The following is a 57,671-nucleotide window of genomic DNA, read 5'->3' as shown; positions in this document are numbered from 1 at the left end:
CTCGTGTTGTCCAGGCTGCCCGAGTAGGCGTTGTCGTACCAGCCGGCGCCGCTCACGCGCGCGCCGAATTTCTTCTGGTAGACCACGTCGAATTCGCTGAGCAGGTCGACGCGGTTGTTGACGATACTGTTGTTGCCGAAGTTGCGGTCGCCGTCGTCGGCGTTGATGTTCTTCAGGATCACTGGATCCTGGCTCTGCACGCGACGCCCCAAGTTGTAGCGCACGGTGTTGTCCCAGCGCACCTGCAGGTCGTCATTGCCGGTGTCGATTTCGAACGCATTGGCGCTCAACCAAGTGCCTGCGCACAAGACCAGAGCCGCTGCGCTCAGCGCGTGTCGGCGAATGTCCGGGTGTTTCATCGTCTTCAAATCATTCATGTTGAAAAAAGTCTCTTCGGCGAGGCATGCGGGCATGGCGTGTCTTCTCCTGTAGTGGTTGTTATGCACCGCGAGAAGTTAAGGCGGAGAGGACAAGGCTCGTCCCCCCCTTTCTTGAGAGGCGGGATAACCGCCTCCGGCATTTCCCTGACCCTTCTAAAGAGGGGGGGGCGCGACCGGCAACCTCGCACCTAAGCTGGCTTTGGGCGGTGGCGCGAACGCAGTTGCGCCCCGGCAAGACCGAACGGACAGACAGGAGACACAGTGCAAGGACTACTCAGGAATATTCGCGCCCAGGGCGGGATCGGACCATTGGCGCGCCGGCTTCTCGCGTTGGCCGCGCTCGGCGGGGCTGCCATCGGCGCGTGCGCCGCGGCGTCGACGGCACCTGCTCAGAACCTCACTCCTGCCGAGGCCCGCGCGATCGCGAAGGAGGCCTACATCTACGGCTATCCGCTGGTCGACCACTACCGCATCCAGCATGCGTTCTTCGTCGAGCGCGACAACGCCGAGTACAAGGGGCCTTGGAACACAATCCACAGCAACGCGAGGGTCTACACGCCCGAGGACAAGGCGATCCAGACACCCAACTCGGACACGCCTTACTCGTACCTGGGGGCTGACCTGCGCGCCGAGCCGCTGGTGCTGACCATGCCTGCCGTTGAAAACAAGCGCTACTACGGCGCGCAGTTCATCGACGCCTACACCCACAACTTCGCCTACGTCGGCACGCGCGCCACGGGCAATGAAGCCGGCAGCTACCTGCTGGCCGGTCCGGGCTGGAAGGGCATGAAGCCTGCGGGCATCCGCGAGGTAATCCGCTCTGAAACGGAGTTCGCCTTCGTGTTCTACCGGACGCAGCTGTCGGGTCCGGCCGACATCGAGAACGTGAAGAAGGTGCAGGCCGGCTACAAGGTACAGCCGCTGTCGGCTTACCTGGGCCGGCCCGCTCCCACGCCAGCACCCGTGGTCGATTTCATCAAGCCGCTGACCATCGAACAGGAACGCAGCTCGCTCCAGTTCTTCGAGGTGCTGAACTTCGTGCTGGGCTATGCCCCAACCCACCCTTCCGAGCGCGAGCTGATGCAGCGCTTTGCGAAGCTTGGCATCGGCGCGGGTCTCAAGTTCGACGCACAAGGCCTTTCGCCCGAACTTCGCCAGGCGATCCAGGACGGCTTGGCCGATGCATGGGCCGCACAGGCACAACTGGAGAAGCAGGCGTCCGCAGGCCAGCTTGGCAGCGGCGACCTGCTGGGCAGCCGCGAGCAACTCAAGAACAACTACCTCTACCGCATGCGCGGCACGGTGGCCGGCATCTACGGCAACTCGAAGGAAGAGGCCATCTACCAGGGCTACTACACCGACGCCACCGGCCAGCGGCTCGATGGCGCGAACCGCTACGTACTGCGCTTCAAGGCCGACCAACTGCCACCGGTGAATGCGTTCTGGTCGCTCACGATGTATCGCCTGCCCTCGCGCCTGTTGGTGGCCAACCCGGTCGACCGCTACCTCATCAACTCGCCGATGCTGCCGGATCTGAAGCGCGATGCCGACGGCGGCGTGACGCTCTACATCCAGCGCGAATCACCCGGCAAGGACAAGGAAGCGAACTGGCTGCCGGCACCGGAGGGCCCCTTCCTGATGGCATTGCGCTTATTCTGGCCTAAGGCCGAGATCGCAAACGGGCAATGGAAGAAGCCGGAACTGGAGCGTGTTGAGCCCGTGGCCGCGGCGGGCGTGCCGGTCACGATGGAGAACTTCACGCGCGCCGAGTCGCATTGGTTCTTCGGAAATGTCGCGCGAAACGGCGGCTTCGGGCAGTTCCGACATAACCGCACGCTGGCATCGGTCGACCGCCAGTTGGTCGTGCGCACGAACCGCGACACGCTCTATTCGAGCGCGGTGTTCGACCTCGACGCTGGCCCCGTGACCGTGACGCTGCCCGACGCAGGCCAGCGCTTCATCTCCATGCAGTCCTACAACGAAGACCACTACACGCCCGGCGTGGTCTACCGCCCCGGCGAATACCGCTTCACACGCGAATCGGTGGGCACGCGCTATGTGCTGATCGGCATCCGCACACTGGTCGACCCTGCGGACCCAAATGACGTGGCGCAGGCGAATGCCGTGCAAGACGCCATCCGGTCGAGCCAGGCTTCCACGGGCCGCTATCAAACGCCGAACTGGGATGCGGCCAGCCAGAAGAAAGTGCGAGACGCACTGCTCGCACTCGGCGAAACGGTGCCTGAACTCAAGCGCAGCTTCGGGATGCGGGAGCAGGTCGACCCGGTGCGCCACCTCGTCGCCAGCGCCACGGCCTGGGGCGGCAGTCCGGAACAGGACGTGATCTACCTGGCCGTCACGCCGGATCGCAACGACGGCAATACGATCTACCAGCTCTCGGTGAAGGACGTGCCGGTGGACGCGTTCTGGTCGGTCACGGTGTACAACGCAAAGGGCTACATCGAGCCGAACGCGCAAGGCGCCTACACGGTCAGCAGCGTGACTGCCCGCAAGGCGCCGGACGGCACCGTCGAGTTGCAGTTCGGCGGCTGCGAGCCCGCGGTAGCGAACTGCCTGCCGCTCGCTCCGGGCTGGAACTACCTCGTGCGGCTTTACCGTCCGCGGGCGCAGTTGCTGGACGGCCTGTGGGTCTTTCCGCAGGCGCAGGCGGCGGACTGATGAGACGGGGCCGTAAATGCCCCCAGATGAAGGAAATCAGTGCATGGGGCGAGGGGCCGATTCCCTTCACTCCGCCTTTTGATCCGAGGCAGTCGGGAAACCACGCGTCGATCGCTTTGGCCCGCGATCGGGCACGACCGGCGATCGCGCCACCCCTCATTTATGGGTGGGGTCAGCACAGGAGCTTCCGTGGTCTCCTTGTGGCCATCTGAAGCCGCGACTGCACGTCGCCTCCTCCGTCCGCATGAACCCAGAACTCATCCTCTCCCGCAGCGACCTCGACTTCCTGCTTTTCGACTGGCTCCAGGTCGATGCCCTCGCCGATCGCCCCCGTTTTGCCGGCCAAGACCGCTTCGACTACGCATCGGTCTTGGACACCTACGCCCGGATCGCTAGCGAACTCTTCGCCACGCACAACAAGAAGAACGACAGCCTGGAACCTTCTTTCGACGGCGAGGAGGTGACCGTCATCCCCGAAGTCGGCGTGGCCCTGCGCGCGTTCTCCGAAGCCGGCCTGATGTCCGCGGCATTTCCCGAGCAATGGGGCGGCATGGGCCTGCCCTCTGTGGTGGAACGCGCCGGCTTTGCATACCTGATGGCGGCCAACGTCGCGACCGCGGGCTATGCCTTCCTGACCATCGGCAACGCCAACCTGCTGATGGCGCACGGCAAGCCGGACCAGGTCGCGAAGTATGTGCCTGCGATGGCGCAGGGACGTTTCTTCGGCACGATGTGCCTCTCGGAGCCGCAGGCTGGCTCCAGCCTGGCCGACATCCGCACGAAGGCCGTGCCGGCCGCGGACGGCCGCTATCGCTTGTTCGGCAACAAGATGTGGATCTCCGGCGGCGACCATGAGGTGTCGGAGAACATCGTGCACCTCGTGCTTGCCAAGATCCCCGATGCGAGCGGGCAGCTCCCGCCCGGCGTGCAGGGCATTTCGCTGTTCACCGTGCCGCGCAGACTCGTGAAGGAGGATGGCAGCCTGGGCGAGCGCAACGACGTGGTGCCGGCGGGCGTGAACCACAAGATGGGCCAGCGCGGACTGGTCAACTGCCTGCTCAACTTCGGCGAAGGCAAATTCCGGCCTGAGGGCGAGGCCGGTGCGATCGGCGAGATCGTCGGCGAGCCCGGCCAGGGCCTGGCGTACATGTTCCACATGATGAACGAGGCGCGCATCTCGGTGGGCCTGACAGCCGCCGCGCTGGCCTGCACCGGCTACCTGCACGCGCTCGACTACGCGAAAACACGCACCCAGGGCCGCACGCGCGGCCAGCGCGATCCGGCCTCGCCGCCGGTGCCCATCATCCAGCACGCCGACGTGCGTCGCATGCTGCTCGCGCAGAAGGCCTATGCCTCCGTCGCGTTGGCACTTTGCCTGTACGCTGCGCGCCTGAACGACGACGTGCACTCGCTTGAGGACGCGGAGGCGCGCACGGAATCCCATCTCCTGCTCGAACTGCTGACGCCCACCGTCAAGAGCTGGACGGCCCAGTGGGGTCTTGCAGCCAACGATTTGGCGATCCAGGTCCATGGCGGCTACGGCTACACCCGCGAGTACAACGTCGAGCAGTTCTATCGTGACAACCGCATCAACCCGATCCACGAAGGCACCTTCGGCATTCAGGCCATCGACCTGCTGGGCCGCAAGACGCGCATGGCGCACGGCGCGGCCATGAAGCTGCTGGCCGCGCGCATTGCGGCGACCAGTGAAGCGGCCGCCCTTGTCGAACCTCTGCAGCAATACGCCGTTTCGCTCCGCGCCGAATGGCACTGCTTGCGCGGCGTCACCGAAAAGCTGCATGCGCTGCCGGATAGCGACCTGCAACTGGCCAACGCCGGACCCTACCTTGAAGCCTTCGGCCATGTCGTGGCCGCCTGGCTGTGGCTAGACCAAGCCGTGGCTGCCACCGCGTTGCTGCAGGGCCCGCAGGGCAACGACTTCCATCGCGGCAAGGTCGCCGCCTGCGACTATTTCTTTGGCTGGGAACTGCCCAAGGTCGCCGCCTGGCTCGCCGTGCTGGACCCGGTGGAACGCACGCCGCTGGACACGCCCGCGGGCTGGCTCTGAGTTCGCCCGCACGACTATTCAATTCACCTGGAAACGAAATGAGAAAGATCGATCTGACCGGCAAAGTTGCCATCGTCACCGGCGCGGGTGCCGGCCTGGGGCGAGAGCACGCCCTGCTGCTGGCGCGCCTGGGCGCAAAGGTGGTCGTCAATGACCTCGGCAGCGACCTCAACGGCCGCGGCGGCAGCGCCTCTGCAGCGCAGAAGGTGGTCGACGAGATCGCCGCCATGGGCGGCGAAGCCTTGGCCAACGGCGCCTCGGTCACCGACTTCGAAGCCGTGAAGCGGATGGTGGCCGACACCGTGGCGCGCTGGGGCCGTGTGGACATCCTCGTCAACAATGCCGGCATCCTGCGCGACAAGAGCTTCGCCAAGATGGAGATCGAGGATTTCCGTACCGTGGTCGAGGTGCACCTGATGGGCGCCGTGCACTGCACCAAGGCCGTGTGGGAGACGATGCGCCAGCAAGGCTGGGGCCGCATCGTGATGACCACCTCGTCCTCCGGCCTGTACGGCAACTTCGGGCAGGCCAACTATGGCGCGGCCAAGATGGCGCTGGTGGGCCTCATGCAGACGCTCTCACTCGAAGGCGAGAAGCACGGCATCCGCGTGAACTGCCTCGCGCCGACCGCGGGCACGCGCATGCTCGACGGGCTGATGCCGCAAGACAAGCTCTCCGCGCTGTCGCCGGCTGCCGTGAGCCCCGCCATCGGGGCGCTGGTTGCCGAGGACGCACCCACGCGCATGGTGCTTTGCGCCGGCGCGGGCAGCTTCGAGGCAGCGCACATCACCCTGACGCGTGGCATCCACCTGGGCACGGGTGAACAGGTCGTGCACGAACTGGCCGCCCGACTGCCGGACGTGGCCGAACGCTACGCCGAGACGGTGCCCCGCAGCGGCGCGGCGCAAGGCGACCTGGAACTGAACCACGCCGGCTTCGCGCCTGCTGCCATTGCCGCCATCGCGGCCTGATTTCAGAACATCGAGAGAAGAAGCATGATCGACGCCGTCATCGTTTCCACCGCGCGCACGCCCATCGGCAGAGCCTTTCGCGGCACCTTCAACGAAACCAAGTCCCCCACCCTGCTCGGCCATGCCATCGCGCATGCGGTGCAGCGTGCCGGCATCGACCCCGAGCGCATCGAAGACGCCGTGATGGGCTCGGTGTTGACGGCCGGCACCGCTGGCTCCAACGTCGCACGCCAGGCGGTGCTGGCCGCCGGCCTGCCCGCCACGGTCGCCGCGCAGACCATCGACCGCCAGTGCGCCTCCGGCCTGATGGCGATCGCCGCCGCTGCCAAGCAGGTGATCGTCGACGGCATGGAAGTCGTGCTGGCAGGAGGACAGGAAAACATCTCTGCCGTCCAGCAGCGCTACTTCGATTGGGTGGCCGCCGAGCAGGACCCCAACGTGCTGGCCCGCGTCCCACATGCACATATGCCGATGCTCCAGACGGCAGAGTTCGTCTCGCGAAAGTACGCCATCTCGCGCGAGGTCCAGGACCAATACGCACTCGAGTCGCAGCATCGCACGGCACGCGCCCAGGCCGAGGGTTGCTTCGACGCGGAGATCGTGCCGATCACGACGCACATGGTGGTGACGGACAAGGCAACGGGCGACACGAGCCGCAAGCAGGTGACGATTGCCAGCGACGAGGGCAACCGGCCGGGGACGACGCTGGAGAGCCTGGTGGCACTCAAGCCCGTGCTCGAGGGCGGCGTGGTCACGGCGGGCAACGCCAGCCAGCTCTCCGACGGCGCGAGCGCCTGCGTGGTGATGAATGGCACGCTGGCACAGCGGCTCGGACTCCAGCCACTGGGCATTTACCGCGGAATGGCCGTCGCCGGCAATGCGCCAGAGGAGATGGGTATCGGGCCGATCTACGCCATCCCCAGACTGCTCAAGCAGCATGGTCTGAAGGTGGAAGACATCGACCTGTGGGAACTCAACGAGGCATTCGCATGCCAGGTGCTGTACTGCCGTGACCATCTGGGCATCGACCCTGCGAAGTACAACGTCAACGGCGGCAGCATCGCCGTCGGGCATCCCTACGGCATGACTGGGGCGCGTCTGGCCGGGCATGCGCTGATCGAGGGCAAGCGGCGCGGGGCCAAACGTGTGGTGGTGTCAATGTGCGTCGGCGGAGGCATGGGCGCAGCCGCGCTGTTCGAGATTGCGTGATCCCGGTATGGGACGACCGCCGGATCTCTATCCGGCACGGCGGCCACCCCTCCTTGATCACGGCTGCGGCCGCTTCTGGCTCTGAAGAAAGTCCTGCACGAGATTCGACCGGTCGAAGGACTTCGCAGCCTGCACCGGCGGGTAATCCGCCAGCGTCTTGAGGTGCGCGCCGATCAGCTCGCCCATCGGACCGGAGATCCACGAGTTCTTCTGGATCATATGGCCATAGGAGTCCTTGCTGTCATAGCTCTCGAACGGATCGCTGCGCAGGTTGAACATCAGCGGTGCGAAGCGCGGCACGACCTGCGCGTAGTAGTCCTCCTTGGTCGAGAAGTGGAGCTTCCACGGACCCATGCGCACCGCAGTCAGCTTGCTCTCGATGTAGTAAAGGAGGCTGTTGCGCGCGCTGTCGGGCGACTTACCGGTCCAGTAGTCGAGGTTGTTGACGCCGTCGATGTACTGCTTCTTCTGCGTCTTCATCTGCTCGGCCACATCCGGCACCCCGGCCGCGGCCGCGAAGGTCGTGAACATGTCCTGGTGCGCCTGGATGCCGTTCTTGATCTGGCCCGGCTTGATCACGCCCGGCCAGCGCAGCATCGAGATGACACGCACGCCGCCTTCGTAGGTGGTCATCTTCTCGCCGCGAAACGGCGTCGTTGCGCCGTCCGGCCATGACGAGTGCTCCGGCCCGTTGTCGGTGGAATACCAGACGATGGTGTTCTCGTCCATGCCGTTCTTCTTGAGGAAGTCGAGCACCTGCCCGATGTCGTGGTCATGCTGCAGCATGCCGCTGCCGTGCGAGTCGTCTTCGTGCGTGTACTTCGCGGCGGCGTGGTCCCACTTCTCGCCAAGGCGCGTGTACAGGTGCATGCGGCTGGTGTTGAGCCAGACGAAGAAGGGCTTGCCCTCCTTCTTCGAGCTGCGCATGAAGTCCATCGCCTTCGGAATGATCTCGCCGCCGTCGAAATCTTCCATCCGCTTCATCGTCAGCGGTCCGGTGTCTTCGATTTTCTGCTTGCCGACGCGACCGAAGCGCGGATCGACCGTGGGGTCGTCCTGCTCGGTCGCCCAGGTGTGCAGCACGCCGCGGGTCTGGAACTTCTTCGCGAATGCCGCCGGGCCACCGGGGTAGTTCTTGGCGAAGTTCTGGTAGTCGCCGTATTCGTTCTGTTCCTCTGTATTGAGGTGGTACAGGTTGCCGAAGAACTCATCGAAGCCGTGCATGGTCGGCAGGTGCGAGTTGTTGTCGCCCAGGTGGTTCTTGCCGAACTGGCCGGTGCGGTAGCCCGCCGTCTTCAGCACTTCAGCCAGGCTGGGCGACGCGGCCTGCATGCCCAGCTTGTCGCCCGGCTGGCCCACCGTGGTCATGCCCGAGCGGATCGGGTACTGCCCGGTGATGAAGGCCGCGCGGCCGGCGGTGCACGAGGGCTGGCCGTAGTGGTCGGTGAAGCGGATGCCCTCCGTGCCGATGCGGTCGAGGTTCGGCGTGGTGTAGCCCATGGTGCCCATGCCGTAGGCGCTCACGTTCTGCCAGCCGATGTCGTCGCCCCAGATGACGAGGATGTTGGGTTGCTTCGCCGTCTGGGCTTGCGCCGGTGCCAGCGCAAGCAGTGCGCAAGCGGCGCTGGCCGCGGCCAGCACTCGCCTGATGCTCTTGATCATGAATGTCTCCCTATTGAATGAATTGCGCGGATCTTGCGGCCTAAGGCGGCGCCCGTGATCACCGCCACGCGTCCTTCAAAGTTCTTCATGGCTCACCTCGATCGCCTCGAGCGCGAGCCGCAGCTCCACCGGCAATGGCATTGGCCGGCGCGTCGCGCGGTCCACGTAGACATGCACGAAGTGGCCCTGCGCCGCGGCCTGTTGCCCGTCGTTGGCGAACAGGCCCACCTCGTAGCGCACGCTCGAAGTCCCCAGATGCGACACGCGCAGTCCGGCACGCACGATGTCTGGGAACGCGATGGAAGAGAAATAGCTGCAGCCGGTTTCGACCACCAGGCCCACCGAGGGGCTGCACCCGAAGTCCAGCACCTTCTGCTCCATCAGCCATGCGTTGACCACCGTGTCGAACCAGCTGTAGTAGACGACGTTGTTGACGTGCGCATAGACATCGTTGTCCATCCAGCGCGTCGTGATGTCGCGGAAGTAGCGGTAGGCGCTGCGTGCCTTCGGTGCCGGTCTGCTCATGACCTCAGGCCTCGGCTTTCAGGCGACGCACGCGGATGTCGGCCTGCTCCTTGTGGCCCGACATGTGCTCGTAGCCGCACAGGCGCGAGCAGTACTCGCCGACCATCACGCTCGCCTCGTCGGTCAGCACGCGCTGGTAGGTATGCGTCTTGATGAACTTGCCGACCCACAGGCCGCCGGTGTAGCGGCCCGCACCCATCGTCGGCAGCGTGTGGTTGGTGCCGATGACCTTGTCGCCATAGCTCACGTTGGTGCGATGACCCAGGAATAGCGCGCCGTAGCGGGTCATGCGCTGCAGGTACCAGTCCGGGTTCTTCGTCATCACCTGCACGTGCTCGGAGCACAGGCGCTCGGCCACTTGAAGCGCTTCTTCATCGGTGTCGCACAGGTGGATCTCGCCATGGTCGCGCCAGGAGACGCTGGCGACCGGTGCCGTGTCCAGACGCTGGAGCACCTTCTCGATCGCGGCGGGCAGTTCCTCGGCGATCTTCTTGCTCGTCGTCACGCAATAGGCCGGCGAAGTCGGGCCGTGCTCGGCCTGGCCCAGCAGGTCGACCGCGACCAGTTCGGCATCCACCGTGTCGTCGCAGATCACCATCGTTTCAGTAGGACCGGCGAACAGGTCGATGCCGACGCGGCCATAGAGCCGGCGCTTGGCCTCGGCCACGTAGGCATTGCCGGGGCCGACGATCATGTCGACCGCGGCGATGCTCTCCGTGCCGAGGGCCATCGCCGCCACCGCCTGAACGCCGCCCATGCAGTAGATCTCGTCGGCGCCGGCCAAATGCATGGCCGCCACGATCTCGGGGCAGGGCTTGCCTTCGAAAGGCGGCGCCGCGGCGATCACGCGCTTGACGCCGGCCACCTTGGCGGTCAGAACGCTCATGTGCGCGCTGGCGATCAGCGGGTACTTGCCGCCGGGGATGTAGCAGCCCACCGAATTGACCGGGATGTTGCGATGGCCCAGCACCACGCCTGGCAACGTCTCGACCTCCACATCGTGCATCGAGCTCTTCTGGATTTCAGCGAAGCGGCGGATCTGCGCCTGCGCGAAGCGGATGTCCTCCAACGTCTGCGCGGGCAAGCCGGCGATGCACTCGTCAATCTGCGCCTGGGTGAGTCTGAAGCTCGCCGGCGCCCATCGGTCGAACTTCTGCGAGTAGTGGCGAACCGAGGCGTCGCCGCTCTGCTCGATGTCCGAGAGGATGGCTTCGACGGTGCCGCGCACCTGCGCCTGGTTGCCGGCTTTGGCTTGGGCCGTTTGGCCGCTCTTGATAACCTTGATCATGGATTCTCTGTGTGGTTGAAGATGTTTCGGCCTCAGGCCGTTCGAGTGCGAAGCGCGGGCGCGACCCGCTTGAATACCGTCAGCAGAATGAGCGCGGCCACGACGTACACGCTCATCACGAAATACAGGCTGTGAACCGTGCCGCCGGTGGCGGCGTTGATTGCGGTGGTCACCGGCGGGGCGATGGCGCCGCCGAGGTTGCCGATGCTGCTGACCAGCGCGATGCCGGCCGCCACGGAGGTCCTGGGCAGGTAGTCGGAAACGATGGCGAAGAACACGGGCGGCACCGAGGCGATGCCCATCACGGCCAGGCTCAGGCCCGCGATCGACGCGACGAGATTCCCGTTGGCCATCGCGATGACCAAGAGGCCCGCCACCACCACCAGCGCCGCGCCGGTGAAATGCCAGCGCCGTTCCTGGTGGCGGTCCGAACTGCGGCCCAGCAGGACCACGCCAAACGCCGCACACACCTGTGGGAGCGCCGCGTAGACGCCGATCTTCAGCATGTCGCTGACGCCCCAGCTCCTGATCAGCGTTGGCGTCCAGAAGGCGATCGAATACGTGCCCGCCACCACCAGCACGTAGGCCAGCGACAACGCCCAGACCTTGGGGTCGCGCAGCAGGTCGAACAAGGATGCATGCGCGGCCTTGTCCACCGATTGGCCCTGCGCATCGAGTTGGCGGCGCAGGGCCGCCTTTTGCTCAGTGCTGAGCCATGGAGCCTGCTCCGGCTTGTCCACCAGGAAGAAGTAGGCCACGATGCCCAGCAGCGGCGCAGGCAGGCCCTGCACGAGAAACAGCCACTGCCAGCCGTGCCAGCCGTTGGCGCCATGGAGGTACTTCATGATGGCACCTGACAGGGGCCCGGCGATGAGGCTCGCCACGATGGCGCCGAGCAGGAAGACCGCGATCATGCGCGCGCGCCGCGCCGGGGGATACCAGTAGGTGAGGTACAGCAGCACGCCGGGCGTGAAGCCCGCCTCGAATGCGCCGAGCAGGAAGCGCAGCACGTAGAACTGAACGGGCGTTTGCACGAACATCATCGCCACCGCCACGAGGCCCCAGCAGACCATGATGCGCAGCAGCGTCTTGCGCACGCCGATCTTCTCGAGCATCAGGTTGCTCGGCACCTCGAACAGCAAATAGCCGATGAAGAAGATGCCCGCGCCCAGGGCATAGACCGCATCGCTGAAAGCCAGCGTGTCCTTCATCTGCAGCTGCGCGTAACCGACGTTGATGCGGTCCAGAAAGGCGATCACGTAGGCCGCCAGCAGCAGCGGCATGATGCGCCAGCTGATCTTCGAATACATCGCCCGGTCGGCGGGCGTTTCGTTCAATGGGCTTGTTGCCTGGTTCATGACTTGTCTCCTTTTTTGATGATGTGATGTGCCCCGAAATCGCCCCGCTCCTAGGCGGATGAGCGCAGCACGAGCTGCCCCGGCACTTCGCGCAGCGCCTCGGAAGCGGTGCCTCGTGGGCGGCCTTCGTCGAGCAGCCCGATGACGCAATCGATCATTTCGCTCACCGGCTGGCGCACGGTGGTCAGGTCATGCTCCGGCCATGCCGCGGCGCGTATGTCATCGAAGCCGACGACGGCCACGTCCTGCGGCACGCGAAGGCTGGTGTGCGTGCGCAGGTGGCCGAGCACGGCGAGGGCCATCACGTCGTTGGCGCAGAACACCGCGTCCATGGCCGGCTTGCCGGCACCGAACAGTTCGGCAGCCGCGGCACGCGCGCCCTCATGCGAATAGCTGCCTTGCACGAGAGCGGCCAGCCGCAGGCCATGCGCCGACAGACCGCGCTCGAAGCCACGCAGGCGGTCGGCCGTGGTGGAGACGCCCGGGTCGCCCGAGACGAAGGCGCAGGCTCGGCGCCCCTGCCCCGCGAGGTAGCTGGCCACCTCTTCGCCCATGCGCTCGTTGTCGCAGCAGACAGACCAGACCGTCGGATCCTCGACGCGCCGGTTCATGAAGACGACAGGAACACCCTGGCGCATGCACAGTTCCGACATGCGCGAAGACAGCCGCGCCGCGGTCACCACGATCGCGTCGACCTGGTATTGCAGCAACTGAGGCATCAGTTCATCTGCGTCGCCGCCCTTGTGCACGACGAAAAGAAGCAGTTGCCGGCCGGCCTTTCTGAGCTGAAGGGACAGTTCCTCGAGCACTTCGGGGTAGAAGGGATTGGCAAAGTCGCCCATCACGAGCGCGACGATGCCGGAGCGCCGCTGGTTCAGCGAGCGCGCGATGGCGTTGGGCCTGTAGCCGGCTTCATCGGCGACCGCGATGATTCGCTGGCGCAATTCATCGGAGATGCGCGAGTGCTTGTCGAAGGCGCGCGAAATGGTCGACGTGGCGACCCCGATCTGCCTGGCGAGATCCTTCGCCGCGACGCGCCCGCGAATCGGGGCGGCACGGTGGGCTGCTGATGTGGCAGAGGCGATCTTGTGGGCCATGTCGAAGTGTTCGGAGGGTTGTGCACACGTGTGCACGCTTGAGTCCAATGGTGCGGGCGGTAGCTGGCAACCCGCCCCCCCCTTTTGGAATGGGGCCGGCCGCTGCGGCCCCTCTCTTCCGCGTCCCTTACAGGGACGAGCAGAGATGCCCGCCGTCGACCGGCACGCAGGCGCCCGTCATCCACGAGCCCGCCTCCGTTGCCATCAGCAGCAGCAGGCCGTTGAGCTCTTCTGGCTTGCCGAAACGGCCCATCGGAATGCGCTGGAGCAGCGCCCTGCCCTGCTCCGTCTCCAATCCGGCATTGGTCATCTCTGTTCCGATGTAGCCCGGCTCGATCGCGTTGACGCGAATGCCGTGCTCTGCCCATTCGAGCGCGAGGCTCTTGGTCATATGCACGACGGCGGCCTTGGAGGTCGCGTAAGGCGCGATGCGATGCTTGACGCGCTCCGCCTGGATCGAGGCGATGTTGATGATCGAGCCGCCACGCCCGGCTTCCTTCCAGCGCCGCGCGGCTTGCACCGCGACCAGCCACACGCCGCGAACGTTGGTCGTCATCACCGCATCGAAGTCCTGTGTCGACACTGCGAGCGCCTCGCCTGCGTTGCCGATGCCGGCGTTGTTGACCACGACGTCGAGCATGTCGCCCGAGGCGTCGATCGCGCCGAACGCGTCTGCGATCGACGCTTCGGAAGCAACGTCCATCTCGATGACGGTCACTTGCGCAGCGCCGAGTCGGCCGAGCTTTTCGGCGAGCCCCTCGAGCCTGGTCTTGCGCCGCGCCGCGATCACCACCTTGGCCCCGCAACCGGCAGCGAGCCGCGCGAAGTTTTCACCGAGCCCCGACGAGGCTCCCGTGACGAGCACCCGCTTGCCTGCGAGCATTGCACCCAGATTCATTCCTTTTTCCTTCTTCACTGAACTGCAGGCACGGCTGCGCGCGTCTTTCCGGCCGACGCCTTCTTCGTCTTTGCTGCCGGCTTCGTGCCGATTGCCTTGACCGGCGCGGCTGCAGGCTTCTTGGCCAAGGCTTTGCCGGCGGCGGTCTTCCTGGCTGGCTGCTTGCCGGCCGGGGCCTTCTTCGCGGCCGCCTTCCCGGCCAGTGCTTTGGTCGCCGTTGCGTCATTCAAGACGGCAACCTCCAGGGCAGGCGCCGCCGCCGCTGCAGATGCCGCTGCAGCGGCGGCAGCCGCCTTCGTTTCCTCGAACGATTCACGCAGGCAGTCCGCCAGGAACTCCGGATCCGGCACCACGTTGGGCGAGCTCGTCAGCGAGATGAACACCTTGCCGCAATAGCTGGTCGGGTTCCAGATCAGTGACATGCCGTCCGTCACCGGCCCCACGCCGCCCCAGTGAATGAGCTTCGCGCCCAACATGTACAGCGGCGCGTTCGGTCCGGGGACGTTCGTTACCAGGCAGTTGTGCAGTACTAGCGGGCCCTTGCCACCAGAACCGGTCATCGCCGCGAGGCGGCCCGCAAGCCCCAGGGTCGCCGGCGGCGCAAACTTCTGGATGTCGGTGAGCTGCTTCGCGCCGATGGCTTTCTGCATCTCCTTCGATTCCGCCGTCGCTCCGCGCACGGCTTCGAGGCGGGCGATCGGGTCCGCGATGTCAGTGCCCATCGGGAAGCGCAGCATCGACACGTTGTTGCCGCTGGCGGTTTCCTCAGTGCCCTCTTGCCGTGTATTCACCGGCGCCAGCGTCAGCAGCGAACGATCCGGCAGCTCGCCCTTCGAATCGAGGTAGCGGCGCATGGCGCCGCCGATGACCGCGATCAGCGCATCGTTGACGGTGGCACCCGGCACCACGCTCTTGATCTGCTTGACCTCGGCCAGGTCGAAGGTGACCGAGTTCCAGACCCGGCTCGCCACCACGTCCGTGTTGAACCGCGTCTGGGGGGCCGTCAGGTCAGCCCTGCCTTCCGGTTCCATCAGCGAGCGCAGCCGGCTCATCGCGATGCGCGGCAGCACCTGAGCGAGTGGCGCAGCCATGCGGCTCATCGCCATGATGTTGTCGCCGAAGGCCCGGTTCATCAAGTCGAGCCATTTCAGGCTTGCGCCTTGCGGCGGCACGGGCTGGGCCGGATCGACCACCGGCTCCCGGCCGCCCGCCGCACGCTGGATTTCATGCAAGGCCCAGGTCAGCTCCACGGCGGCCATGCCGTCCATGGCCGCGTGGTGGATCTTGCTCAGGACTGCGAAGCTGCCCTTCGGAATGCCCTCGATGTTGTCCAGCCCCTCGATGACGTACATCTCCCATGGCGCCCTCGAGAGATCGATCGCGCGGGCATGGATGCGTGACACCTGGATGCAGAACTGGCGCCAGTCGCCAGGCTTGGGCAGCGCGAAGTGGCGCACATGAAAATCGATGTCGAACAACTCGTCATCGACCCAGAAGGGATAGCCCAGGTTGAAGGGAACCTGCACGATCCTGCGGCGCAGCACGGGCGATGCATCGAGGCGGCTCTCGATGTGGTGGACGATCTCGCGGAAGCCGAGCGTCTTGCCGCCGAGAGTGGATTGGTCGTAGATATAGACCATCGTGCCGTGTGATGCGGCATGTGGCTGTTCCACGTGCAGGAACATGGCGTCCTGGCCGGTGAGCTTGTCGTTCATGGTGTCAGTGGTGTTGGAGCGTCTGGGGCAGTCAGCTTAGGTGTGGGTCCCCCGGCTCGGTCCACCCCCTTTAGGGTGGGTGGGCCTGCCACCTGCGTCCCGCCCCCACCGGCAACTCAGGCACCCCCCACAAAAAGGGAGGCGGCGGCACCACTTCCTGCACCTATGGTCGGCGCACCTTCACCAACATTCACGACACTTGCCCAAACCGTTCAGACAAATACAAGCAGAGGGCCCCGCACCGGGTTCTTCCTGGTGGGAGCTCCTGCCCGACGGATTCCACCGACACGTCGGTCGCAGCGGCTTTGACGCACGCCAATGGCTGCAGATGCAAGGAGCCGCTGCGCTTGAGCGAGTCGTGCGCGTTCCCCTCGCCACCGCGGTCGCCACGGCAATGACCACATCGCTGCTGGAACCTGGCCGCGTGGCGCGGGAGTTCGAGGCGCTGCGCTTCTACGAGCCGCTGGCTCGGGCAGGCGATGCTTCCCGGGTATTCATGCTCCCGCCGAAGGACGTCCCGATCGCGGAGGGCGAACTCGTTTCGCTGTGGGTCGACGACATTGAGATCAAGCGGCGCGAGCTGCGCTTCACGAGCCCCTTCACGCCGCTGAACCCCGCTGCTGCACCCCTCTTCGCGCGCCTGAAACGCAATGGCATCGCGCATGCCGAGCACTGGTGCCATGGCGACAGGCCGCGGCCGACACTGATGGCGCTGCACGGCTTCGCGGCCGACATGCCATGGCTCAACGACCGCGCACTGGACCTGCGGTCGCTGTACCGCGCCGGACATGACGTCATGTTCTTCACCTTCCCGCACCACGGGCCGCGGGCCGAATCTTTGCTGCCATTCCGGGGCCACGGCCTGTTCGGCAACGGGCTGCTGCATTTCAACGAGGTGACGCTACAGGCCGTGCAGGACCTGCGCGTGCTCATCGACCACCTGCGCTCCCGCGGCGTGGAGCGCATCGGGGCGACAGGCATCTCGCTGGGCGGCTACACGGCAGCCTTGCTGGCCAGCGTGGACGACCGGCTGGACTACTGCATCCCCATCGTGCCCGGGGTGAGCCCGATCGACGCGTTTCTCGACTGGCAACCGACGGGCATGCTGCTGTCGCGACTGATGCGAAGCCAGAACATCGACCTGGCCGGAATGCGGGGGCTGGTCGCGGTTCACAACCCGCTCAGCTACGAATCGCCGATGGCGGGGGAACGGGTTTTGATCATTGGCGGTGTTGGCGACCTTGTCACCCGGGCTCACCATGTCGAACTGCTGCATCGTCACTGGCCGGGCAGCGCCATGCACTGGTTCGCGGGCACGCACCTGATGCACCTGGGCCGCGAGGACTACCTGAAACGCATGCGGGCGCATATCGAACGCTGGAGCGCCCTGTAAGGAGGTGGAGGCGGCCCGCGCGGATGTGGCGTCAGCCGCGGCACGCTCACCCCCTCTTTAATGGTGGGCCGAGGACAAGGGAGCCGCGACTATCGTCACGTCGAAACAAATTCCGAGCGCCAAGCAACCACATGGAAAGGCTATGCAACATATGAAGGTCCTCGTAGCGGTCAAGCGCGTCCTGGACGCGAACGTGAAGGCGCAAGTAAAGGCCGACGGCACGGGCGTCGACATCGCCAACGTCAAGATGAGCATGAACCCCTTCGACGAAATCGCCGTTGAAGAAGCCGTCCGCTTAAAGGAGAAGGGCGTCGTGACGGAAGTCATCGCCGTTTCCTGCGGCGATGCGAAGTGCCAGGAGACCCTGCGCACGGCGATGGCCATCGGTGCCGATCGCGGCATCCTGGTGGAGACCACCGAAGAACTTCAGCCGCTGGCCGTTGCCAAGCTGCTCAAGGCGCTGGTCGACAAGGAACAGCCCCAACTCGTGATCCTCGGCAAGCAGGCCATCGATGACGACGCCAACCAGACCGGCCAGATGCTGGCGGCGCTGGCGGATCTGCCCCAAGCCACCTTCGCCAGCAAGGTCGAAGTCTCCGGCAACAAGGTCAGTGTCACGCGTGAGGTCGACGGCGGCCTGGAAACCATCTCGCTGGGCCTGCCCGCGGTCATCACCACCGACCTGCGCCTGAACGAGCCGCGCTACGTGACCTTGCCCAACATCATGAAGGCCAAGAAGAAGCAGTTCGACACCGTGAAGCCCGAGGACCTCGGCGTGGACGTCAAGCCGCGCCTGAAGACCTTGAAGGTCAGCGAGCCCCCGAAGCGGGGTGCCGGCATCAAGGTGCCCGACGTGGCAACGCTGTTAGAGAAGCTGAAGAACGAAGCGAAGGTGATCTGATCATGACCGTACTTGTTATTGCCGAACACGACCACGCCACGCTGAAGCCGGCGACCCTGAACACCGTGACGGCGGGCATTGCCTGCGCCAGCGGCGATGTCCACGTGCTGGTGACTGGCGCCAACGCCGCCGAAGCCGGCAAGGCTGCCGCCCAGGTGGCAGGCGTTGCCAAGGTGATCGTGGCCGACAGCCCGAGCCTGGCCGAGAACCTCGCGGAGAACGTCGCAGCTCAGGTTCTCGCGATCGCCAAGAACTACAGCCACATCCTGTTCCCGGCCACGGCCAACGGCAAGAACGTGGCGCCCCGCGTGGCTGCCTTGCTGGACGTCGCCCAGATCAGCGACATCACCAAGGTCGACAGCCCCGACACCTTCGAGCGCCCGATCTATGCCGGCAACGCCATTTCCATCGTGCAGAGCAGCGATGCGATCAAGGTCGCGACGGTGCGCACCACGGGCTTCGATGCGGCAGCGGCCACGGGCGGCAGTGCAGCCATCGAGACCGTGGACGGCGTGGCCGACAGCGGCAAGTCGAGCTTCGTGGCCCGAGAAGTGACGAAGAGCGAACGCCCCGAGCTGACGGCCGCCAAGATCATCGTCTCGGGCGGCCGGGCGCTCGGCAGCGCCGAGAAGTTCACCGAAGTGATGGCGCCTCTCGCGGACAAGCTCAACGCGGGTCTCGGTGCGAGCCGCGCCGCCGTCGACGCGGGCTACGCCCCGAACGACTGGCAAGTGGGGCAGACCGGCAAGATCGTCGCGCCCCAGCTCTACATCGCCGCCGGCATCTCCGGCGCGATCCAGCATCTGGCGGGCATGAAGGACTCCAAGGTGATCGTGGCGATCAACAAGGACGAAGAAGCCCCGATCTTCAGCGTGGCCGACTACTGCCTCGTGGCGGACCTGTTCACGGCCGTGCCGGAACTGGCCGCCGCCGTTTGAGCGCTCCCTCCGTGGCCCTGCTTCGACAACGACTATACGAGTTGCGCGTCAAGCGCCACGAGTGGGAACCTGGGTATGGATTCGGAGCTGACGGCACCTTGCGCCGCGCGGACAGCGTCGCCCGGCCGCCGCAGCCCATGTCCCAGATCGCCGAGCGCCGGATAGCGGGAATACAGGTCCTGCAAACCGACAAAGACGTTTGCTAGTCACTGCACCTTCCAAGTCGGCAACAAAATCAGGCTTCCCTGTTTCATTCGAGTGAGCGGCGGCCGCCACCAATAGGCGTGCCAAGCCGCTCAGCCGGCCGAAAGCCATTCGATCCGTCCTTCATGGTTGGGCGACGAGGGCGACCCGCCAGCGCAAGAAATGTCTGCACCTGCCTCGTAGCGGCCGTCGAACCTGTGCCCCGCGCACAGCCGAACGGCCGCAATCGGCGGCACGCCGCGATTTCGCCAAGCAGTTGCGAAAGACCGCAATCACTTGCGACCTGCCGTCCAGGCGCCAGTGGTGACAGACCGAGTTGGGCCCGAAGCTCCGATTCGCGACTTGCGGAAGCTGTCGTTCCCGCACGGTGTCGTCTTGATCGTCCGTTGCCACGCGTGCTGAATTCATCGACGATGCCGGCGAGGTCAAGTTCCAAAGTAGACCGGCCGTTCGTGAAGAAAAGGGCCAAGGTCGGGTTTCGGCGAACGCCGTCATTCGGCAGCCAGATTCGAAGGGCAGCAGACAGTCTGAACCGGTAGTAGCCTCTGCGCAGGCGACAAGCAGGCCCCGGCCATGGGACGACAGTCGCCGACGACCGCTTTCCGGCTTTCCGGCTTTCCGGCTTTCCGGCTTTCCGGTATGGCATCGACGGGGCGAAGCGGCGTGCACCCGTTGGCCCAAGGGCGCCGTTGGTTGAACGCCGAATGATGAACGTCCCCCAGCGGGGGCCGGCTTGGCACCGAAGTGGTGGTCAAGGTGCGCAACGGAGAGTTTCGGATGTTTTTAGCCTTGCTGAAGCACTCGGTCGATGCCAACATGAGCGAAGACGAATCAGCGTCAGCTTCAACCTGTTGTTCTCTTCGTTCACGCAGCAGTTGAGCAAACCGCTCTGGCGACAGCAACGGGAGACCCTGATGGACGCTGCCGACAAGTTCGAAGCGGTGCTGCGCTATCACGAGAGCACCAAGCACCAGTTTCACCGCTATGCGCGCTCCGCCGGCACCCTGGATTGGGTGAACCAGCCCAACGCGTTCCGCCGGTACGAGGGGGCGTCGCTCACGCGGCTTCCCATTCTTGCGGCGGATGAAGATCCGCTGTCGCCTCGCTACGAGGACATCTATCGGCGGGGCTCGGTGCCGAGCGCTCCGCTCACGATCCGCTCGCTGTCGCGCCTGCTCGAGTACGCGCTGGCGCTGTCGGCCTGGAAGCAGGCTGGCGGCACGCGGTGGGCACTGCGCAGCAACCCATCGAGCGGTAACCTGCATCCCACCGAGGGCTACTTGGTGATCGGCGCTCTTCCCGAGTTGTCGCACGCACCCGGCGTGTACCACTACGCGCCGGGAGAGCACGGTCTGGAACGGCGGGCGGACGGCTCCGCCGAGTGGTTCACGCAGTTGATGCGAGAGTTTCCCCCTCGGGCCTTTCTGGTCGGCCTCTCGTCCATCCACTGGCGCGAAGCCTGGAAGTACGGCGAGCGCGCGTTCCGCTATTGCCAGCACGACGCTGGCCATGTCATCGGCACGCTTCGCATCGCCGCGGCGACCCTGGGGTGGAGTGCTGTCGTGTTGCACGGCTTGGCCGACGAAACCGTGGAGGACTTGCTGGGCCTGAACCAGGCCCAGGACTTCGCAGGCGCCGAGCGCGAACAGCCGGGACTCGTCATGCTCGTCTGGCCGAACGACTCGGCCAAGCCGTCGTGTGCAGGCGCGCAGGGCGTGCTGCCGCTCGGCCTGGATCCGCTGCTGGCGCGCGAGCTCACGACGCAAGACTGGCGCGGAACAGCGAACCGACTAAGCCGCGACGACCCGATCGCCTGGACCATGATCGACGAGGTGGCGCTCGCCTCACGTCAAGCGATCGGCGAGCGGTACGGCTTGGACGTGTTCGACACGCCTGCCCCGGCGCGTCGAAGCGCGGCAGTCCTAGACGGGCCGTTGGCCGGCCGCATCATCCGCCAGCGGCGCAGCCTCCTGGCCTGCGATGGCCGGACCTCAATCACGGCCGAGCGCTTCCACGGCATGCTCGCGCGCGTCATGCCGCGCGTCGAACTGGAGGCGAACCGGCGGCCGATGCCCTGGGATGCCATTGCCTGGGAGCCGCGCATCCACCTGGCCTTGTTCGTTCATCGGGTAGACGGACTCGAGCCAGGGCTGTACGTACTTGTCCGCGACCCAGCCAAGCTGGACAAGCTGAAGCGCGCCATGCATCAGCACTTCGACTGGTCTGAGCCCCCTGGATGCCCGGTGGACCTTCCCCTTCGCAGGCTGGAAAGCGGTGATGCGAGGCAGCTTGCGACGCAAGTGAGCTGTTTTCAGGACATCGCGGGCGATGGGGTCTTTTCGCTCGGCATGATCGCCGAGTATCGAGACGCCTTGTTCACGCACGGGCCCTGGTTCTATCGGCAGCTCTTTTGGGAAACGGGGGTAATCGGGCAGGTGTTGTATTTGGAGGCCGAAGCGGCGGGCATAGGCGCCACCGGCATCGGCTGCTTCTTCGACGACCCGGTGCACCGGGTGTTCGGTTTCAGCGATCTGGAGTTCCAGTCGCTCTATCACTTCACGATCGGCGGCCCGGTGGAGGACAGGCGACTTACCACGCTGGCGCCCTATGGTGTGCGTGAGGAAGACGAGTTGAAGCGTCATGCAGACCACTGGTGACGCAACGAGCGCGGTCGCGGGGCAAGCATTGACCGATGGGCTGGACGAAGGATTGGGCTGCGGCCGCCGCGCAACGACGATCGAATAGTGACTTGGGCGAACCCCTTGGAGCAAAGCTCCCGTGGCAGGTTGAGCCCCTGGGCTTCCGCTGGTTTCCCGGACACATCGAATGACATGATGTGTTCAGGAGGCAGCTATGCAAAGGACGAGACGGACATTCACGGACGAGTTCAAGCGTGAGGCGGTGAAACTGGTCAAGCAGCCAGCAGCCCCTGCCCGGCAGGCATGCCGTGTTGCTGGTTTAAGGCCGAATGACCAAAGTACCATCGTAGGGCCGAACTGCCGCCGTGCGGCTGTTGTAACCAATCTTTGATGGGCCACGCAGGACGGTCCGTCGTCCTGCTGAACAGAGGAGCGACGCCATGAAATACGACATGGTCAAAGTCGAAGAGGCGCTTCTGGCGCTGCTCGGCGTCTTCGAGTTCGAGAACGGACGCGTGTGGAAGCGCTATGACTTCGCAACCATGGATGGGCTGCATGAAAAAGGGCTCATCACGGAGCCCCACGGCAAGCAAGAGTCCGTCTACCTGACTGACGAGGGTCTGCGCCGCGCCAAAGAACTTGCGGCGAAGCACTTCGGGACCAATGGGCTGGCGCCCGAGCGTCGATAGCTGCGGCAGAATCCGGCACAACCGGCTGTTCGTTGGCTGGCACAACCAGAGCTTCAAGGTCTTTCCTTGAGGTCCCTCGCCCTTCAGGGGCAACGGCCGCAGGCGTCCCAGAACGGTTTTCTACCGATTCATTGACAATCCGCGCGACCAAGCTTCATCTGCGCGCGCTGCGGCGCGCCGATGATCGTCCTGCAAACCTTGGCTCGCGGTCAGCCGATCCGCGCTCCGCCTCAACAGGCTTGGGCACCATGAGCACACATCTGCATCAGCCTCCCGTCCGAGCTTGGATGCGGGGCGGCCTTGCGCTCGCACCCGACGAAGGCCTGGTCGCCGCTCGCGTCGCAGGGCGACTCAACGTGCCCGCATCGACCCACAGCGCCTCAATGACGCCATCTGTCGAATTCTTCGGTCGCGTTCTCGGTTCCACCTCGCGATTCACACCGCCTGAATCCCCATAGCTTCGCAGCCTTCTCAGGCCTCGGTGGCGCATCCCGCGGTTTCCTCCATGGAGGCTTGTCCAACATCTGCCCTCACGGCGGCCGCAGCGCGTGCCGTCAAAGAGCCGGCCGCCTGGAAGCTGTTTGAGTCCGAGGCGGCGATTTCGGTCGGCAGCACCGCCACCGAATTCGCACGCTTCATCGGATCAGAGAAGGAGCGCTGCAAGCCCGTCATCGCCCGGGCCAAGATCGAGCCCGACTTGAAGTCTGCGGCCTGGGCCAGTAGCCCATTCCGCCAAAAGCAAGGCAACGCTTAGTCTCCTCCTCGGCCGCCATTGCGGGAATGATGGCGACCGACCGTTCATCCCGCGGCCCGAGCGTCGCACGGCGGGAATGCAGCAGCGATTGTCGTCCTTCCCTGCCGCCGGACGAATGGGACGGCTTTGACGATTTCGCCGGCATTCCGATCCGACTGGCGCTTGGCGAGCAACGCCACTCCAGCGCTGCACGCCTCGAGCTGATCGCCGAGGGGCATCGAATGAGCGAGGAAGAGGTCTGCGCACTCGCGCTCGAAACACGCTCTTGAGATCGCGCGGCATCTCGATGACTGGAATCGGCCTCCTGGTGTGAATTGGCCTAGCGGCCGCGAGGGACAGCACCCGCTGCAAAGTCGGCGTTGTCCACAACGCAACCACCGCGTGAGCTCAGACCTGAATTGAAGAAATCCGCATTGGTTCCCGGCCAACCAATGACCGTAGAGCGAACATCGAGATGTGGTCTGGTGTGCCGAATCGCACATACAGCCCTGCGCACCCACGCAAAAATGAGTACTGGAGCCACCTGCCGTAAGGCAGAGGATGCACCGCCTTTCAGCAACCATCTTGAATGACTAACTCAAGCAATGCCCGCAATCTCGTGGCTCCAAGGCGACTTGGTGCAGGCGGGCCGCATCGAGCTCGGCCACCGTGGCGAGCTCATCCTGCGCCATCCGGCGCGAATACCCCGACGCATCGGCGCAGAGAATAGCCGTCAGCCGATGCCGCAAGCCCGAATCGTTCAAGAGCACCCCCGCCCGTATGCGGAGCAGCATCGTAGTCCTCGCATGGGGCCGTGTCACCCCTGCAGCGCGCGCCGCCCGCCCGGCCGCGCCTGGCCCTTCCCTGCCCTCCACCAGCGACCGTCGTGCGGCAACTGTGCCGCGTTTGCCGTCTTCCCCTGCCGCCAGACGAATTCACGCAGTGACGCCGCGTGCGGTCATCCACGCGCCGCGAACATTTCAGAATCTACGACCGGTCCCAAGGCATTGCGGACATGTCCCTAGCTGCACCCCTCACCGACTGGCCAACCCGGTTTCGAAGCCAGATCCAGCGGCCGCTTTTCACGTCGCCGGAGTGGTAGTCAGGGCCCATTGCGGACTCGCCAAGCCCAGCGGGAACGGCAGGTCTCCGCCGACAACCGGTCCTGGCCTCTACGTCGGCATTCGCTGCGGAAGCGATGTAGGAGCCGCCCCGCCCGTGCTCAGAACCCGACGCTGATCGCCCCGGCCACCTTGGTGTCCTGCTTGATGCCGAAGCGGTTGTCGCCCCCGACGATCACGGCCACGTTCCAGGTCACCGGCGTGCTGGGGATCGGGCCCGACAACGCCAGCGTCAGGTGGCGAAAGGCGCTGCCCACGGGACGATTGCCCACGAAGCAGCCATTGACCACGAAGGACTCGTCGCCCGCGCACGCCACGCCCAGCTTGGTGTCGGTGGTGCCCAAGTAGGTGCCCTCCTTGCGGTAGGTGTAGGCGCCCAGCGTGCCGGTGAAAGTGAGGTCGTACGGTAGCGGCTGCGTGAAGACCAGGCTCCAGTAGGTGTCGCCACGGTTGCCCCACACCACGTCGTTGAGCAGCGTCTGCGCATTCAGCGCGAAGGGGCCATAGGTCAGGCCAGCCTTGGTCTCCAAGGCGTTCGAGTGCACGCCGTTGATGTAGTAGTAGCCCGTCATGCCCAGCGTGTAGCCGAGGTCGCCGGCAATGCTGCCGCTGTAGGCGCCGTAGAAGTCGTTCTCGACGGACTTGGCGCGCTGGAAGTCGGTGATGCTGCGGTCATCGTACGAGCGGCCGAGCTGCTTGTACGAGTAGTTGATGCTCGAGCCGAAATAGCCAAAGCTCCAGCCGTTCTTGTTCACGAAGTCGATGCCCCATTGCAGCGCCAGCCCGTCAGACTCCGGCGCGTCGGCGCCCGCATTGCCCAGCGGCGCGCCATTGCCGTAGGTGGTGGTGGCGCCGCGCAGGACGTAGGGATACACCAGGTCAATGTGCTTGATGACGGTCCATGGGCCGGCATCGGCATCGGCCGGCTTGTCGCTGGACTTCGCCATGACGCCGGGCGCGCACAGAAGCAGGACGGCGGCGGTGATGCTGCTCGCGGCAGCACAGGAAACATGATTCATCGAAAGGCCCACGGGGTAGCTCCAGGGGTTTGATTTGAGGAAAAGGGAAACGGGGTCGCGCCGAGCGATGCCGCACGGCCGGTGAGCGATTGCTGCCAGCGATGCGCGAGCTGCAGCAGCGGCAGGTCTTGATGCGGCTGCGCGGCGAAGGTGACGCCGAAGGGCAAGCCATCGGGCAGGAAGCTGAAGGGCACCGCCACGCCGCTGCAGTCCAGCAGGTTCATGAAGTTGGTGTACAGGCCCAGTTCGCTGTTGCGCGCGATCGGCTCTTCCAGCATGGCGGCGATGCCGGGGTGCGAGGGCACGGTCGGCAGCAGGAGCACCTCTGCCATCTGCCACGCCGCTTCGGTGCTGCGCTGGATCTCGCGCAGGCGGTAGAAGGCGGAGAAGGCATCGGCCGCGAGCGGCTTCGCACCGCCCAGAGTGATCTGGCGCGTGACCGGGAAAAGAGCCTCTGGCTGCGCGTCGATGAAGGGGCGGATGGCCTGGTAGCGCTCCGCGACCCACGGGCCTTCGTACAGCAGCCTTCCGGCTTCCAGGAACGGCGCGAAGTCGATGGTGACCAGTTCGGCGCCCAGGCTGCGGGCGTGATCGCAGGCCGCCTCGAAGGCTTCGCGGTAGCCGGGCTGGAAGAACTGCAGCTGGCTGGCCGCCGGCACGCCAAGGCGGAATGCCGACGCCTGGCCGAACGTAGCCGCCGAAGGCTGCGCGCGGCGCGAGTAGGCATTGGCCACGTCGAATCCCCGTGCCACCTCGAACACTGCCTGTGCATCCTGCGCCGTCAAGGCGAAGACCGACGGCGTGTCGATCGAGCGGCACGCCGGCACCACACCCGTCGTCGACAGCAGGCCGCAGGTCGGCTTCAGCCCGACGAGGTGGTTGAATGCCGCCGGCACGCGGCCCGATCCTGCGGTGTCCGTCCCGAGGGAAAAGCTCACCTGGCCGAGCGCCACGGCAACCGCCGAACCGGAACTCGATCCGCCCGACACGCGCTCTCGGTCGAAGGCGTTCTGGCAGGCGCCGTAGGGCGAGCGGGTGCCGTTCAGGCCCGTGGCGAATTGGTCGAGATTAGTCTTGCCGACGGCGATGGCGCCCGCGTCCAGCAAGCGCTGCACGATCAAGGCGCTGGCCTGTGGCCGATAGGCGTAGTCCGGGCAGCCCGCGGTCGTCGCGACCCCTTCGAGGTCGATGTTGTCCTTGATCGCGAAGGGGATGCCGTAGAGCGGCAAGCCCTCCGGGCCTCGCCTTTGCAGCTCCCTTGCGCGCTCGCGCAGCTGATGCGCATCGATGCGATGGATCCACGCGTGGTGCGGGTCGGCATCCGTGGCGGCGATCACCTCGTCGATGACCTGCAGCGGCGTGCGCGTGCCGCGGCGGTAGTCATCGCGAAGGCCCGTGATGTCGAGCGGTAAGTGGCGGCCAGTCCCCTGGATGCGCGCGTTCATGCCAGCGCCTCCTCGGCGTCGGGCATCAGCACGACCACTTCCTGGCCCGCCGCGACCGCACCGCCTTCGCTGCAGCGCACCTGCTCAACCCTGCCGGCGAAGGGCGCAGTCACTGCGAACTCCATCTTCATGGACTCGACGATCAGGAGCGTGTCGCCCTCGTTCACTTCGTCGCCTTCCTTGACGGCGACTTTCCAGACGCTGCCCGGCACCTGGCTGCAGATGCCGCTCGCGCCTTCGGGCAAGTCGAGTGCATCGACGGGCGCGACCCCGAGTTCCCGTTCATCGACGTACTCGGCCTGGCCCTGGACACGCCACCGTTCGCGCTCCGCTTCGAAGGCCGCCTGCTGCGTTACCTTGAAATCACCGATGTCCTGCGCATTGGCGTCGAGGAACTCCCGGTATTGGCGCATGCTGAATTCGCCCGGCTCGATGCGGATCGGATAGCGGCCCGCGGGGAAGTCGCTGCGGATCTTGCGCAGCTCTTCTTCACCCACCGGATAGAAGCGAATCTGGTCGAAGAAGCGCAGCAGCCACGGCTTGCCGGCTTCGAAGGCTGCGGCGCCGCTCGCGACATCGCGCCACCGGTTCCACATCTGCAGCGTGCGGCCAACGAACTGGTAGCCGCCGGGCCCTTCCATGCCATAGACGCACATGTAGGCGCCGCCGATGCCCACGGCGTTCTCCGGCGTCCAGGTGCGCGCGGGGTTGTACTTGGTGGTGACGAGGCGATGGCGCGGGTCAACCGGCGTGGCCACCGGCGCGCCCAGGTACACATCGCCCAGGCCCAGCACGAGGTAGCTCGCGTCGAACACGATACGTTGCACATCCTCGATGCTGTCCAGGCCGTTCATCCGGCGGATGAACTCGATGTTGCTCGGGCACCAGGGTGCATCGGGGCGCACCGACTGCATGTACTTGTCGATGGCGAGCTTCGTCGCGCTGTCGTTCCAGGAGAGCGGCAGGTACACGGTGCGCGACGGAACGGTCAGGCCATCGGTGTCACCGAGCGCGTCGTCGACCGAGGCAATCGTCGCGACCAGAGAGCCGCGACTGATGCGGCGCGGGTCATAGTGCAACTGCAGCGAGCGGATGCCGGGCGTGAGGTCGACGATGCCGTCGAGTGCCTGCTTCTGCAGGACCGCGTGCATGGCGTGGATGCGCATGCGCAGGGCGATGTCGAGCTGCAGTTCGCCCAGTTCGACCAGCAGGTAGCGGTCGCCTGCCTGCCGGATCACGAGGCCGGGGCGACCGGCCGTGGCCTGGCGCTCGAACACGATGGGCGATGCAAGGGGAGCAGGGCGCCGATCCGCCTCCGCGAAGGCCGGCGTAGCCGGCGCCTGGAGTTCGCTGACCCAATGGTCCTGCGCATCCTGCAGCGCGAGCGCCTCGGCCTGCGACACGGGGCGGAAGCGCACACGGTCGCCCGGGCGCAGCTGCCCCAGCTTCCAGCGCTCGGCCGCCACGACCACGGCCGGGCAGACGAAGCCGCCCAGGCTCGGGCCATCCGGCCCGAGGATCACCGGCATGTCACCCGTGAAGTCGATCGCGCCGATGGCGTAGGCGTTGTCGTGGATGTTCGACGGATGCAAGCCCGCCTCGCCGCCGTCGCGCCGCGCCCAGGTGGGCTTGGGGCCGATCAGGCGCACGCCCGTGCGGCTGGAGTTGTAGTGGACTTCCCAGGCGGTGTCGAAGAAGGTCGAGATGTCGCCATCGGTGAAGAAGTCCGGGGCGCCATGCGGACCGTAGAGCACGCCGACTTCCCAGGCGGTCGTCGCGTTCCCATAGATGGGCAGCGCGGCGGCGGGCAGGCTCTGCGCTTCGTCTTCGGCCACCTCGTCGCCTACGTGCAGCATGTCGCCGACGCGCAGTGTGCGGCCGGCATGGCCGCCGAACTGGCCCAGCGTGAAGGTCGAGCGGCTGCCCAGGTATGCTGGCACGTCGATGCCGCCACGCACGGCGAGGTACGCGCGGCTGCCGCCGCCTTCGCCCACCGCGGCGATCTTCAGGACGCTGCCGGCACGCACCGGCGTCGCGCGCCACAGCGCGACCGGGGCGGCATCCAGCGTCACCTTCATGGCGGCACCGCAGACGGCGACGAGCGCGTCATGGTGAAAGCGCAGCGCCGGGCCACTCATGGTGCACTCGAGGCCGGCTGCCTGTTCCGCGTTGCCGACCAGGCGGTTGGCCAGCCGGAAGGCCAGGTCGTCCATCGGCCCCGAGGGCGGTACGCCAACATCCCAATAGCCTTGCCGGCCGGGCCAGTCTTGGACGGTGGTTTGCACGCCCGGCTCCAGCACCTCGAAGGCATTGGGTTGGTAGGCGAAATCGGTGAGCGAGCGCGTCACGATGCGGCCCTGCACGAGCATTTCCGAGGCGGCGATGGCGCGCATGTAGCGAAGGTTGGTCTCGATACCGGCCAGACGCGTGGCCGCCAGCGCGGCCTGCAGGCGCTGCACCGCATCGGCGCGGTCGCGGCCGGTGACGATCAGCTTGGCGATCATCGGGTCGTAGTGCGGCGGCACTTCGCTGCCGCGGGCGACCCAGGTCTCGACGCGTGCGTCCTCGGGGAACACCACCTCGGTCAGGCCACCGGCGCACGGCTGGAAGTTGCGTGCCGGGTCTTCGGCATAGAGGCGCACCTGGATCGAGGCGCCTTGGGGCGGCGGCGCCACCAGCGCGAAGCGATCGCAGCGCGCGAGCCGGACCATCCACGCCACCAGGTCGACGCCGGTCACCTGTTCGGTCACCCCATGCTCGACTTGCAGGCGCGTGTTGACCTCCAGGAAGTAGAAGGCCTGCGTGTCGGCGTCGAGCACGAATTCCACGGTGCCTGCCGAGCGGTACGACACCGCCTTCCCAAGGCGCACCGCGGCTTCCAGAAGGGCGGCGCGCGTAGCGGCGTCCAGGTGCGGTGCGGGCGTTTCCTCGACCACCTTCTGGTTACGGCGCTGGGCGGAGCAGTCACGCTCGCCCAGGGCAATCACTTGGCCTTCACCATCGCCGAAGATCTGAACTTCGATGTGGCGCGCACGCTCGACGAACTTCTCCAGGAACAGCCCCGCGTCCTTGAAGTTGGCTTGCGCCAACCGTTGCACCGCCTCGAAGGCCGGCGCCATCTCATCTTCGCTGCGGATCAGCCGCATGCCGATGCCCCCGCCGCCGGCGGTGCTCTTGAGCATCACCGGATAGCCGATGCGCAGGGCCTCCGACCGGGCGGCCGCCAGGCTGGCGAGCAGGCCGCTGCCGGGCAGGAGGGGAACCCCATGTTTCTCGGCGAGTGCACGCGCCGTGTGCTTCAGGCCGAAGGCGAGCATCTGCTGCGCCGTTGGTCCGATAAAAGCGACACCAGCGGCTTCGCAAGCCTGTGCGAAGCCGGGGTTCTCCGATAGGAATCCGTAGCCCGGATGGATCGCACCAGCGCCCGTCTGCAGCGCCACGGCCAGGATGCGGTCCGCGTTCAGGTAGCTCTGCGCGGCAGGCGCCGGGCCGATGCACACGGCCTCGTCGGCCTGGCTCACATGGGCCGAATCGGCATCAGCCTCGGAGTACACCGCGACGGATTTCAGGCCGAGGCTGCGAAGCGTACGGATGATGCGGCACGCGATCGCACCGCGGTTGGCGATCAATACTTTGTCAAACATGGAAAAGAGCTCCACAGCGGCGGGCCGTCCCGCCGGGTTGTTCATGCATGCCAGAGTCGTCTCCGGCAAGGCGCTGCGTCAGTGCGGCAGAGCTAGTCCCAGACGATCAGCTCGGCGGGCGTAGGGTTGTAGGCGTTGCAGGGGTTGTTCAACTGCGGGCAGTTGGAGATAAACACAAGCACATCCATTTCCGCACGCAGTTCCACGTACTTCTGCGGCGCGGAGATGCCGTCCTCGAAGGTGAGTCCGCCTTCGGGCGTTACAGGCACGTTCATGAAGAAGTTGATGTTGGCGCCGATGTCGCGCTTGCCGATGCGCCCGTCGTGCGCGCAGGCCCGCAGGAAGTTGTCGCGGCAGCTGTGCATGTAGCGTTTACCAAGGGCATAGCGCACCGTATTGCTCTCCTGCGCGCAGGCGCCGCCGAGCGTGTCGTGGCGTCCGCAGGTGTCGGCTACCACGGTCAGCATCGCGTTGCCGCGGTTGGACCACAGCACCGTGCCGGTCGTGATGTACAGGCCCTTCTGTATGCGCAGCGTGCGTTGCGGATCGAATCGCTCCGCGGGGTCGTTCAGGTTGAAGAACAGCGTGTCGATCGCCTGGTTGCCCTCGAGGTCGAGGATGCGCAGCGTCTGGCCGGCCTTCAGTTCCTTCACGGCGGGCTCGCCCGCGGGCACCGTCTCGCGGTACACCGCCTCGGCCAGGTGCTTGCTGCTTTCAGTCAGATTGTTCTGCATGCCAGGCCTCACAGGTAGATGCGATCGGTGTTGATGAAGCCGCGCTGGTTCTCCTCGCACGACAGGCGGCAGATTTCGGCGACGGCCGCATCGGCGCGCTCCAGTTCCATGCGCACGGGCTGGGGGTCGTAGTGCGGGCTCGGGTCCAGCGGGTGCTGGATCGCGGTGAGCAGCACCAGCGTGTCCATCGGCGCGTACAGCTCAACCAGGTCGCCGGCCTTCGAGTTACCGGGCACGAAGTGCAGGCCGCCCGATTCGCTGACGTCGACGCGGCTGAAGAGGTTGAGGGTCATGAGCAGGTCCTGGATATTCAGGCCCCACTTGCCCATCTCGACCAGCAGGTTGTCCTGCCCGTTGCGATGGAAGCCGTTGCGCAGCTCTTGGTAGCGCCCGACGCCGTATTGCGCGGCGACTTCGCGGGCGTCGGACACGCCGCCCAGCGGGTCGTGACAGCCGCAGCTGTCGCGCACGATGGCGGCGAGGACGCGGCCCATGTCCGAATACAGGCAATGGCCGGCCGTCAGGCGCGCCGTGTGCTGGCACTTGAGCGAATCCGGCAGGTTGAGCCGCTCGCTCTTCTCGTGGGCATTGAGCATCAGCACGCTGAGGTTCGCGCCCCCTTGCAGGTCGGTGAGGCGAAGCACCTGGCCGCGCTTGAGGACGAGCGAGGTGTGTCCGCCGCCCGGGATGGTTTCTTCAAGAAGCAAAGGCATGGAGAGTCTCTTCGATGTTTGGGTTTGAGGTCGCCGGCCGCAGGCCGCGTTCGACGACGGCTTTCGCCAGCGACAGCGGCTTGGACGCTTCGACGCCGCGCTGCAGCGGGATGTCGTAGGTGATGCGCGCACCGTAGGCGCCGGGCGCCTGCGCATCGAGACGCACCTTGTCGAAGACCAGCACGCGGTTGCCCAGCGCAAAGCCTTCCTTGAGGTCGTGCGTGACCATGAAGATGGTCAGCCCGGTCTCGCGCCACAGGCCAAGCAGCAGCTCGTGCATGTCGCGCCGCACGCCCGGATCGAGCGCGCCGAAGGGCTCGTCGAGCAGCAGGATTCGCGGCCTGGCGATCAGCGCCTGGGCGATGGCCAGGCGCTGCTGCATGCCGCCCGACAGCTGGCTCGGATACTTGCTGAGCGAGCCTTGCAGCCCCACGCGCTCGAGCATCGCCACCGCCTGCTCCTGGACTGCACGGCGTCGAGCACCGAACAGCCTGCCGAAGAAAGGCGATGCGGCCAGCTCCAGCCCGATCATCACGTTGCGCAGCACATCCAGGTGCTCGAACACCGAGTAGCGCTGGAACACGACGCCGCGATGGCGGTCGGGCTCCGAGGGCAGGTGCTTGCCGTCCAGCAGCACGGTACCCTTGCTCGGCTGCTCCTGCCCCAGCAGCAGGCGCAGGAAGGTCGACTTGCCGCAGCCGGACGCGCCGACCATCGAGCAAAACTCGCCTTCCTTCACCGTGAGGTTCAGGCGTTCGAGCACGACCTGATCGCCATACGACTTCCAGACGTTGCGTACTTCAAGCATGGCGGGCACCTCCAAACCACGGGAAGGCGCGCTTGGTGAGCTGGTCCAGCGCCAAGTCCATGGCCCACGCCAGGGCGGTGATCCACGCGACGTAGGGCACGATCACGTCCATCGCCAGATAGCGGCGCACGAGGAAGATGCGGTAGCCCAGGCCATCGGTCGAAGCGATCGCTTCCGCCGCGATCAGGAAGAGCCACGCGGCGCCCAATGACAGGCGCATCGCGACCAGCAGGCGAGGCATCAGCTGTGGCAGGACCATGCGCAGGATCACGGTCCAGCTGTTGGCCCCCAGCGTCTGCGCCTTGACCCAGACTTCGCGCGGAATTTCTCCCGCGCGCTGCTGCAGGTCGCGCACCATCACCGGCGTGATGCCGATCACGATGAGCACCACCTTCGACAGCTCGTCGAGCCCGAACACGATGAACAGGATCGGCAGAACCGCCAGTGGTGGAATCATCGACAGCACCGCGATGAACGGCGAGAAGCTCGCCGCGAAGAGCGGGACGCTCCCGAGCAGAATGCCCAGCACCAGCGCGATCGCCGCGCTGACGATGAGGCCGATGCCCAGGCGCTTGAGGCTCGCGGCGGTGTCCACCCACAGCAGGTACTCGCCGGTGCGCTTGTCTTCGGTGAAGGCGTACTGGTGCACCGCCTCCACCATCTGCGTGGCGCTGGGCAGCAGCTTGTCGTCCGGGTTCTGCGACAGCCGCGCCGTCGAGCCCATGAAGTACACGGCGATCAGCAGCAGGAAGGGCATGAACAGGAGGAACACGGTGTTCCCTCGCCCCGGTCGTCGATTGATGAGTCGCATGGCGCAAGCCCTCGCGGTGGCGTGAGGTGGATCGGCCTAGAGCCTGCCTTCGGCGGCCATGCGCACGTAGGTCTGGTCAAAGCGAAGCTTGACGTTGTTCTTGTTGCCGACGACGAGCCCGCCATCGAATGCCATACCGATCGCGTCCGCGCTCTTCACGCCTTGGCCCAGGATGCCGTGGTCGAAGGAGAAGTTGGCCACGCGGGTCATGAACTTGGGCATGTCGGGGCTGGTGGCGAAGTCGAGCGCCGCCTTGGGCGTGTAGAACAGTGCGGTCGTCGCCAGTTGCGACTTGAAGCCCGCCAGGTCGGTCCCCGAGGCCTTGGCCATGGCGTTGAGCGACTTGGTGGCGCTCTCGTCCTTGGCGGACATCACGGCCATCATCTCGAACCATGCACCGGTCAGTGCCTTGCCGAAGTTGGGGTTCTCATTCAGGGTCTTGGTGTTGACGACCATCATGTCCATCAGCTCGCCGGGCAGCTGCCTGGACGAATAGACCTGCGTCACCGAATTGCTGTCGCCCAGTTGCGCGAGCATCGGGTTCCACGTGACCACGTTCTTCACCGACGGCGTGGCGAAGGCGGCAACGATGTCCGCGTCGCTGGTGTTGATCACCTTCACGTCGCGTTCGCTCATGGCGGCGGATTCCAGTGCGCGCGCCAGGAAGTAGTGCGACACCGAGAACTCGACGAGGTTCACCGTCTGGCCCTTGAGGTCGGCCAGCTTCTTGTTCTTGCCCTTGATGACGATGCCGTCGTTGCCGTCGGAGTAGTCGGCCACGATCATCGCGGTGGAGTCGACGCCGCCCGCGGCGGGAATGGTCAGCGCGTCCATGTTAGCCATGGCGCAGCCGTCAAACTTGCCGGCGGTGTACTGGTTGATGGACTCGACGTAGTCGTTGAGCTGCACCACCTCGATGCTGACGCCGTACTTCTTGCCCCACTTGGCCAGGATGCCTTGCGACTGGGCTTCGGCCCACGGCATGAAGCCGGCGTAGACGGACGAACACACCTTGAAGCTGGTGCGAGGAGCGGCGTCGGCCGAGTGCACTCCTGCAAGGGCCGCGATGCACAGCGTGGCGGTGCCAAGGAGTCTGGAGAAAGTGTTTGACACGGAAGATCCTCGAGTAGGGTGGAAACAAAAAAGCCTGGGAGCGGCGCGGCCTTGCGACTGCGTCCATCTCCCGGGCTTTTGTCCCGCCGTGTAACCCCTACTGAGGTCGACAGCTCTCGGACCAGCATTCGCCTTGTCAGCGAACCGGAACCCTAGCCATCCATTTGCAAATTGTGCGTAGCAAACCGGTTTGTCGCCGGCTCCCATTAGGGTTTCAGCAGGAGTCGTGCCAAGTGCTCTGCCATGCCGCGCGCACCGATTGCTGGCGCTTTGTTGCGAAAAGCGGGACGTATCGCCTGATGCGCACCAACACGCATTCCTCGCTGCCCGTCTTTGGTGCCCGCGCCGTGGTGCGCTGGTCCGGCGATGGCGCATGGCGCAGGCCCGAAATCTGCTTTTGCCCCTGCACTCTCGCTCACGCGAGCCAGGACGACTTGGGCCTTCATGCATTGCATTTAGGTAGCCACACTGGACGGCCAGCACTTCATCCACCCAAGGAGTCACCCAGTGTCGAGCGCCTCTCATGGTAGACATACCGCCTTCCAGGCATTGCCTGTTGTCAACATCGCCCAGCTTTATTCGCCCCATCTGCACGAGCGCCGGCAAGCCTCCGGGCAGCTCGCCAAGGCGGCAGGCGACGCGGGCTTCTTCTACGTCACCGGCCATCGCGTATCGCAAGAGCGCATCGATGCCCTCATCGCGTGCGCCAAGTCCTATTTTGCGCAGCCAATGCAAGAGAAGATGCGCCACTACATCGGCGAATCGAGCAACCACAGCGGCTACGTGCCCGAAGGCGAAGAGCGCTTCAGCGAGAACGTGGTGGACCGCAAGGAGGCCTTCGACGTGGGCTTCGACTACCTAGCCAGCGAAGGCCGCCGCCCGCTGCTGGGCCCCAACCGCTGGCCCGACATGCCGCGCTTCAAAGAGGACGTCAGCGCCTATTACGGCGAGGTGCTGGAACTGAGCAAGTTGCTCTTCCGCGGCTTCGCGCTGGCGCTCGGGCTGGAAGAGGACCGGCTGGTGCGCCAGGTCAACCAGCCGCCGAGCCAGTTGCGCCTCATCCACTACCCCTTTGACGAAGTGCCCAAAGGGGAGGGCCAGGGCATCGGCTCGCACACCGACTACGAGTGCTTCACCATCCTGCTGCCGACCGCGCCGGGCCTGGAAGTGATCAACGGCGCGGGCGAATGGATTGCGGTGCCGGTGCTGCCGGGCGCATTCGTCATCAACATCGGCGACATGCTGGAAGTGCTGTCCAACGGCACCTTCGTCGCCACGCGCCATCGCGTGCGCAAGGTGCCAGAGGAGCGCTATTCGTTCCCCTTGTTCTGCGCCTGCGACTACGACACGGTCATCGAGCCGATCGTGCCAACGCCCGACGACAAGCCCAGCCCCTACGGCATGCTGAACTGCGGCGACCACATCTACGCGCAGACCCAGCAGACCTTCACCTACCTCAGGCAGCGCATCGCGCGCGGCGAGATGAAGCTGCCCGATGGTGCGCGCCTGGCCGACAGCTTCGGCCGCAAGGCGGAGGTGGCAAAGTGGTGCACCTTGCCGAACTCATCGAGAAGCACGCACGGCCTGCCATGCACCGGGTGCCCGAATGGATGATGGGCCTCTACCGCCGCCACATCATTGCCTTTGCCGACGGCACCAGCGACATCGAGACGCAGGTGTTCTGGCTGCAGAGCCGCAACTTCTCCATCGATCTGCGCATGCCTCGACAAGCTGACCACGTCGCACAAGCCAAGCCGTTGGCCGCGTACACACGCGAAGAACTGGCCGTGCTCGCCCAATATGAAGGCTGGGTCGCGCAGTCCGTGTGGGACGGCGAGCAACTGGTGTGGCGGGATCCCACCGCATTCCAGTTGCACGACCGCTGGCCCGAGCCCGCGCCGCTTCGACGCGTAGGCAACTGCATGATCGAGTTCGCGCCGAGCGGCGCCTACGTCGAGGACTGGCGGCTTCTGCCCTCTGCGCCCGGGCCACTGGTGGGCTTGCGCCTGATCGACGAACGCGAATTGGGGAGCGCCCGCGTGCTGCATCGCGGCGGTGGCCTCATCGTCAGCGGCGACCATGCCGGCCTGGTCCTGGGTCGCGCCGAGGCGCCCGTCGTGTCGGCTCCGCTTCGCCGGCATGTGCTAGCCGCTACGGGCAATGCCGAGGTGCTTGGCCCCCTGATGAACTTCGAAGCGTCGATCGCCCACGGCTCGATGCGCGAAGGATTCAGGGTTACGCATTCGACCTGCCCTGGCCGGATTGGCCAGACGGCCTTTCAGCTCGACAACTTTTCGCTTGAAGCCGATGGCACGGTGACCCAGGTCGTCTCTTGCGACGGCCTTGTCACCCGTCGTCACTTCACAGTCGACACCCTCGAGCCGAACTGCACCTGGCCGCTTGCGACGCCGCAGACGCGCGCCGCCTCGGAATGGAAGGCGGCCGAGCAGGCCACCCTCGACCGTTACGCACATGCATTGACCTGACCTCAGAAAGGATTCCACATGACGCGACCCTCCGCCCAGGAAGTCTTTCCCTTCTGCAGCCGTTCTTCCTTGAGCTTGCTGTTGCTGGAGGTCCTCCGCTCGCGGAAGAGCCGGCACTGAGTGCCAAGGGAAAGCAGGAATGTTGTGCGTCGCCTCACGGCACGTACTCGATTTCTGACCTGCCAGCGTCCTCAAGCAACGCGGACGACTGGAAGGCGCCGGATTGCAGGTGCTCGCGTTGCAGGCAGGGAAGGGCGGCTCTCGCTGCACAACGGAATTTCCCGCTCGGCCTTTCGATAGCAGCTCCGGGCCCTACCCTACCCTCCACGAGCACCAGTCGTGCGGCAGCTAGGCAGCAGCGATAGCGGTCTTCGGTCCCAGTGAACGCCAAAGTCAGCAGAGTGGCAGTTTGCGGCCACCCCCAGGGACGGAACCATATTGCCGCTGGCAAGCAGGCGATCTACTGTCGGCGGCGCTGCTGGGGTGCTGCCGCCTTTTCGATGGTCCCGATCAGGCGCTGAAGTCGGCGGAGCGAGGCACTACCCGTCCAGGGTTTAGAAGGCCTTGAGGGTCCAGCGCAGCCTTTAACTTGCCCATCAAGCGCAGCGCCGCAGGCGCCTTGTAACGTTCCATCTCATTCAGCTTTAGTGCCCCAACCCCGTGTTCGGCAGAAAAGGAGCCCCCGAATCTGGCCACAGCCTCATACACCGCTTCGGTAATCTCGCTCCGCACTTCGCCAAGCTGCATCCCATCCCGATCGTCAGTAGCCGCTTGGATGTTGTAGTGCAGGTTGCCGTCGCCCAAGTGGCCGAAATTGATGATGCGGACGCCCGGGAATGCTTGCTGGAGCGCGGCGTCGACTTCCTCCACGAACCGGGGAATGGATGAGATCGGTAGCGAGATGTCGTGCTTGAGGTTCGGCCCCTCGTCAGCCTGTGCGAGCGAGATGGACTCGCGCACGTGCCACAGTGCCTTGGATTGCCCGATGCTTTCCGCAATGACCGCATCTGTGACCAGCCCATCCTCGAATGCCTGCTCCAGCAACTGCTCGAAGAGCGTGCGAGCATGCGCTTCGGATTCGTGGTCCGACGCCTCCATCAGGACGCAATAGGCAGAACTTTCCCAAAGCGGCACGCGCTGCTGCGGGTAGTGCTTGGCGACAAGGCTCAAGCCCTCCTGATTCATCAGTTCGAAGCCGGTAAGCGATGGCCCCAGTCGACTATTTGCGAGTTTGAGCAGTTCGACCGCAGCCTCGACGGAAGCAATAGCCACGAAACTTGTCAACGTGGCAGCCGGAAGAGGGAACGTCTTGAGCGTCGCACCCGTGATGATCCCGAGCGTGCCTTCTGAGCCGATGAAGAGGTTGCGCAAATCGTATCCGGTGTTGTTCTTTCGAAGGCCCGAGAGGTCGCTCCAGACCTCGCCTTCGGCCGTGACCACTTCCAGTCCCAAACAAAGATCGCGCGCATTGCCGAATCGGAGAACCTGGGTACCGCCGGCATTGGTCGCGAGATTGCCGCCAATGGTGCAGCTTCCTTCTGCACCCAGACTGAGCGGAAAGAGCAGCCCCTCCTTTTCGCAGATGTCTTGTACGTTCTGCAGTACGCACCCAGCGTCGACGGTGATGCTGGCATTGGCGGGGTCCAGACGGCGGACCTTGTTCATCGCCAACAAGCTCAGGACGACTTGCCGTCCGCTTCCATCAGGCGTCGAACCGACGACCAGCCCCGTATTTCCACCCTGAGGAACGAGTGAAACCCGGTGCTTGCTACACGCCCTCACAATCTCGGAAACCTGCAGCGTGGATGCAGGGCGCACCACCGCGAGAGCCCGCCCTTGGGCGAGCTTGCGCCAATCGCTTTCCCAAGCATTGAGATCGCTGCCGGGGTCATCGCTCGTCAGCACGTTGGAGTTGCCAACAATGGCGCGAAGGTCGGATAGCAGTTCTTGGCTCATTCTTCTCCAGTCAATCAAGATGCGTTGCCCAGCGAAGGTGCGCGGAATGCATACCACTCGCCCTCGAGCCACTCGGCGAATCGAAGTGTCAGCGGGTCACCAAACGGACCGGCGACGAGCTGGGCACCGAAAGGCAAGCCCTGTGCGTTCTGTCCCAAAGGAATGGCTGTTGCCGGGAGCCCGACCACTCCGGGATAGCCCGCCCAAAACATGGAGTCGGTGCTTTCCTGCGAAATGCCGTTGACCTCCAGCATGCGCTCCCAACGCTGGCCGGTCTGGTTGTGTGCGAACGCAGGTGTGGTCGCGACGGGGCAGACGAGCAGGTCGAACTCACTGAAGAAGCTGGCCCACCGGGCCTTCAGGAGTTCACGCCGTTGGTCGTATCCGAACCAGTCACGATGCGTCAGCGTACTGCCGCGGTAGTGGCAAGCCTGGTAGCTACGGTCATGGGGCGCGAATTGCGCCGCCTTGTCTCCGGTAGCCGCATACGTCATTTCATCCATGAACGCGCCGGTCGCCGCTCGGACGAGGTGCAAGTACACGTCACGCGACTCGGCGCTGTCCACTGGCCTGCGGTCCATTTCGACGCATTCGACTCGAGTCCGAAGGAACTCGGCAAGCTCATGGAGCCTCCGAACAATCGTCGCGTCCACTCGCGCGTGGGCATCGTCTGTTACCACTGCAATCCTCAGCTTTTCGACTGGGCGGCCCTCGTCACGCCACTGCACCTGCTTCCAGCCCTGAGGGCCGAAACTGCGTGGTGCACCAGCCAGGATGTCCATGGCAAGGCGCAGGTCGCGCGCACTACGCGCCATCGGACCGGCCACTCCGATGTCGACCGTGTCGGCGCAGGCCAGGCCGGGAAGCTGGTGTCCCTCCATGGAGATGACGCCCCAAGTCGGCTTGTGACCATATACTCCGCAATAGTGCGCTGGATTTCGGATGGAAGCGCCGATGTCGCTGCCAAGTTCCAAGGAGGTGAAGCCTGCGGCCAAAGCGGCGGCAGCCCCGCCAGAAGATCCGCCAGGTACGCGCGAGGTATCCCACGGATTGTTTGTCGTGCCATAGACCGGATTGAAGGTCTGCCAGTCCGCCAGAGCTGTCGGCACATTGGTCTTGCCGAACACTATCGCGCCTGCATCAATTAGGCGTTGCACCGAGTCAGCATGGCGCGCCGCGACATTGCCCGTGAACTGCGGAAACCCCCAGGTCGTTGGTAGCCCCGCGACGTCGAACGATTCCTTGACCGTAATGGGCAGACCGTGCAGAGGCCCCCAGATTTCTCCGCGGCGTCGCGCTTCATCTGCTTCCGCAGCGCGGGCGCGCGCACGTTGGTCGTCCAACACGGCAATCGAGTTAATTGCGCCGTCGAAAGCCCTCACCCGATCAAGTTGTTGCTCCAGCAACTCGCCGCTGGAGACGGCTCCCTGCGCAAGGAGGTGCAGGGCTTCATGGGCAAAGGGCATCATGGTGCGTCAAATCGATTGAGCTGACTGGGATCCAGCTCATTGAGGCTGAAAGTTGATCGACTTGAACAGCTTGCGATACTCGGTTACCTGCGACGCATAGAAGTCGTTCAGTTCCAGCGTAGACATCGGCTTGGCGACCGTGGATCCGGCATCCTCGATGTTCTTGCGAATTGCCGGGTTCTTCAGCGTTTCCTCGATGGCCCGGTTGATCCGCGCGACGGCCTCGTCGGGCGTGCTGCGGGGAACGGCAACGCCTGCCCAGATGTCGAGCACGAAATCCTCAAACCGCTTGGTCTGCGCGAACGGCTTGATTGCCGGCCAGGTGGGCAGCGCCTTGCCTGAGGTGACTGCGATCGCCCGCACTCTTTGACCATTGATCATGCCTGGGACGGGGCCAGCAAGGGCGAAGAACGCCACATCAATCTGCCCTCCACCAATGTCGGTGATCAGTTGCGTACCACCTTTATAGGGAACATGGGTCATCTTCAACCCGGCGCGCGTAGCCATCTTCTCTCCCAGGATGTGGTACAGCGAACCAGGCCCGACGCTGCCATAGGAGACGTCCTTTCCTTTCGCCCAGGTGAGGAACTCATCAAGATTGCTCGCCGGGATGTCTTTGCGTGCCAAAAGCACGATTGGCGTCGTCGCAATCAAGCTCGCGAGCCGAAGATCCTCGGGCTTGTACTTCACGGCGGACAAGCTGAAAGGAGCGAGCATCGCCTCGATCGGCGTCACGAGAACCTGGCTATGCCCGTCCGGAAGAGCGCTCAGGACTTTCTGCGTGCCCAATGCACCGCTGACACCGCCAAGGTTGTCCACGATCACGGGCTGGCCCAGATGCTTCTGATAGTCCGCCTGTACTTGACGCGCGAGGTAGTCGGAGGCCCCACCGGCAGGGTAGGGAACCATGAGGGAGACGGTCTTGGTCGGGAACGACTGGCCAGCGGCGCCAGCAGCAAGCGCCAGGCCGACGAGCAGGACGGCGCCGCGGCGAATAGCGGAAATGGGGGACATCGAAGAGACTCCTTGGTAGGTCTGGGGAGTCTAGGAACGCCACACGCGCGTGCCTAGCGCATAGTTTGCATCGGCGCGATGCGCCTCATACATATACTGAAACATGGACCTTCGCCGACTAGAACACTTCCTCGCGCTGTACGAGCACGGCACGTTCAATCGCGCTGCCGACGCCGTTCACCTAAGTCAGTCGGCCCTGAGTCGCAGTATTCAGGGATTGGAGGATGAACTCGAAGTCACACTGTTCGACCGGCTTGTCCAGGGAACTGTCCTGACCCCGGCGGGCCGCCTTCTCCTCCCAGGCGCTACCAAGTTGATAGCGGATGCCAAGGAACTCCGCCGGCAGGCCACTCTCTTCCGGACCGGCGATCTGGCCGAAATTCGTATCGGTACAAGCCCGACTCCAGGCGCAGTTCTGCTGCGCCCCTTGATATTGAACGTGGCCCGCGCCCGACCGGCGCTTCACATCCATGCCCGGATAGCCAGTAACGAGGACTTGCTCAATGGGCTGAGAACGGAAAAGTTTGATTTTGTCGTCCTCGATGCCACTTTTCTCGAGAGCCCCGAGGGGCTGGAAATCGAGCAGTTGCGCCCTCAGGCCGGAGGCTTCTTGGTCCGACAGGGGCATCCGCTGGCTCAGAACCCAGAACTGGACATCTCGCAAATCCATCAGTACCAGGTGACTGCCGTAAATTCCACGGCAGCGTTCGGGCTCCGCCTGGTGGAGGCGCTTGGGCCTGAGGCGCATCCGAGCCGCCTCATCACCCACTACTGCGACAGCTACGAAGTTCAGCGGGACTTGGCGTTGCGTACTGACGCCGTCATGCTATCCCTCTACGCGATCGTGAAAGCGGAGATCGAAGACCGCTCGATCGTCCCGTTGAGCATCCGGACACTCGCACCCATGCCGCTGGGTCTCTACGCAATGGTGCGCCTGGTCAATCGGACGTCATCGCCAGCACTTGATTTCGTACGGCAACTGGTTCGAGAGGCATTTGACGATTCGGTTCCGGGGGGTGGCAAAACCTCGCCAGTAACCGCTGTGCCTACTTGCCCCGAATGAAATCGGGTGAAAGGCGGTCAGCTTCGCTGAGCGGCCTTGCAGCGTCTGCCACCCTTCGCATCGCCGCGACTATGAGCAGCCGGTCATCCATCGGAGCGCAAGGCGCGGTATGGGACGCATTGCTGACATGCTTGGGACAAGGCCGAAGGACTTCGTTGGGCCCTCTCGCGACCTCCGAGCTTCGACCGCAAACTGGAACTGCGGGGTCACCGTCCACGCAACTCTCTTCGCCTCCCAGGCGTCGGTCCCCCTTGGAGGCTGCACCCTTCGGTGCAATGGCGTTGCGCCGTGATAAGGAATAAGCTTCCTCATTCGGTCAAGGGGCCCCTGCGCGCCATTGCATTCATCCGGAGCACCAGCGTCCCCGTTGGCTTCAACGAGGAGCGGGCATGGATCACAACAAGCCGATCGACCCTGCCGCATCGCGGCGGGAGTTCCTGGGTGGTGCTGCTGGACTGGGAGTCATGGCGCTGGGGCTTGGCGCACATGAGGAGGCACGCGGCCAACCCGCCGCCACCGCTCGAAGCACCTCAGCGGGCGCAGCAAACGGCCCCTACAACATCTTGTTCATTCTGGTCGACCAGGAGCGCCATTTCCGACCGGGCGAGCTTCCGGCCGGCTATCGGCTGCCGGCCCATGAGCGGTTGAAGAAGCAAGGCACGACGTTCGTCAACCACCGCATCGGCTCCTGCGTGTGCACGCCCTCGCGCTCGGTGATCTATACCGGACAGCACATCCAACAGACGAAGATGTTCGACAACACGAACTTCCCCTGGATCGAGAGCATGTCCACCGAGATTCCCACGCTGGGTGACCTGCTTCGGAACGCCGGCTACTACACGGCGTACAAGGGCAAGTGGCACCTGACAAGGGAGTTCGAGACGGTCAACGAGCACGGCAACTTGACGAAGATCTTCACGCAGGAAATGGAAGCCTACGGCTTCTCCGATTACTTCGGCGTCGGGGACATCATCGCGCATACAAGGGGTGGCTACCTTCACGACGGCATCATCTCTGCGATGGGCGTGAACTGGCTCCGCGGCAAGGGACGTGAACTGGCGGCGGAACAGAAACCCTGGTTCCTCGCAGTGAACCTCGTCAACCCGCACGATGTGATGTACTACAACACCGATGCGCCGGGCACGGAGGTTCAAACGAAGCGTGGCATCAAGCGTGTCGATCGCGATCCGGTCGACCCGCTCTATGCGAAGCAGTGGGAGTACCGGACTCCGGCAAGTCACGGGCAGGCGCTCGATGCTCCGGGGCGTCCACCCGCACATCGGGATTTTCTGCATGCTCATGACGCGTTGGTCGGCACCATCCCAAATGAGGAAGCCCGTTGGCGTCGGCGGCACAACTACTACTTGAATTGCATGCGTGATGTGGATCGAAACATTGCGACGCTTCTTGCCGAGCTGGACGCCTCGGGGTTGGCCGACAAGACGATCGTGATCCTGACCGCCGATCATGGCGACATGGACGGCGCGCACCAGCTGCACGCCAAGGGTGCTGTCGCGTACCGCGAGCAGAACAACGTGCCCTTCATCGTTTCCCATCCGGCCTTCGCGGGCGGCAAGCAGTGCAAGGCCGTCACTTCGCACGTCGACATTGCGCCAACATTGATAGGACTCACAGGAGTAGCCCCGGACAAACGGGCCGTCATCGCCAAAGGACTTCCTGGCAAGGATGTTTCCGGACTCCTCGCGGCTCCCGAGCGCGCCGATTTCGCGGCCGTCCGTGACGGGGCGCTCTTCAACTACAACATGTTTGCCTACATCGACGGCGACTTCCTGAACAAGGCCGTCGACTACATGCAAAAGGGCGGTAAATCGAGCGAGCTCCAGAATGCGGGCATCCGCCCAGACATGATGAAGCGCGGCGCGGTTCGGTCGGTGTTCGATGGCCAGTACGCGTTCGCGCGCTATTTTTCGCCGAAGCAGCACAACCGACCCACGACGGTGGAGGAGCTTTATCGCTTGAACGATGTCGAGCTGTTCGATGTGCGGGCCGATCCGAACGAGATGAACAATCTCGGCATGCAAGGCGGGCGAAACCGGGAGCTTGTCCTCGCCATGAACGAGAAGCTCAATCGGCTAGTAGATGCCGAAGTCGGCGAAGATCGCGGGCAGATGCTTCCCGGCGGCATCGACGCCGGTTGGGAGGTCACGGCGGAAACGATGTCGGGCGCTTGAGCCTCTCTCGCGCCACGAGGATTCGATCCGGCCCACGACCGCTCCCGCGTGCATTGCTGTCATTCGGAGTGAGAACTCGAAGGACGGCAACGGGCCAATTCTGTTGAAAAACTCGGTTTCGGCGTTCCGACGCAGTCGATTCCTGCTTAGGAGGTGTCGAAGGTGCACTCGACGTACCGCGCGACCAACCACACCGCGAAACTCGCCTGGGGCTCTCTACGCGGCTCTAATGAACATCGACGCAAGATTCGCGTTCTGCGCCTGACCTTTGGCCTTCGGCAAGCCCTGTCGCTCCATCGAGTTTTTCAACAGAATTGGCCCCCACGCGACCTTCAACTTCGCTGCTTGAATTTCGGCTTCGCAAAGAAGTCGGCGTTGGACGTTCATGCTGAGGGCCTGTCCGATCGACAATAGTCCCCGCTGCAGCGGGGCGTAAACAGGGAATATGCTCGGGACTTGGAACTGCTACCAGCGCACCTTGATGCCGAGCGACGCCTGCACCGAGAACTTGACAGTCGCATCGCCGCCGATGCTCCACAGGTGCCCGAGCTCGCCGTACAGGCTGGTTGCAGGGCTCAGTGCCAGCGTGGCGCCGGCCGCCACCTCGGCCGCGCTGTATCCGCCGCCGCTCGGGATCGCCAGGGATCCCGCCGGGCCGATGAAACGGACCACATCGTCGCCGAAGTGCGCCCAGTACAGGTTCGCGCGCGCGTAAGGCTGCAGCCGACCGGCACCGGTGGCAAGGTCGCCCTTGATGCGCACGCCCAGGCGCCCGATCCAGCCGTCGGCGTTGTCGTGGCTCACCTGTGCGCCACTGAGCACCATGTCGTCCACATTACTGCGCTGCCATGCAATCTGCGCCTGGGGCTCCAAGCTCCAGCGCTCGCTGAGCGCGAATGGCATGCCCGCCTCCACGGACGCCGTGAAGCTGCTGGCCTTGCCGGAGACGTTCGGGTTGAGGTCGGGGCGCACCGTGAAGCGCTGGCTGCCACCCTGCAGCACGCTGTCGACGTACAGGCCGCTCGCCTGCATCCAGGTCGCATAGGCGCCCAAGTAGCGCGATTGCAGGTCGTTGCGGCCCACATTCGCGGTGATGCCGCGGGCATTGCCGGAGACGTCGACGCCGCCATCGAGATAGCCCACGTAGACGCCGGCGCGCCAGTCGCCGTCTGCCCAAAGGTCGGTGCCCGCCTGCAGGCCGCTCACGTGCCCCTCCGTGCGTGCTTGGGCCACCCCCGGTTGCTGGATGTCCAAGTCCGAGTAGACCAAGCGCCCCCAGGCGCGACGCGCACCGGATTGCGCGCCTGTCTGCGGATCCAGCGCGTGGACAGCCGGGGCCTCGTCGCCAATGCGCCGATGCAGGTTGCCCAGCATGGCCAGGTCGGCCTGTCGGAGTTGCGCGGGCAAGGCCGCCAGCAGCGGAACTTCCGCCCGGAAGGTCGGTACCTGCACGGGCGGGCCGACTGTCGGCAGCTCCGGTGCGGTGGAGCGCAGGTACCAATTCTCCCCCGCGCCCTGCGCATCGGCTGCATAGAGCCTGTACTCGTAGGCGCCCGCGTCCACGTGGCCATTGGCCAGGGTGAACGCGCTCTTGGTCGTCTGCGCGGTCGTGGTGGCGCCATTGATGCCGCTCACCACCTCGATGCCGTTGCCGGTCGTGAGCGCGCCCAGCCCTCCCAGGTTCGTGACCTGGATGGAGGTTTTGCCGCTGGCAGTCGCACCGGGACCGTCGAGCACCAGCCGGTCGCTCACGCTCCCGTCTCCGCCCAGTTGCGTGCCCAGCCTCAACACGCTGTGTGCCGCATATGGCCCGGTGACCGTCAGCGTGCTGCCTGCTGTTGCGCCGAGGAGGCTCACCGTGCCGCTATTGTCCAGGGCCGCCACGCGCTGGTTGAAGCCCCCGGTGTCGAGCGTCGCTCCCTTTGCGACAGTGTGGGCCGAGGCAGCGCTGAAGGTGTTGGCCGCACCCGCCCTCAACGTGCCCGCCGTCACTGTGGTGGCACCTGCATAGGTGTTCGCGCCCGATAGCACGGTGGTGCCTGTTCCGACCTGGCTCACCCCACCGCCGCCGGAAATGGCGCCGCCAAAGGCATAAACGTTGTTGCGGTTGAAGGAGAGCTTGCCGTTGTTGGTGATGTTGCCGCCCACGGAGCCGCTGCTGCCGCCGTCACCAAGCTGCAGTGTGCCGCTGCTGATCGTTGTGGTGCCGGCATAGGGGCTGTTGCCGGTCAGCGTGAGCGTGTTGGTACCGCTCTGGGTCACGGTGCCGCTTCCGCTGATGACGCCTTCGTAGGTCAGGGCATCGCTGTGGCTGAATACGAGGGCCCCGTTGTTGAGGACGTCTCCGATGATGCTGCCAGAGGTACCACCATTGCCGAGCTGCAGCGTGCCTGAGCCGATGACGGTGCCGCCTTCGTAGTAGTTGTTGCCCGCGAGGACCAGCGTGCCACTGCCGAGTTTCGCGAGCCCGCCCCTGCCGCCGATGCTCTGCGCAATGGTCGCGTTGTGACCGTTGGTGTCGATGCGACCACCCCCGGCGTTGAGCGCGACGGCGCGCGTGGTCGCGAGGATCAGGTCGGCGTCGAAGCGCAACGTTCCCCCAGCAAAATCCAGTGCACCGCCAGGTGCGCCGAGATTGGCATCACTCGTCACCGCAAGCACCCCGTTGCCGACGAGGGTGCCGCCGGTGTAGCTGTTGGCACCCGTGAGGACCAGGGTGCCGCCGCCCAGCTTGGTCAGCAAGCCGGGGCCGGAGATCGGGCCTGTGAGGCTCAAGGTCGTGTTGGCCTCGGGTGTGAATGTTCCGCCATCGACGCCGAGATCGACGTTGCGAGCGCTGCCGAAGGTTGCACTGGTGATCAGCGTGCCGCTGTTGAGGCTGAGGCCGCCGCTGGGTGCCCCGAGGTTGCTGTCGCCGCTCACCTGCACAGCGCCGCCGTTGATCGCGGTGCCGCCGGAGTAGGTGTTTGCGCCACCCAGCACCAGGAGGCCCGCATCGGAGCGAATGAGCCGGGCGGGCCCGCTCGCGCCGTCAACGATCGGCGCGTTGATGGTGGCGGTGGCGAGCGGATCGACGCGGATGATCATCGACGGCTCGCCCGCCAGGGCGAAGCCGCCACCCTCGATCGTGTAGCCGCCGGTGCGAAATTCCATGCCCTCGAAGGCGATGTTCTCGCCCAGCGTGACGGTGCCGGCGGTGCCCTGGAAAACGGCGAAGCCGCTTTGCCATGGCGCGTTCACATTCCCTGTCGAGGCGGTCCAGTTGGCGGGTGTTGTGTGCCAGGTTCCCATGCCGCCATCGACCGCATTGTTGGACGTGGTGTTCGGGCCGTCCCAGAACTGGAGCGCATAGCCACCCGACTGGACGATCAGGTTCACCTGGCCCGGCGTCGCGGTATCGACCAGGAAGTCGCTGCTGGCGAAGCGCGCCGGAACCGATCCCACCACGAGTCCATTGCCGGTCAGCACCCCACCGTAGTTGATGAGGCGGTACACGCCGGGCGACATGCCGCCGAGGTTGGCCAGGTTGAGCGTCCCATCCAGCGTGAGGTTGCCGGCCACATTGGTCAGGTCGTTGACGCCGCCGCCGACGTGGCCCGGCAGGCCCAGTTCATAGTCGAGTTGGGAACTCGGGTTGAGCACCAGCGAGCCAAGGCTGAGTGTGCCAGCGCTGTTGCCCGGCGCGAGATGCCCCCCATCGGCAACATTGGACAGTCCAGCCACCGTGCCGGTGCCCCGCAGCGTGGCGCCATTGTTGACCTGCGCGTTGCCCCCGACCGTGCCATTCAGGGCGAGCACGCCGGAATTGACGCTCGTGAGACCCGTGTAGGTGCTGGCGCCGGTGAGGGTCAGGACGCCGCCCCCGGCCTGGGTGAGCGGGCCCGTGCCGCTGATGACACCCACATAGGTGCGCGAGTCGCTGCGGCTGTACACCATCGTCCCATCGTTGTGGATGTCTCCGGCAACGGTGCCGCTGCTGCCGCCGCCACCAACCTCGACGGTGCCACCGCTGATGGTCGTGGTGCCATTGAAGGTGTTGCCACCCGTGAGGATCAGCGTGCCGGTGCCCAGCTTGATGAGTCGGCCGGGGCCCCTGATGCCGGCCGTGAAGGTGACGTTGTTGGCGCCGATGTCGATGGTGCCGGTCGTGTTGAGCGTCAGCGCGCGGTCGGAATTGAAGGACTGGGTGAGTTGCAGGACGCCGCCGTTCGGCGTGCTGCCGCCGAAAGTCAATGGGGCGGCGGGCGCGCCGAGATTTGCATCGCTGGCCACGCTCAGGACGCCGTTGTCGATGTGGGTGGTGCCGGTGTATCTGTTCGCGCCCGTCAGCGTCAGCACGCCTGGGCCCGCCTGCGTCAGGGAGCCCGTCCCGCTGACCACGCCACTGAACGTGAGCGCGTCCGCTCGGTTGAAGGTCAAGGCGCCATCATTGACGACGTCCCCGATGATGCTGCCCGAGGTCCCGCCACTGCCAATGTGCAGCGCACCCTTGGCAATGGTCGTGCCACCTGTGTAGCCCTCGTTACCGGTCAGCACCCAGGTGCCCGTTCCGGATTTCACCAGCGAGGTCGCCCCGCCGATTTCGCCGATCACGGCGGCCAGCGTGTTCGCACCCGTGTTGCTCCCGCTCAGGATAAGAGTACGAGCCACCGCTTGGCCGTTGAATGCCATGGCGCCGGGGTTGGTGAAGTTCAGCGCGCCGTCGCCGGACGCATCGATGGTGCCGGACGCGTCGATGGTGCCGCCGCCGGCGCCCACGCTGAACAGGCGATCGGTGCTGCCGCTGGCGCCCGTGTAGAGCAGCGTGCCGCCGTCGAGTACCAGGTTGGTCGCCGCATTGGCGGAACTGCCGATATTGCTGGCGACACCGCCATCGGCGAGCTTCGAAACGCTCAGGTTCCCGCCCTTGATGACGGTGGGACCTAAGTAGCTGTTGTCGAAGGTCAGTGCGGCGGTGCCCGGGCCGGTCTTGGTCAAGGGCCCGGAACCATTCCATATCCTCGAATTCACCAGCAGGCTGTCACCCTGATCGAGAGTTTCCAGCGTGAGGGGTCTGGAATTCAGGTTCAACCCGACGCCCGAGGTGCTGACGACCTTGTTTTCGGGGCCTCCATTCGTCCTGATGGTCAATGGGTCCACCAGGACCACGCCGCCGCGAAAGTCGCTTCCTGTGAAATCCACGTTCCCCCCGCCCGTTGAATCGAACGTGATCGTGCCGCTGATGTTCTCGCGGTCAACAGCATCGATGATCAAGCTCGACGGCCCGTTGACGTGGAACTCAGTGGATCGTATTGGCGATGCGTCCGACGGTGAGGAAAGGCGAAGGGTCGCTCCATTGGCCACCGTCGTCGAACCGGTGTATGAAAAGGCGCCGTCCGATCCCAGGGTGACCGAGCCTTTCAAGACAGTGAGGCTGCCGGCTCCGGAGAGGGTGCCAGTCACCGAAGAAGCCCCCGTGCTGTTGAACACGATCCCACCGCCGACGTTGTAGGTTCCCCCCAGATTCACGCCCTTGCTCTCGAACGTCAGCGCCGACGTGCTGCCACTGCTCACCGAGACATCTGCGGCGTCGCCAATGCTGGTGCCGGCGCGAAGGGTGACGCCGCCTAGTCCCAGTTGGGTATTGATCTGCCCGTCGGTGATGGTGCTGGTGGTGCTCGCCGAGGTGCCATGGACGATGGACAAGTCTTGTGCTTGCTGGGCATGTGCGTGCCATGGAACGGCCATCGTCAACAGCGCTGCGACAAGGCTCATCGGCCACATGGCGGTGTGTTGAGTGCCGCCGCAAAAGACCACCGCGGAGGTTGATTTGCAAAGGCCGCGTGCCAGTTCGGAGGTGACCGAGAACGCTTGGCGGACTGCGCTCCAGACCACCCGGTATGTTGCGTTCATCGTGCGCTCCTTCAAAGCGTTGCTGTCAAGGCATTGCGGAGGCCGCAATCCGACGGCACGGCGTCTCAAACGGCGTCGAGAAGGCTATCCGATCTACGGCACTTGGACCAGATCTCCCTGACGCACATTCGAGGTCTAGCCTTCGTACAGCCAGGGCGCGTCGAGCCAGAGCCCGCCCACCACACGCAGCGCTGCGTCGCGCGCCATGCGCATCGTCCCGCGGGAATGAAAAATATCCCCATCACGCTTGGCTTGCGCCTGCACGCGGGCATTGCGGCGCCAGCGTGCGGCCGCGTAGCGTGCGAAAGCATCCGGCAAGCTGTCCGGGCCACCGTCTCCTGTGCACTCGGCCAGCGCCACGGCGTCTTCGATCGCCATGGCGGCACCTTGCGCGAGATGCGGCGCCATCGGATGGGACGAGTCGCCCAGAAGCGCGATTCGATCGTTCGCCATTTCGTCGGGGCCTGCGACCGGAGGCCGGATGTTCACGGTCCAGGCGCGCCAGGAAGGCATCGCATCGATGAGGGGCCTGACCCCGTCGCAGCGGTCCCCAATGACATTTAGCAAAGCGCCGGCGCTGGCCTCCTGATCCCAGTCGCCAGGGTCGGACCCGGTCAACTCCGATTCGGCGATGACCACCAGACTGAGCCAGTCGCCTCCGCGCACCGGATAGGCTACAACATGGAGTTGCTCAGCGAGCCAAGCCTGCACGTCGACGCTTCGCAGTTTCGCCGGTAGGCTGTCGCACGGAACAAGGGCACGCCATGCAGTGTGTCCGGTCGGGCGGGGTGGCAGCGTGCTGGCTACCACGCGCTCGCGCACGATGCTCCACAGCCCGTCCGCGCCAATCAGCCCATCGCCCTCCCATTCGCGTGCACCGGATGCCCCGACTGAGACGGATTCCCTACGCGTCACCACCCGTGATATGCGTGCGTCAGTCGTCAGCGTGACTAGGGGCATGTTCTGTGCTGCCGCGAGCAATACACCATGCAACTCAACGCGATGCACGCAGAGGTACGGGGAGCCATACTTGCGCAAGATCGAGTCCCCGAGCGGCATGCGTGCCAGCACGGCGCTATCGGCGGCATTCCGTATCGTCAGCGCTTCGGGACGGGCTGCGACACTGGCGATGGCATCTTCGAGTCCCAGCGAACGTAGGCGGTGGGTCACGTTGGGCCAAAGTTGGATGCCTGCGCCAATTTCGCCGAATTTGGGCGCCTGTTCGAGTACGTCGATCTTCTGGCCCGCACGCGCCAAGGCCACCGCGGCGCAGAGTCCGCCAATGCCACCACCGGCAATAAGTAGGTGAGCCGACATGCGACCTCAGGTTGGCGAACGCGATCAGCCGCCTCCCTGCGCTACAGCGATGCGGCACGTCACAAAGCTCGCAGCATAGGCATTGCAAAGCGATGTGGGAAGCGTTGTTACCGGGCCAGCCCGGACATCCTATTGTTCGACCTGAAGAGGTCCCTCTCCGATCCAGGTCCGATTGCTCCCCGAAGTGGCGGCCATGCAAGACGGCCAAGGCCTTTTCCAAGGCCGGAACCGGTAGTTCGACTTCAACATTTCAGCGACCGCTGATGGCCGACTAGGAAAGTCCAACATTTTGCGGGCTACGACTGCTCCCGCTGCAGAGCGGCATTCCCTGGTCCGCCTTGCGACGGCAATTCCGGGGCCCATAAGAGCCATCTGCAACCCGCGTTGGGCGCGCACAAAGCCGACACTCAGACAACAGGTCGTTTTGCACCGACGTTCATGCGTCGCCGCCGTCCCGCAACCTCGCCGAACTGCTGCCTGTACCACCGCGAAAAAGCGCTTAGCGCCGAGAAGCCCAGCAGTTCGGCCACTTGCGACAGCGGCCGTGTTCCGTCATCTACGTACTGCGCGGCCAGCTCGCGCCGGATGGTGTTCAACACGTCAGAAAAAGTCGTGCCCTCGCGCAATAAGAGTCGATGAACGGTGCGCTTGTGGACGCCGAGGTTCTCAGCCACCTGCTCAACTGAGCCCTGGCCCGAAGGCAGCAACACGAGCAGGATGTGGCGCACGATGTCAATCGCGCTCATGGGACCCGAGTCGGCAGCTTCGAGAGTCCGCCGCGCATAGCGCGCCATCACCGGGTCGGCCATCGGATTCGGTGCATCCATGTCGCGCGTGGTGCAGACAAGCCCGTTGAAATCCTGTCCGAACTCGATGGCGTAGCCGAAGATGCGGTGGTGCAGACTCGGATCTCGCGGTGGTGCGTGCACGAAGCAGACCCGCAGCGGGTTCCATGCCGGCCCGAGGAAAAACTTCAGGCTGCGAAAAGTCACGCCGACCAGCAGTTCCGTCGCTTGCCGAGACGCTCCGTGATGGCGAACGAGAAACTCTTCGCGGAGCACAGCAATGCCGTTGCTCTCCTCGAGCTTCATGAACAGTGACTCGTTGAGTACGTGGCTATAGCGCGCCATCGCCCGCACGAAGCGCCGGACCGTGGGTTCCTCGCGCGCTACCAGCGCCACGGCGCCCAGGTTCGACAGTTGCCGCGTTTCGGCCATACGCAGGCCGAAATTGTCCAGCCCGCTAGCGATCGCCGAGGCCTCGAACAGGGCCCGTACTGCATCGCTCGGGATCCGCAGGTCAGGATCATGCAGGCAGGCCGGACTCAGTCCCACCTCGGCCAGCATGACTAGCGGGTTGAGCCCGGCCGCTCGCGCCACTTCGGGGTAGTTGGTCAGGCTGGCGCTGCGAATGAGGCTCGACATGGAGTTAGCCCTGTGTGTCCTCTTAGGTTAAATGCATGGCACCTTTGGTCAATCGGCAAATCCCCAGGTCGGAACAATCACTCCATCGAACCAGCCGCAGCGTGCAAGTCACCTGCAGCACCACCTTCAGGAGACACGGCCATGGAACACGACACCGCCCACTCTTCATCATCGACTCCGGTCTGCGACCGCTTGCGCAGCACCGACAACTGGAATCCCAACTGGGAACCCTTCGCCGAACTCGACCCCGCGTGGACCGAGAAATTCATGTCGATGGCCATGGCGCCGATGCTGTCGGGCGTGCTCGATGCGAAGACAGTTGAATTCCTCGCCATCGCCGTGGACGCCTCGTGCACCCATATGTATGGGCCGGGCGTGCGCCGCCACATCCGCAAGGCGCTGGACCTCGGGGCCACGAAGGAAGAGATCACCGCCGTGCTGCAGTGCGTGAGCGTGCTCGGCATCCACACCATGAGCATCGGTGCACCCATCCTGCTCGACGAAATGGCCTCAGCTTCGGCGCGCTGAGCCGCCTCCCGACCCACTCCACTCCCCGAACTTCAAGGACAAAACATCATGCAATTCTTCGACGACTCCCTCCTCCCTGAAAACCAGCAGCCCCTCGTCATCCAAGTCGCGCCCTACGGCCCCCAGTGGGACGCCAGCGACTCCGACGACATCTCCGTGTCGATGGACGACCAGGTGCAGAAGGCGGTCGACTGCTGGAACGCCGGTGCCACCGTGCTGCACGTGCACGTGCGCGAAGACGACGGCAAGGGCAGCAAGCGCCTGTCCAAGTTCAACGAGATGCTGGCGCGCCTGCGCGAAGCGGTGCCCAAGATGATCCTGCAGGTGGGCGGCTCGATCTCCTTCGCCCCCGAGGATGACGGCCAGGCCGCCAAGTGGATGACGGACGATACGCGCCACATGCTGGCCGACCTGAACCCGCGTCCCGACCAGGTGACGATCGCCATCAACACCAGCCAGATGAATGTGATGGAGCTGATGACCGAGGCCGATGTCGCTGGCACCTCGCTGACCAATCCGGCCTTGCAGGCGGCCTACACCGACATGATCGTGCCATCGAATCCATCGTGGCATGTCGAGCACCTGAAGCGCCTCACGGCCAGCGGAATTCAGCCGCACTTCATGCTCGGCAACGTGGCCCAGCTTGAGACGGTGGAGCGGCTCATTCGTCGCGGCGTGTACATGGGCCCCCTGATCCTGAATTACGTGGCGATCGGTGGCGGCTTCGCCGGTCTGAATCCGGCGGACATGATGGAGTTCGTGCGCCGCACGCCCGACGGCGCGGTGCTCACGCTCGAGACCCTGAACCGTCACATCTATCCGATGAACACGATGGCCATCGCGATGGGCATGCATGTGCGCGTGGGCATCGAGGACACACTGTTCGGGCCGACCGGCGAGCGCATGACATCGGTGCAGCAGATCGAGGCCATGGTGGCCATCGCACGGGTTCTGAACCGCGACATCGCCAGCGGTGTCGAGGCGCGCCGCATCTACCGGATCGGCGAGACCTACCGCAGCACCGAGGAGACGCTGGCGCGAATCGGATTCGCACCGAACAGGGCCCAGGGCCAGCGCGGGGTGCCGATGCGCGTCGCCGCCTGAGAACGCTGATCTCCCCGGCGCCGATCCACGAGGACAACAGCATGTCGATCTCCCACGACCCGACTTCCGCGGCACCACGGTGGACCGAACTGCTTGGAGAGCAGGAACTGAGCGAGCGCGGACGCGGCTTTGCCCGCCGCGACGGCCACGAGATTGCGCTCTTTCGCATCGAGGACACCGTGCATGCGATCGCGGACGGCTGCCCGCACGCCGGCGCGTCGCTCGCCAGGGGCGCGCTCGATGGCACCACGATCCAATGCCCCGCACACGGCCTGCGCATCGACCTTGCAAGCGGCTGCATCCACGGCGCATGCGGCGGGCTCGCGGTGCGCACCTACCCCGTGCGCGTGCATGACGGCCGCGTCGAGGTCGACCTCGGCGAAGCAACGCACTGACACCCGGCCCTGGCGATAGGCACACCACATATCAATTCGGAGACACACGATGCAACAACTGAAGACTCCCCTGCGCCGCGCGATGCTCGGCGCCCTTGCGGCCGTGTCCCTGCTGGCGATGGCACCCACCGCGCTGGCCCAGGGCTGGCCCGGCAAGCCGATCCGCCTGGTCGTCGGCGCACCAGCTGGCGGCACCGCCGACACCGTCGCGCGCACACTGGCCGAAGGGCTGACGCCACTGCTCGGTCAGTCTGTCATCGTCGACAACAAAGCCGGGGCCATGGGCGCCATCGGCACGCAGGACCTGCTGCAGTCACCGCACGACGGCTACACCTTCATGGTCGGCGTCAACGGCCTGGTCACCGAGGTCCCGCATGTCGTGAAATCCCGCATCGACATGTTCAAGGACGTCAAGCCGTTGGCCCAGCTCACCAACACTGGCCTGCTGCTTGTCGGCACTCCCTCGCTGCCGGCATCGAACCTGAAGGAAGTCATCTCCTATGTGAAGGCCCATCCCGGCAAGGTGAGCTACGCCTCGTACAGCAGCGGCACGATGTCGCACACGATGGGGCAGGAGCTGAACAAGCTGGCGGGCGTGGACATGACCCATGTCGGCTACAAGGGCTCGCCGCCCGCACTCCAAGATGTGATGGGCGGCCATGTGGCACTGATGTTCGACGGCCCAGCGACTTCAGTCCCGCTGATCAAGGCAGGCAAGCTCAAGGCCTTCGCCGTCGGCTCGCCCAAGCGGCTGGCTGCGCTGCCCGACGTGCCTACCTTCACTGAACTCGGCTACCCAAAGATCGGCGACGTCGCCTGGATGGGCCTGTGGACCACGCCCGACGTGCCATCTGATGTGCAAGCCAAGCTCCGCGAGGCCACGCTGAAGGTGTTACAGCAGCCGAAGGTGATCGAGCGCTTCAAGGAACAGGGCCAGGACATCGGCCTGCCGCTGACGCCCGACGAGCTGTCGAAGTCGCTGCGTGCGGCGTCCGACAGGCACGCTGCCAACCTGAAGGCCATCGGCTTCCAGCCTGAATGAACACGAATCAAGGAACACACATCATGAACGGACAAATGATGCAGCAGCCGCTGCTGATCTCCTCCCTGCTGACGCATGCCGAACGCCACCACGGCGAACAGGAAATCGTCTCGCGCCGGGTCGAAGGCGACATCCATCGCACCACCTACCGGGAGCTCGCCGCTCGGGCGCGCCGCATGGCAAACGCACTGGCGCAGCGCGGCGTCAAGTTCGGTGATCGCGTCGCCACGTTGGCGTGGAACGGCTACCGCCACATGGAGCTGTACTACGGCGTCTCGGGCTCCGGTGCAGTGCTGCACACGCTCAATCCGCGGCTGCACCCCGACCAGGTGGTGTGGATCGCCGACCACGCCGAAGACCAGGTGCTGTTCTTCGACCTGACCTTCCTGCCGCTCGTCGAGGCGATCGCGGGCCGCGTCAAGACCATCAAGGCTTTCGTCGCGATGACCGACCGCGCGCATATGCCCTCGTCCACCAAAGTGCCCAACCTCCTGTGCTACGAGGAATTCCTGACCGACGCGAGCGACCGCTACGACTGGCCAAGCTTGGACGAGAACAGCGCCAGCTCGCTGTGCTACACCTCAGGCACCACCGGCAACCCGAAGGGCGTGCTGTACAGCCATCGCTCGACATTGCTGCACACCTACGCCGCGGCGCTGCCCGATGCCCTGAACTGCTCGGCGCGCGACTCCATCCTGCCCGTGGTGCCGATGTTCCATGTCAACGCCTGGGGCCTTCCATACGTCGGTTGCGCAGTGGGCGCCAAGCTCGTCTACCCGGGTCCGTTCCTGGACGGCAAGAGTCTGTACGAATTGTTCGAGGCCGAGGGCGTGACGATGTCGGCCGGCGTGCCCACCGTCTGGCAGGGCCTGCTCACGCACGTCGAGTCGAACGACCTGTCGTTCAGCACCATGCGCCGCACCGTGATCGGCGGCTCGGCCTGCCCGCCGGCCATGATGCGCGCCTTCCAGGAACGCCATGACGTGCAGGTGCTGCACGCCTGGGGCATGACAGAGGTGAGCCCACTGGGCACC

43 protein-coding genes and 1 riboswitch (1 of these 44 running past the window's edge) are annotated in these 57,671 nt (G+C 65.0%); of the genes, 20 read left to right on the top strand and 23 right to left on the bottom strand.

What is annotated here, in order from left to right; genetic code table 11:
- On the bottom strand, positions 1-377 hold the 5' portion of the coding sequence (locus QTI04_RS00210) for a DUF1302 domain-containing protein (protein ID WP_286613636.1). It extends 1,294 nt beyond the left edge of the window; the window shows 377 of its 1,671 coding nt (coding positions 1-377); the start codon lies at positions 375-377; the stop codon falls past the left edge of the window.
- Between the two features lie 264 nt (positions 378-641).
- On the opposite strand from QTI04_RS00210, the gene QTI04_RS00205 reads away from it, so the two are divergent.
- The 4 genes from QTI04_RS00205 (at position 642) to QTI04_RS00190 (ending at position 7,307) form a co-directional block, all read left to right on the top strand.
- Positions 642-3,059, top strand: coding sequence for a DUF1254 domain-containing protein (locus tag QTI04_RS00205; protein ID WP_286613635.1), 2,418 nt, complete (start codon positions 642-644; stop codon positions 3,057-3,059).
- 244 nt (positions 3,060-3,303) lie between these two features.
- Positions 3,304-5,127 carry an acyl-CoA dehydrogenase gene (locus QTI04_RS00200; RefSeq protein ID WP_286613633.1) on the top strand — a complete coding sequence of 608 codons (1,824 nt, stop codon included), beginning with the start codon at positions 3,304-3,306 and terminating at the stop codon, positions 5,125-5,127.
- A 38-nt stretch (positions 5,128-5,165) separates the two neighbouring features.
- The gene (locus QTI04_RS00195; RefSeq protein ID WP_286613632.1) at positions 5,166-6,098 is read left to right on the top strand and encodes an SDR family NAD(P)-dependent oxidoreductase; all 933 of its coding nucleotides are present in this window, start codon (positions 5,166-5,168) and stop codon (positions 6,096-6,098) included.
- 24 nt (positions 6,099-6,122) lie between these two features.
- Positions 6,123-7,307 (top strand): acetyl-CoA C-acyltransferase, encoded by a 1,185-nt coding sequence (locus tag QTI04_RS00190; RefSeq protein WP_286613631.1) that lies wholly within the window; start codon positions 6,123-6,125, stop codon positions 7,305-7,307.
- A 57-nt stretch (positions 7,308-7,364) separates the two neighbouring features.
- Here the strand turns inward: QTI04_RS00190 and QTI04_RS00185 are convergent, their stop codons facing one another.
- From QTI04_RS00185 to QTI04_RS00155, 7 genes are all read right to left on the bottom strand, one after another.
- On the bottom strand, positions 7,365-8,969 hold the full coding sequence (locus QTI04_RS00185) for an arylsulfatase (RefSeq protein WP_286613629.1): 1,605 nt from the start codon (positions 8,967-8,969) through the stop codon (positions 7,365-7,367).
- Positions 8,970-9,044: 75 nt separating this feature from the next.
- On the bottom strand, positions 9,045-9,494 hold the full coding sequence (locus tag QTI04_RS00180; protein ID WP_286613627.1) for a thioesterase family protein: 450 nt from the start codon (positions 9,492-9,494) through the stop codon (positions 9,045-9,047).
- A gap of 4 nt (positions 9,495-9,498) precedes the next feature.
- Complete coding sequence (hisD, locus tag QTI04_RS00175; RefSeq protein ID WP_286613626.1) at positions 9,499-10,782, bottom strand: histidinol dehydrogenase; 1,284 nt, start codon at positions 10,780-10,782, stop codon at positions 9,499-9,501.
- Between the two features lie 32 nt (positions 10,783-10,814).
- Positions 10,815-12,140, bottom strand: a complete 1,326-nt coding sequence (locus tag QTI04_RS00170; protein ID WP_286613625.1) for an MFS transporter — start codon at positions 12,138-12,140, stop codon at positions 10,815-10,817.
- A gap of 50 nt (positions 12,141-12,190) precedes the next feature.
- Entirely contained in the window at positions 12,191-13,237 is a 1,047-nt protein-coding gene (locus tag QTI04_RS00165; RefSeq protein WP_286613622.1) for a LacI family DNA-binding transcriptional regulator, read from the bottom strand.
- 127 nt (positions 13,238-13,364) lie between these two features.
- Entirely contained in the window at positions 13,365-14,135 is a 771-nt protein-coding gene (locus QTI04_RS00160) for an SDR family NAD(P)-dependent oxidoreductase (RefSeq protein WP_286613620.1), read from the bottom strand.
- A gap of 14 nt (positions 14,136-14,149) precedes the next feature.
- Positions 14,150-15,850: a wax ester/triacylglycerol synthase family O-acyltransferase gene (locus tag QTI04_RS00155; RefSeq protein WP_286613619.1), complete on the bottom strand. Its 1,701-nt coding sequence runs from the start codon at positions 15,848-15,850 to the stop codon at positions 14,150-14,152.
- A gap of 358 nt (positions 15,851-16,208) precedes the next feature.
- On the opposite strand from QTI04_RS00155, the gene QTI04_RS00150 reads away from it, so the two are divergent.
- From QTI04_RS00150 to QTI04_RS00130, 6 genes are all read left to right on the top strand, one after another.
- On the top strand, positions 16,209-17,243 hold the full coding sequence (locus QTI04_RS00150) for a S9 family peptidase (protein WP_286613618.1): 1,035 nt from the start codon (positions 16,209-16,211) through the stop codon (positions 17,241-17,243).
- A 151-nt stretch (positions 17,244-17,394) separates the two neighbouring features.
- The gene (locus tag QTI04_RS00145; protein WP_286613617.1) at positions 17,395-18,144 is read left to right on the top strand and encodes an electron transfer flavoprotein subunit beta/FixA family protein; all 750 of its coding nucleotides are present in this window, start codon (positions 17,395-17,397) and stop codon (positions 18,142-18,144) included.
- Between the two features lie 2 nt (positions 18,145-18,146).
- Complete coding sequence (locus QTI04_RS00140) at positions 18,147-19,082, top strand: electron transfer flavoprotein subunit alpha/FixB family protein (RefSeq protein WP_286613616.1); 936 nt, start codon at positions 18,147-18,149, stop codon at positions 19,080-19,082.
- 1,118 nt (positions 19,083-20,200) lie between these two features.
- Positions 20,201-21,943 (top strand): SagB/ThcOx family dehydrogenase, encoded by a 1,743-nt coding sequence (locus QTI04_RS00135; RefSeq protein ID WP_286613615.1) that lies wholly within the window; start codon positions 20,201-20,203, stop codon positions 21,941-21,943.
- Positions 21,944-22,139: 196 nt separating this feature from the next.
- Positions 22,140-22,316 (top strand): transposase, encoded by a 177-nt coding sequence (locus QTI04_RS34225; protein ID WP_369292791.1) that lies wholly within the window; start codon positions 22,140-22,142, stop codon positions 22,314-22,316.
- 49 nt (positions 22,317-22,365) lie between these two features.
- On the top strand, positions 22,366-22,614 hold the full coding sequence (locus QTI04_RS00130; protein WP_286613613.1) for a DUF6429 family protein: 249 nt from the start codon (positions 22,366-22,368) through the stop codon (positions 22,612-22,614).
- A gap of 471 nt (positions 22,615-23,085) precedes the next feature.
- Here QTI04_RS00130 and QTI04_RS00125 read toward each other — a convergent pair whose 3' ends face one another.
- Entirely contained in the window at positions 23,086-23,286 is a 201-nt protein-coding gene (locus QTI04_RS00125) for a hypothetical protein (protein WP_286613611.1), read from the bottom strand.
- 108 nt (positions 23,287-23,394) lie between these two features.
- Here QTI04_RS00125 and QTI04_RS00120 point away from each other — a divergent pair, with 108 nt between their 5' ends.
- Positions 23,395-23,637, top strand: a complete 243-nt coding sequence (locus QTI04_RS00120; protein ID WP_286613609.1) for a hypothetical protein — start codon at positions 23,395-23,397, stop codon at positions 23,635-23,637.
- A gap of 932 nt (positions 23,638-24,569) precedes the next feature.
- Here the strand turns inward: QTI04_RS00120 and QTI04_RS00115 are convergent.
- The 8 genes from QTI04_RS00115 to QTI04_RS00080 all read right to left on the bottom strand — a co-directional run bounded on the left by QTI04_RS00115 (position 24,570) and on the right by QTI04_RS00080 (position 34,755).
- Positions 24,570-25,487: a hypothetical protein gene (locus tag QTI04_RS00115; RefSeq protein WP_286613608.1), complete on the bottom strand. Its 918-nt coding sequence runs from the start codon at positions 25,485-25,487 to the stop codon at positions 24,570-24,572.
- Positions 25,484-26,932: an allophanate hydrolase gene (atzF, locus tag QTI04_RS00110; protein ID WP_286613606.1), complete on the bottom strand. Its 1,449-nt coding sequence runs from the start codon at positions 26,930-26,932 to the stop codon at positions 25,484-25,486. The genes QTI04_RS00115 and atzF overlap by 4 nt, the downstream gene beginning before the upstream one ends.
- A complete protein-coding gene (uca, locus tag QTI04_RS00105; RefSeq protein WP_286613604.1) occupies positions 26,929-30,576 on the bottom strand; it encodes an urea carboxylase in 3,648 nt (1,215 codons plus the stop codon). Before uca ends, atzF begins: the two co-directional genes overlap by 4 nt.
- Before the next feature lie 92 nt (positions 30,577-30,668).
- Entirely contained in the window at positions 30,669-31,310 is a 642-nt protein-coding gene (locus QTI04_RS00100) for an urea amidolyase associated protein UAAP2 (RefSeq protein ID WP_286613602.1), read from the bottom strand.
- A gap of 8 nt (positions 31,311-31,318) precedes the next feature.
- A complete protein-coding gene (locus QTI04_RS00095; protein ID WP_286613600.1) occupies positions 31,319-32,023 on the bottom strand; it encodes an urea amidolyase associated protein UAAP1 in 705 nt (234 codons plus the stop codon).
- Complete coding sequence (locus QTI04_RS00090) at positions 32,007-32,831, bottom strand: ABC transporter ATP-binding protein (RefSeq protein WP_286613598.1); 825 nt, start codon at positions 32,829-32,831, stop codon at positions 32,007-32,009. The genes QTI04_RS00095 and QTI04_RS00090 overlap by 17 nt, the downstream gene beginning before the upstream one ends.
- The gene (locus tag QTI04_RS00085; protein ID WP_286613597.1) at positions 32,824-33,642 is read right to left on the bottom strand and encodes an ABC transporter permease; all 819 of its coding nucleotides are present in this window, start codon (positions 33,640-33,642) and stop codon (positions 32,824-32,826) included. Before QTI04_RS00085 ends, QTI04_RS00090 begins: the two co-directional genes overlap by 8 nt.
- Positions 33,643-33,678: 36 nt before the next feature.
- Complete coding sequence (locus tag QTI04_RS00080) at positions 33,679-34,755, bottom strand: putative urea ABC transporter substrate-binding protein (protein WP_286613595.1); 1,077 nt, start codon at positions 34,753-34,755, stop codon at positions 33,679-33,681.
- A 65-nt stretch (positions 34,756-34,820) separates the two neighbouring features.
- A riboswitch (guanidine-I (ykkC/yxkD leader) is annotated at positions 34,821-34,922 on the bottom strand.
- A gap of 340 nt (positions 34,923-35,262) precedes the next feature.
- Between QTI04_RS00080 and QTI04_RS00075 the strand changes: the two genes are divergently transcribed.
- Both QTI04_RS00075 and QTI04_RS00070 read left to right on the top strand, forming a co-directional pair.
- Positions 35,263-36,369, top strand: a complete 1,107-nt coding sequence (locus tag QTI04_RS00075; RefSeq protein WP_286613593.1) for an isopenicillin N synthase family oxygenase — start codon at positions 35,263-35,265, stop codon at positions 36,367-36,369.
- Complete coding sequence (locus tag QTI04_RS00070; RefSeq protein ID WP_286613591.1) at positions 36,300-37,241, top strand: hypothetical protein; 942 nt, start codon at positions 36,300-36,302, stop codon at positions 37,239-37,241. The genes QTI04_RS00075 and QTI04_RS00070 overlap by 70 nt, the downstream gene beginning before the upstream one ends.
- 510 nt (positions 37,242-37,751) lie before the next feature.
- Here the strand turns inward: QTI04_RS00070 and QTI04_RS00065 are convergent.
- From QTI04_RS00065 to QTI04_RS00055, 3 genes are read right to left on the bottom strand one after another with little or no spacing between them, the layout of a single operon-like run.
- A complete protein-coding gene (locus tag QTI04_RS00065) occupies positions 37,752-39,197 on the bottom strand; it encodes an FAD-binding oxidoreductase (protein WP_286613588.1) in 1,446 nt (481 codons plus the stop codon).
- A gap of 14 nt (positions 39,198-39,211) precedes the next feature.
- The gene (locus tag QTI04_RS00060; RefSeq protein WP_286613587.1) at positions 39,212-40,666 is read right to left on the bottom strand and encodes an amidase; all 1,455 of its coding nucleotides are present in this window, start codon (positions 40,664-40,666) and stop codon (positions 39,212-39,214) included.
- 36 nt (positions 40,667-40,702) lie between these two features.
- Positions 40,703-41,680, bottom strand: a complete 978-nt coding sequence (locus QTI04_RS00055; RefSeq protein ID WP_286613586.1) for a tripartite tricarboxylate transporter substrate binding protein — start codon at positions 41,678-41,680, stop codon at positions 40,703-40,705.
- 103 nt (positions 41,681-41,783) lie between these two features.
- Here QTI04_RS00055 and QTI04_RS00050 point away from each other — a divergent pair, with 103 nt between their 5' ends.
- Positions 41,784-42,743 (top strand): LysR family transcriptional regulator, encoded by a 960-nt coding sequence (locus QTI04_RS00050; RefSeq protein WP_286613585.1) that lies wholly within the window; start codon positions 41,784-41,786, stop codon positions 42,741-42,743.
- A 389-nt stretch (positions 42,744-43,132) separates the two neighbouring features.
- Entirely contained in the window at positions 43,133-44,935 is a 1,803-nt protein-coding gene (locus QTI04_RS00045; protein WP_336621862.1) for a sulfatase-like hydrolase/transferase, read from the top strand.
- Between the two features lie 465 nt (positions 44,936-45,400).
- Here QTI04_RS00045 and QTI04_RS00040 read toward each other — a convergent pair whose 3' ends face one another.
- The 3 genes from QTI04_RS00040 to QTI04_RS00030 form a co-directional block, all read right to left on the bottom strand.
- Complete coding sequence (locus tag QTI04_RS00040) at positions 45,401-50,827, bottom strand: autotransporter outer membrane beta-barrel domain-containing protein (protein ID WP_286613584.1); 5,427 nt, start codon at positions 50,825-50,827, stop codon at positions 45,401-45,403.
- A 135-nt stretch (positions 50,828-50,962) separates the two neighbouring features.
- Positions 50,963-52,144: an FAD-dependent monooxygenase gene (locus tag QTI04_RS00035; protein WP_286613583.1), complete on the bottom strand. Its 1,182-nt coding sequence runs from the start codon at positions 52,142-52,144 to the stop codon at positions 50,963-50,965.
- A gap of 407 nt (positions 52,145-52,551) precedes the next feature.
- Positions 52,552-53,568 (bottom strand): AraC family transcriptional regulator, encoded by a 1,017-nt coding sequence (locus tag QTI04_RS00030; RefSeq protein ID WP_286613582.1) that lies wholly within the window; start codon positions 53,566-53,568, stop codon positions 52,552-52,554.
- A 141-nt stretch (positions 53,569-53,709) separates the two neighbouring features.
- Between QTI04_RS00030 and QTI04_RS00025 the strand changes: the two genes are divergently transcribed.
- The 5 genes from QTI04_RS00025 to QTI04_RS00005 form a co-directional block, all read left to right on the top strand.
- On the top strand, positions 53,710-54,096 hold the full coding sequence (locus QTI04_RS00025) for a carboxymuconolactone decarboxylase family protein (protein ID WP_286602508.1): 387 nt from the start codon (positions 53,710-53,712) through the stop codon (positions 54,094-54,096).
- 48 nt (positions 54,097-54,144) lie between these two features.
- Positions 54,145-55,200, top strand: coding sequence for a 3-keto-5-aminohexanoate cleavage protein (locus tag QTI04_RS00020; RefSeq protein WP_286613581.1), 1,056 nt, complete (start codon positions 54,145-54,147; stop codon positions 55,198-55,200).
- A gap of 41 nt (positions 55,201-55,241) precedes the next feature.
- Complete coding sequence (locus tag QTI04_RS00015) at positions 55,242-55,595, top strand: Rieske (2Fe-2S) protein (RefSeq protein WP_286613580.1); 354 nt, start codon at positions 55,242-55,244, stop codon at positions 55,593-55,595.
- 49 nt (positions 55,596-55,644) lie between these two features.
- Positions 55,645-56,637, top strand: a complete 993-nt coding sequence (locus QTI04_RS00010; protein WP_286613578.1) for a tripartite tricarboxylate transporter substrate binding protein — start codon at positions 55,645-55,647, stop codon at positions 56,635-56,637.
- Positions 56,638-56,660: 23 nt separating this feature from the next.
- On the top strand, positions 56,661-57,671 hold a 1,011-nt coding region (locus tag QTI04_RS00005; RefSeq protein ID WP_286613576.1), incomplete at its 3' end, for an AMP-binding protein.

The organism is Variovorax sp. J22R115 (genome assembly GCF_030317005.1).
Lineage (GTDB): Bacteria > Pseudomonadota > Gammaproteobacteria > Burkholderiales > Burkholderiaceae_C > Variovorax.
Note: the sequence above shows the minus strand (reverse complement) of the source record. Positions and strands in the feature narration are given on the sequence as shown.

Coding starts and splice junctions, on each gene's coding strand:
- QTI04_RS00200 (WP_286613633.1), top strand. CDS start 3,304: ATGAACCCAGAACTCATCCTCTCCCGCAGCGACCTCGACTTCCTGCTT.
- QTI04_RS00195 (WP_286613632.1), top strand. CDS start 5,166: ATGAGAAAGATCGATCTGACCGGCAAAGTTGCCATCGTCACCGGCGCG.
- QTI04_RS00190 (WP_286613631.1), top strand. CDS start 6,123: ATGATCGACGCCGTCATCGTTTCCACCGCGCGCACGCCCATCGGCAGA.
- QTI04_RS00185 (WP_286613629.1), bottom strand. CDS start 8,969: ATGATCAAGAGCATCAGGCGAGTGCTGGCCGCGGCCAGCGCCGCTTGC.
- QTI04_RS00180 (WP_286613627.1), bottom strand. CDS start 9,494: ATGAGCAGACCGGCACCGAAGGCACGCAGCGCCTACCGCTACTTCCGC.
- hisD (WP_286613626.1), bottom strand. CDS start 10,782: ATGATCAAGGTTATCAAGAGCGGCCAAACGGCCCAAGCCAAAGCCGGC.
- QTI04_RS00170 (WP_286613625.1), bottom strand. CDS start 12,140: ATGAACCAGGCAACAAGCCCATTGAACGAAACGCCCGCCGACCGGGCG.
- QTI04_RS00165 (WP_286613622.1), bottom strand. CDS start 13,237: ATGGCCCACAAGATCGCCTCTGCCACATCAGCAGCCCACCGTGCCGCC.
- QTI04_RS00160 (WP_286613620.1), bottom strand. CDS start 14,135: ATGAATCTGGGTGCAATGCTCGCAGGCAAGCGGGTGCTCGTCACGGGA.
- QTI04_RS00155 (WP_286613619.1), bottom strand. CDS start 15,850: ATGAACGACAAGCTCACCGGCCAGGACGCCATGTTCCTGCACGTGGAA.
- QTI04_RS00145 (WP_286613617.1), top strand. CDS start 17,395: ATGAAGGTCCTCGTAGCGGTCAAGCGCGTCCTGGACGCGAACGTGAAG.
- QTI04_RS00140 (WP_286613616.1), top strand. CDS start 18,147: ATGACCGTACTTGTTATTGCCGAACACGACCACGCCACGCTGAAGCCG.
- QTI04_RS00135 (WP_286613615.1), top strand. CDS start 20,201: ATGGACGCTGCCGACAAGTTCGAAGCGGTGCTGCGCTATCACGAGAGC.
- QTI04_RS34225 (WP_369292791.1), top strand. CDS start 22,140: ATGCAAAGGACGAGACGGACATTCACGGACGAGTTCAAGCGTGAGGCG.
- QTI04_RS00130 (WP_286613613.1), top strand. CDS start 22,366: ATGAAATACGACATGGTCAAAGTCGAAGAGGCGCTTCTGGCGCTGCTC.
- QTI04_RS00125 (WP_286613611.1), bottom strand. CDS start 23,286: ATGACGGGCTTGCAGCGCTCCTTCTCTGATCCGATGAAGCGTGCGAAT.
- QTI04_RS00120 (WP_286613609.1), top strand. CDS start 23,395: ATGATGGCGACCGACCGTTCATCCCGCGGCCCGAGCGTCGCACGGCGG.
- QTI04_RS00115 (WP_286613608.1), bottom strand. CDS start 25,487: ATGAATCATGTTTCCTGTGCTGCCGCGAGCAGCATCACCGCCGCCGTC.
- atzF (WP_286613606.1), bottom strand. CDS start 26,932: ATGAACGCGCGCATCCAGGGGACTGGCCGCCACTTACCGCTCGACATC.
- uca (WP_286613604.1), bottom strand. CDS start 30,576: ATGTTTGACAAAGTATTGATCGCCAACCGCGGTGCGATCGCGTGCCGC.
- QTI04_RS00100 (WP_286613602.1), bottom strand. CDS start 31,310: ATGCAGAACAATCTGACTGAAAGCAGCAAGCACCTGGCCGAGGCGGTG.
- QTI04_RS00095 (WP_286613600.1), bottom strand. CDS start 32,023: ATGCCTTTGCTTCTTGAAGAAACCATCCCGGGCGGCGGACACACCTCG.
- QTI04_RS00090 (WP_286613598.1), bottom strand. CDS start 32,831: ATGCTTGAAGTACGCAACGTCTGGAAGTCGTATGGCGATCAGGTCGTG.
- QTI04_RS00085 (WP_286613597.1), bottom strand. CDS start 33,642: ATGCGACTCATCAATCGACGACCGGGGCGAGGGAACACCGTGTTCCTC.
- QTI04_RS00065 (WP_286613588.1), bottom strand. CDS start 39,197: ATGAGCCAAGAACTGCTATCCGACCTTCGCGCCATTGTTGGCAACTCC.
- QTI04_RS00060 (WP_286613587.1), bottom strand. CDS start 40,666: ATGATGCCCTTTGCCCATGAAGCCCTGCACCTCCTTGCGCAGGGAGCC.
- QTI04_RS00055 (WP_286613586.1), bottom strand. CDS start 41,680: ATGTCCCCCATTTCCGCTATTCGCCGCGGCGCCGTCCTGCTCGTCGGC.
- QTI04_RS00050 (WP_286613585.1), top strand. CDS start 41,784: ATGGACCTTCGCCGACTAGAACACTTCCTCGCGCTGTACGAGCACGGC.
- QTI04_RS00045 (WP_336621862.1), top strand. CDS start 43,133: ATGGATCACAACAAGCCGATCGACCCTGCCGCATCGCGGCGGGAGTTC.
- QTI04_RS00040 (WP_286613584.1), bottom strand. CDS start 50,827: ATGAACGCAACATACCGGGTGGTCTGGAGCGCAGTCCGCCAAGCGTTC.
- QTI04_RS00035 (WP_286613583.1), bottom strand. CDS start 52,144: ATGTCGGCTCACCTACTTATTGCCGGTGGTGGCATTGGCGGACTCTGC.
- QTI04_RS00030 (WP_286613582.1), bottom strand. CDS start 53,568: ATGTCGAGCCTCATTCGCAGCGCCAGCCTGACCAACTACCCCGAAGTG.
- QTI04_RS00025 (WP_286602508.1), top strand. CDS start 53,710: ATGGAACACGACACCGCCCACTCTTCATCATCGACTCCGGTCTGCGAC.
- QTI04_RS00020 (WP_286613581.1), top strand. CDS start 54,145: ATGCAATTCTTCGACGACTCCCTCCTCCCTGAAAACCAGCAGCCCCTC.
- QTI04_RS00015 (WP_286613580.1), top strand. CDS start 55,242: ATGTCGATCTCCCACGACCCGACTTCCGCGGCACCACGGTGGACCGAA.
- QTI04_RS00010 (WP_286613578.1), top strand. CDS start 55,645: ATGCAACAACTGAAGACTCCCCTGCGCCGCGCGATGCTCGGCGCCCTT.